52 protein-coding genes, 3 tRNA genes, 1 other RNA gene and 1 pseudogene (2 of these 57 cut by a window edge) are annotated in these 57,671 nt (G+C 58.6%); 15 read left to right on the forward strand and 42 right to left on the reverse strand.

Annotated elements, in window-relative coordinates; translation table 11 throughout:
- From AC1RS8_RS08925 to ampD, 4 genes and pseudogenes are all read right to left on the reverse strand, one after another.
- A protein-coding gene (locus AC1RS8_RS08925) for a methyl-accepting chemotaxis protein (protein WP_431357220.1) crosses the window boundary here: on the reverse strand, window positions 1-625 show its 5' portion. Its footprint begins 305 nt before the window's first position; 625 of the gene's 930 nt are visible here — the first part of the coding sequence; the start codon lies at window positions 623-625; its stop codon lies off the left edge, out of view.
- Window positions 602-1,693, reverse strand: a pseudogene (locus tag AC1RS8_RS08930) (methyl-accepting chemotaxis protein); the annotation flags it as partial. The pseudogene AC1RS8_RS08930 and the gene AC1RS8_RS08925, both read right to left, overlap by 24 nt.
- A gap of 241 nt (window positions 1,694-1,934) precedes the next feature.
- Window positions 1,935-2,771 carry a regulatory signaling modulator protein AmpE gene (ampE, locus tag AC1RS8_RS08935; protein WP_057716469.1) on the reverse strand — a complete coding sequence of 279 codons (837 nt, stop codon included), beginning with the start codon at window positions 2,769-2,771 and terminating at the stop codon, window positions 1,935-1,937.
- Entirely contained in the window at window positions 2,768-3,328 is a 561-nt protein-coding gene (gene ampD / locus AC1RS8_RS08940) for a 1,6-anhydro-N-acetylmuramyl-L-alanine amidase AmpD (protein ID WP_218495116.1), read from the reverse strand. The genes ampE and ampD overlap by 4 nt, the downstream gene beginning before the upstream one ends.
- A gap of 243 nt (window positions 3,329-3,571) precedes the next feature.
- Between ampD and nadC the strand changes: the two genes are divergently transcribed.
- The gene (nadC, locus tag AC1RS8_RS08945) at window positions 3,572-4,420 is read left to right on the forward strand and encodes a carboxylating nicotinate-nucleotide diphosphorylase (RefSeq protein ID WP_057716471.1); all 849 of its coding nucleotides are present in this window, start codon (window positions 3,572-3,574) and stop codon (window positions 4,418-4,420) included.
- 131 nt (window positions 4,421-4,551) lie between these two features.
- Here nadC and AC1RS8_RS08950 read toward each other — a convergent pair whose 3' ends face one another.
- The 17 genes from AC1RS8_RS08950 to rlmE all read right to left on the reverse strand — a co-directional run bounded on the left by AC1RS8_RS08950 (window position 4,552) and on the right by rlmE (window position 20,724).
- Complete coding sequence (locus AC1RS8_RS08950; RefSeq protein ID WP_057716472.1) at window positions 4,552-4,857, reverse strand: DUF6388 family protein; 306 nt, start codon at window positions 4,855-4,857, stop codon at window positions 4,552-4,554.
- Window positions 4,858-5,188: 331 nt separating this feature from the next.
- Window positions 5,189-5,264: transfer RNA gene (locus AC1RS8_RS08955), tRNA-Thr, on the reverse strand.
- A 139-nt stretch (window positions 5,265-5,403) separates the two neighbouring features.
- On the reverse strand, window positions 5,404-7,509 hold the full coding sequence (gene pnp / locus AC1RS8_RS08960) for a polyribonucleotide nucleotidyltransferase (protein ID WP_007915263.1): 2,106 nt from the start codon (window positions 7,507-7,509) through the stop codon (window positions 5,404-5,406).
- 206 nt (window positions 7,510-7,715) lie between these two features.
- A complete protein-coding gene (rpsO, locus tag AC1RS8_RS08965; protein WP_015093441.1) occupies window positions 7,716-7,985 on the reverse strand; it encodes a 30S ribosomal protein S15 in 270 nt (89 codons plus the stop codon).
- Between the two features lie 117 nt (window positions 7,986-8,102).
- Window positions 8,103-9,020: a tRNA pseudouridine(55) synthase TruB gene (truB, locus tag AC1RS8_RS08970; RefSeq protein ID WP_090453040.1), complete on the reverse strand. Its 918-nt coding sequence runs from the start codon at window positions 9,018-9,020 to the stop codon at window positions 8,103-8,105.
- Window positions 9,021-9,023: 3 nt separating this feature from the next.
- Window positions 9,024-9,425 (reverse strand): 30S ribosome-binding factor RbfA, encoded by a 402-nt coding sequence (gene rbfA, locus AC1RS8_RS08975; RefSeq protein ID WP_007973108.1) that lies wholly within the window; start codon window positions 9,423-9,425, stop codon window positions 9,024-9,026.
- Between the two features lie 159 nt (window positions 9,426-9,584).
- Window positions 9,585-12,110: a translation initiation factor IF-2 gene (gene infB / locus AC1RS8_RS08980; RefSeq protein WP_090453038.1), complete on the reverse strand. Its 2,526-nt coding sequence runs from the start codon at window positions 12,108-12,110 to the stop codon at window positions 9,585-9,587.
- Window positions 12,111-12,137: 27 nt separating this feature from the next.
- Complete coding sequence (nusA, locus tag AC1RS8_RS08985) at window positions 12,138-13,619, reverse strand: transcription termination factor NusA (protein ID WP_007988680.1); 1,482 nt, start codon at window positions 13,617-13,619, stop codon at window positions 12,138-12,140.
- Between the two features lie 59 nt (window positions 13,620-13,678).
- Window positions 13,679-14,137, reverse strand: coding sequence for a ribosome maturation factor RimP (gene rimP, locus AC1RS8_RS08990; RefSeq protein WP_007915250.1), 459 nt, complete (start codon window positions 14,135-14,137; stop codon window positions 13,679-13,681).
- Window positions 14,138-14,275: 138 nt separating this feature from the next.
- Window positions 14,276-14,352: transfer RNA gene (locus AC1RS8_RS08995), tRNA-Met, on the reverse strand.
- Between the two features lie 97 nt (window positions 14,353-14,449).
- A tRNA-Leu gene (locus AC1RS8_RS09000) sits at window positions 14,450-14,535 on the reverse strand.
- 22 nt (window positions 14,536-14,557) lie between these two features.
- Complete coding sequence (secG, locus tag AC1RS8_RS09005; RefSeq protein WP_017336473.1) at window positions 14,558-14,941, reverse strand: preprotein translocase subunit SecG; 384 nt, start codon at window positions 14,939-14,941, stop codon at window positions 14,558-14,560.
- Window positions 14,942-14,945: 4 nt separating this feature from the next.
- Window positions 14,946-15,701 (reverse strand): triose-phosphate isomerase, encoded by a 756-nt coding sequence (tpiA, locus tag AC1RS8_RS09010; protein ID WP_218494887.1) that lies wholly within the window; start codon window positions 15,699-15,701, stop codon window positions 14,946-14,948.
- A 66-nt stretch (window positions 15,702-15,767) separates the two neighbouring features.
- Window positions 15,768-17,105: a phosphoglucosamine mutase gene (glmM, locus tag AC1RS8_RS09015; protein ID WP_057716476.1), complete on the reverse strand. Its 1,338-nt coding sequence runs from the start codon at window positions 17,103-17,105 to the stop codon at window positions 15,768-15,770.
- Between the two features lie 16 nt (window positions 17,106-17,121).
- Window positions 17,122-17,973 (reverse strand): dihydropteroate synthase, encoded by an 852-nt coding sequence (gene folP / locus AC1RS8_RS09020; RefSeq protein ID WP_218494886.1) that lies wholly within the window; start codon window positions 17,971-17,973, stop codon window positions 17,122-17,124.
- A gap of 8 nt (window positions 17,974-17,981) precedes the next feature.
- Window positions 17,982-19,892, reverse strand: coding sequence for an ATP-dependent zinc metalloprotease FtsH (ftsH, locus tag AC1RS8_RS09025; protein WP_057716478.1), 1,911 nt, complete (start codon window positions 19,890-19,892; stop codon window positions 17,982-17,984).
- Window positions 19,893-20,091: 199 nt separating this feature from the next.
- Window positions 20,092-20,724, reverse strand: a complete 633-nt coding sequence (rlmE, locus tag AC1RS8_RS09030) for a 23S rRNA (uridine(2552)-2'-O)-methyltransferase RlmE (RefSeq protein WP_057716479.1) — start codon at window positions 20,722-20,724, stop codon at window positions 20,092-20,094.
- A 105-nt stretch (window positions 20,725-20,829) separates the two neighbouring features.
- Here rlmE and AC1RS8_RS09035 point away from each other — a divergent pair, with 105 nt between their 5' ends.
- Window positions 20,830-21,138: a YhbY family RNA-binding protein gene (locus AC1RS8_RS09035; protein ID WP_007942889.1), complete on the forward strand. Its 309-nt coding sequence runs from the start codon at window positions 20,830-20,832 to the stop codon at window positions 21,136-21,138.
- A 9-nt stretch (window positions 21,139-21,147) separates the two neighbouring features.
- Here the strand turns inward: AC1RS8_RS09035 and AC1RS8_RS09040 are convergent, their stop codons facing one another.
- The 8 genes from AC1RS8_RS09040 to grpE all read right to left on the reverse strand — a co-directional run bounded on the left by AC1RS8_RS09040 (window position 21,148) and on the right by grpE (window position 31,615).
- Window positions 21,148-21,552, reverse strand: a complete 405-nt coding sequence (locus AC1RS8_RS09040) for an MFS transporter (RefSeq protein ID WP_489340599.1) — start codon at window positions 21,550-21,552, stop codon at window positions 21,148-21,150.
- A 28-nt stretch (window positions 21,553-21,580) separates the two neighbouring features.
- Entirely contained in the window at window positions 21,581-22,057 is a 477-nt protein-coding gene (gene greA, locus AC1RS8_RS09045) for a transcription elongation factor GreA (protein WP_057716674.1), read from the reverse strand.
- A gap of 2 nt (window positions 22,058-22,059) precedes the next feature.
- The gene (gene carB / locus AC1RS8_RS09050) at window positions 22,060-25,281 is read right to left on the reverse strand and encodes a carbamoyl-phosphate synthase large subunit (RefSeq protein ID WP_007988688.1); all 3,222 of its coding nucleotides are present in this window, start codon (window positions 25,279-25,281) and stop codon (window positions 22,060-22,062) included.
- 118 nt (window positions 25,282-25,399) lie between these two features.
- Complete coding sequence (gene carA, locus AC1RS8_RS09055) at window positions 25,400-26,536, reverse strand: glutamine-hydrolyzing carbamoyl-phosphate synthase small subunit (protein WP_218494885.1); 1,137 nt, start codon at window positions 26,534-26,536, stop codon at window positions 25,400-25,402.
- A 259-nt stretch (window positions 26,537-26,795) separates the two neighbouring features.
- Complete coding sequence (dapB, locus tag AC1RS8_RS09060; protein WP_057716481.1) at window positions 26,796-27,599, reverse strand: 4-hydroxy-tetrahydrodipicolinate reductase; 804 nt, start codon at window positions 27,597-27,599, stop codon at window positions 26,796-26,798.
- Window positions 27,600-27,609: 10 nt separating this feature from the next.
- A complete protein-coding gene (gene dnaJ, locus AC1RS8_RS09065; RefSeq protein ID WP_057716482.1) occupies window positions 27,610-28,734 on the reverse strand; it encodes a molecular chaperone DnaJ in 1,125 nt (374 codons plus the stop codon).
- Window positions 28,735-29,029: 295 nt separating this feature from the next.
- Window positions 29,030-30,946 carry a molecular chaperone DnaK gene (gene dnaK / locus AC1RS8_RS09070; RefSeq protein ID WP_057716483.1) on the reverse strand — a complete coding sequence of 639 codons (1,917 nt, stop codon included), beginning with the start codon at window positions 30,944-30,946 and terminating at the stop codon, window positions 29,030-29,032.
- Window positions 30,947-31,048: 102 nt separating this feature from the next.
- Window positions 31,049-31,615: a nucleotide exchange factor GrpE gene (gene grpE, locus AC1RS8_RS09075; protein ID WP_015093431.1), complete on the reverse strand. Its 567-nt coding sequence runs from the start codon at window positions 31,613-31,615 to the stop codon at window positions 31,049-31,051.
- Window positions 31,616-31,855: 240 nt separating this feature from the next.
- Between grpE and recN the strand changes: the two genes are divergently transcribed.
- Window positions 31,856-33,529: a DNA repair protein RecN gene (recN, locus tag AC1RS8_RS09080; protein WP_057716484.1), complete on the forward strand. Its 1,674-nt coding sequence runs from the start codon at window positions 31,856-31,858 to the stop codon at window positions 33,527-33,529.
- Window positions 33,530-33,605: 76 nt separating this feature from the next.
- Here the strand turns inward: recN and fur are convergent, their stop codons facing one another.
- Complete coding sequence (fur, locus tag AC1RS8_RS09085) at window positions 33,606-34,010, reverse strand: ferric iron uptake transcriptional regulator (protein ID WP_003197684.1); 405 nt, start codon at window positions 34,008-34,010, stop codon at window positions 33,606-33,608.
- Between the two features lie 97 nt (window positions 34,011-34,107).
- Here fur and AC1RS8_RS09090 point away from each other — a divergent pair, with 97 nt between their 5' ends.
- A complete protein-coding gene (locus AC1RS8_RS09090) occupies window positions 34,108-34,635 on the forward strand; it encodes an outer membrane protein assembly factor BamE (RefSeq protein ID WP_090453027.1) in 528 nt (175 codons plus the stop codon).
- 61 nt (window positions 34,636-34,696) lie between these two features.
- On the opposite strand, the gene AC1RS8_RS09095 is transcribed toward AC1RS8_RS09090, so the two are convergent.
- Genes AC1RS8_RS09095 through AC1RS8_RS09105 form a run of 3 tightly spaced genes read right to left on the reverse strand, consistent with a single transcriptional unit; the run spans window position 34,697 to window position 36,849 of the window.
- A complete protein-coding gene (locus AC1RS8_RS09095) occupies window positions 34,697-35,011 on the reverse strand; it encodes an RnfH family protein (RefSeq protein WP_057716486.1) in 315 nt (104 codons plus the stop codon).
- Entirely contained in the window at window positions 35,004-35,438 is a 435-nt protein-coding gene (locus AC1RS8_RS09100; RefSeq protein WP_057716487.1) for a type II toxin-antitoxin system RatA family toxin, read from the reverse strand. The genes AC1RS8_RS09095 and AC1RS8_RS09100 overlap by 8 nt, the downstream gene beginning before the upstream one ends.
- A 7-nt stretch (window positions 35,439-35,445) precedes the next feature.
- The gene (locus tag AC1RS8_RS09105; protein ID WP_489339722.1) at window positions 35,446-36,849 is read right to left on the reverse strand and encodes a sodium-dependent transporter; all 1,404 of its coding nucleotides are present in this window, start codon (window positions 36,847-36,849) and stop codon (window positions 35,446-35,448) included.
- Window positions 36,850-36,967: 118 nt separating this feature from the next.
- Between AC1RS8_RS09105 and smpB the strand changes: the two genes are divergently transcribed.
- Window positions 36,968-37,450 carry an SsrA-binding protein SmpB gene (gene smpB / locus AC1RS8_RS09110; RefSeq protein WP_008057382.1) on the forward strand — a complete coding sequence of 161 codons (483 nt, stop codon included), beginning with the start codon at window positions 36,968-36,970 and terminating at the stop codon, window positions 37,448-37,450.
- A gap of 115 nt (window positions 37,451-37,565) precedes the next feature.
- Here smpB and AC1RS8_RS09115 read toward each other — a convergent pair whose 3' ends face one another.
- On the reverse strand, window positions 37,566-38,333 hold the full coding sequence (locus AC1RS8_RS09115; protein ID WP_489339721.1) for a GntR family transcriptional regulator: 768 nt from the start codon (window positions 38,331-38,333) through the stop codon (window positions 37,566-37,568).
- A 261-nt stretch (window positions 38,334-38,594) separates the two neighbouring features.
- Between AC1RS8_RS09115 and AC1RS8_RS09120 the strand changes: the two genes are divergently transcribed.
- The 9 genes from AC1RS8_RS09120 (at window position 38,595) to AC1RS8_RS09160 (ending at window position 49,207) form a co-directional block, all read left to right on the forward strand.
- Entirely contained in the window at window positions 38,595-40,289 is a 1,695-nt protein-coding gene (locus tag AC1RS8_RS09120) for a lactate permease LctP family transporter (RefSeq protein ID WP_057716490.1), read from the forward strand.
- A gap of 150 nt (window positions 40,290-40,439) precedes the next feature.
- Entirely contained in the window at window positions 40,440-41,264 is an 825-nt protein-coding gene (locus AC1RS8_RS09125) for a (Fe-S)-binding protein (RefSeq protein ID WP_489339720.1), read from the forward strand.
- Window positions 41,261-42,718: a LutB/LldF family L-lactate oxidation iron-sulfur protein gene (locus AC1RS8_RS09130; RefSeq protein WP_057716492.1), complete on the forward strand. Its 1,458-nt coding sequence runs from the start codon at window positions 41,261-41,263 to the stop codon at window positions 42,716-42,718. The genes AC1RS8_RS09125 and AC1RS8_RS09130 overlap by 4 nt, the downstream gene beginning before the upstream one ends.
- Window positions 42,715-43,386 carry a LutC/YkgG family protein gene (locus tag AC1RS8_RS09135; protein ID WP_489339719.1) on the forward strand — a complete coding sequence of 224 codons (672 nt, stop codon included), beginning with the start codon at window positions 42,715-42,717 and terminating at the stop codon, window positions 43,384-43,386. Before AC1RS8_RS09130 ends, AC1RS8_RS09135 begins: the two co-directional genes overlap by 4 nt.
- Window positions 43,383-46,193, forward strand: a complete 2,811-nt coding sequence (locus AC1RS8_RS09140; RefSeq protein ID WP_489339718.1) for an FAD-binding and (Fe-S)-binding domain-containing protein — start codon at window positions 43,383-43,385, stop codon at window positions 46,191-46,193. The genes AC1RS8_RS09135 and AC1RS8_RS09140 overlap by 4 nt, the downstream gene beginning before the upstream one ends.
- A 192-nt stretch (window positions 46,194-46,385) precedes the next feature.
- Entirely contained in the window at window positions 46,386-46,658 is a 273-nt protein-coding gene (locus AC1RS8_RS09145) for a PA2433 domain-containing protein (protein WP_489339717.1), read from the forward strand.
- A 335-nt stretch (window positions 46,659-46,993) separates the two neighbouring features.
- A complete protein-coding gene (locus tag AC1RS8_RS09150) occupies window positions 46,994-47,272 on the forward strand; it encodes a PA2433 domain-containing protein (RefSeq protein ID WP_489339716.1) in 279 nt (92 codons plus the stop codon).
- Between the two features lie 94 nt (window positions 47,273-47,366).
- Window positions 47,367-47,763: a transfer-messenger RNA gene (gene ssrA / locus AC1RS8_RS09155) on the forward strand.
- A 187-nt stretch (window positions 47,764-47,950) separates the two neighbouring features.
- Window positions 47,951-49,207, forward strand: a complete 1,257-nt coding sequence (locus tag AC1RS8_RS09160; protein ID WP_493162504.1) for an integrase domain-containing protein — start codon at window positions 47,951-47,953, stop codon at window positions 49,205-49,207.
- A 167-nt stretch (window positions 49,208-49,374) separates the two neighbouring features.
- On the opposite strand, the gene AC1RS8_RS09165 is transcribed toward AC1RS8_RS09160, so the two are convergent.
- The 5 genes from AC1RS8_RS09165 to AC1RS8_RS09185 form a co-directional block, all read right to left on the reverse strand.
- The gene (locus AC1RS8_RS09165; protein WP_493162505.1) at window positions 49,375-49,644 is read right to left on the reverse strand and encodes a hypothetical protein; all 270 of its coding nucleotides are present in this window, start codon (window positions 49,642-49,644) and stop codon (window positions 49,375-49,377) included.
- Window positions 49,641-50,621: an integrase domain-containing protein gene (locus AC1RS8_RS09170; RefSeq protein ID WP_493162506.1), complete on the reverse strand. Its 981-nt coding sequence runs from the start codon at window positions 50,619-50,621 to the stop codon at window positions 49,641-49,643. The genes AC1RS8_RS09165 and AC1RS8_RS09170 overlap by 4 nt, the downstream gene beginning before the upstream one ends.
- A complete protein-coding gene (locus AC1RS8_RS09175) occupies window positions 50,605-50,958 on the reverse strand; it encodes a hypothetical protein (RefSeq protein WP_493162507.1) in 354 nt (117 codons plus the stop codon). Before AC1RS8_RS09175 ends, AC1RS8_RS09170 begins: the two co-directional genes overlap by 17 nt.
- On the reverse strand, window positions 50,945-52,351 hold the full coding sequence (locus tag AC1RS8_RS09180; RefSeq protein WP_493162508.1) for a YfjI family protein: 1,407 nt from the start codon (window positions 52,349-52,351) through the stop codon (window positions 50,945-50,947). The genes AC1RS8_RS09175 and AC1RS8_RS09180 overlap by 14 nt, the downstream gene beginning before the upstream one ends.
- A gap of 1,069 nt (window positions 52,352-53,420) precedes the next feature.
- Window positions 53,421-53,957, reverse strand: a complete 537-nt coding sequence (locus AC1RS8_RS09185) for a LasR-specific antiactivator QslA (RefSeq protein WP_493162509.1) — start codon at window positions 53,955-53,957, stop codon at window positions 53,421-53,423.
- A 537-nt stretch (window positions 53,958-54,494) separates the two neighbouring features.
- On the opposite strand from AC1RS8_RS09185, the gene AC1RS8_RS09190 reads away from it, so the two are divergent.
- Entirely contained in the window at window positions 54,495-54,827 is a 333-nt protein-coding gene (locus AC1RS8_RS09190; protein WP_493162510.1) for a hypothetical protein, read from the forward strand.
- Window positions 54,828-55,043: 216 nt separating this feature from the next.
- On the opposite strand, the gene arsJ is transcribed toward AC1RS8_RS09190, so the two are convergent.
- The 3 genes in view from arsJ to AC1RS8_RS09205 are tightly spaced (at most 23 nt apart) and all read right to left on the reverse strand, a layout consistent with a single transcriptional unit that may run on beyond the window.
- Window positions 55,044-56,264, reverse strand: a complete 1,221-nt coding sequence (arsJ, locus tag AC1RS8_RS09195) for an organoarsenical effux MFS transporter ArsJ (protein WP_493162511.1) — start codon at window positions 56,262-56,264, stop codon at window positions 55,044-55,046.
- 9 nt (window positions 56,265-56,273) lie between these two features.
- On the reverse strand, window positions 56,274-57,278 hold the full coding sequence (locus AC1RS8_RS09200; RefSeq protein WP_493162512.1) for an ArsJ-associated glyceraldehyde-3-phosphate dehydrogenase: 1,005 nt from the start codon (window positions 57,276-57,278) through the stop codon (window positions 56,274-56,276).
- Window positions 57,279-57,301: 23 nt separating this feature from the next.
- Window positions 57,302-57,671: the 3' portion of a cyclin-dependent kinase inhibitor 3 family protein gene (locus tag AC1RS8_RS09205; protein WP_493162513.1), read on the reverse strand. It continues 143 nt past the right edge of the window; only the last 370 of its 513 coding nucleotides appear in the window; its start codon lies off the right edge, out of view — the gene reads right to left on this strand; the stop codon is at window positions 57,302-57,304.

The following is a 57,671-nucleotide window of genomic DNA, read 5'->3' on the forward strand; positions in this document are numbered from 1 at the left end:
CCGCGCCGACACCGCCGTGGAGCCTGGTGATCATCTGCTCGATTTCTTCGGTCGATTGCTGGGTTCGTTTGGCCAGGGTCCGGACTTCGTCGGCTACCACGGCGAAACCACGGCCCTGCTCACCGGCACGTGCCGCCTCGATGGCAGCATTGAGCGCCAGCAGGTTGGTCTGCTCGGCGATACTCTTGATCACTTCGAGCACACGGCTGATGGACTGGCTGTCGCTGGCCAGTTGGTTGATCACCAGTACCGATTGATCGATCTCGCTGGCCAGCGCGGCAATGCTGCCTTGCTGCGACTCCACCAGGCCACGACCACTGATGGTCTCATCGTTGACACTGTGGGCACTGCTCACCGCCGCGGCGGCACTGCGCGCCACTTCCTGGGAAGTGGCCGACATCTGGTTCATCGCCGTGGCCACTTGTTCGATCTGCGTGCGCTGCCCGGCGACGGCCTGGTTGCTTTGCGCGGAAACGCTTTCCACCTGGCCGGCCTGACGCTCGACTTCGCTGACGGTCTGCCCCACCCGCTCGATCAGGTCATGGATCTTTTTCACCGTGCCGTTGAACACTTCGCCCAGCTCCCCCAGCTCATCGCGGCTGTGGGCGCTGAAGGTCACGGTCATGTCGCCGGCCGCCACCTTGTCCATCACCGCCCCCAGGCGCTTGAGCGTGGTACGGGTCGAGGCATAGAAAGCGCCGTAGAGATAAAAGATCAACACAAAGACGACTGACAGCGCCACGGCCTGCAAGACCATGTGCGTGCGATTCTGCTCAAGTCGCTGCTGCAATTGCGGGCCGAGATACTTCAGGACCGCTTCGTTGAGTTGGTAGGTCTGGTCCATCAGGGCGCTGACCTGATCGTAAAAGCCCTGCCACGGCGCGTCGAGGGTATCAGCCATGACCACTTGTTCTTCGAACAGCTCGCTGGCTTTCTTCAAGGATGCCCGGCTGCTATCGGCCTGAGTGGCCAGGGTCTCACGCGCAGCCTTGCTGGAACCCAGGGCATCCTGCAACTTCAGGCCATACTCGGCCTGGAGCTTTTCAATCTGCGCCAGCAATTCATCGAAACGGGTACTCGAAGCCGAGTTGATAAATCCCTGCCCCAACGAGTAAGACCCCATTGCCCGACCTTCGCCCAGGATCTGGGTGACCCGTGGCGTGACGAGGGTGACGAGCTCGCTCAACTGGCGCATGTCGCTCTGGTTGTCGCGACTGAGGCCGGACTGGCTGGTGATGAGCTGGCTGAAAATCTGCGCGCTGCCCACCAGCTTGCCGATCAAGGCACTTTTGCTTTGCAGGGAATTTTCCGTTTGCTGGGCCTTGAACGCGGCGATCATTTCATCGCGTTTGCCATCAAACACCGCAACCTGCTCCGGGTCGCTGGTCATCGCCGTCAGCCCTTGCAGGCGAGTCAGAATATTCTGCTCAAGGGCGCTGATTTTCGACTCGACGTTGCCGGCCTTGCCGGATTGGCCGAGGCTGACATTGATCTGCACCAGGTTGTTCAGGGTTTCCAGATCGCGCCGCAACGTCAGGCTGCTGCCCAACAGGTCGAGACTTTGCAGTTCGATGCGCGTGCCCTGGAATTCGCGGTAGGAGTCACGCACCAGATAGAAGTTGGTCACCAGCATCGGCACCAGGAACAGTACGCTGATCAGGCTGAACTTCATACCGAAGCTCAGACGGTTCATCAGTGCGACAGCGGGATAGAGCAAGCTCTTCACTGGATGTCTCCCTTCAGTTTCTTATTTTTTTTATTGGCAGGCGCAGACAGAAAGCAGATAGCCACTATTCGACGCTATCTCTGTATAACTTAAATCGGCAGGAGGTTTTGTAACTTAAGGTTAACGACAGAAGTCCGCGAGCGATACGAAGCGAACTCAATGTGGCGAGGGGGCAAGCCCCCTCGCCACAATGGCTCAGACAGCCGGGCTAATGCAGGACCGTCCACAACGCAAACCCGGCATACCAGAGCACCGCCGCACGCAGCAGCAGCGCCCAGATGCGGTCCAGATTGTTGATACCTTCCGCGCCGGTCACCGGCGCCGGAATTTCACCGGCCACCAGCCCGACTTTCACGATCAATTGCGCGGCGCTGATGTTCCAGTTCAGCAGCTCATGCAGCATCACCCGACTGACCGCGACAAAATTGCCGACCAACGCCAGGCTCGCGGCCAGCAGACGCACCGGCAACCAGTCGAAGGCGTGACGCAGTTGCCCGGCGCGCTCGACCACTGCAGGGTTTTTCCCGTGCTCTTCGGCCAGCGCCAGCAACCGATAGCTCAGCGCCGCAACCGGACCCAACAGGAAGTACCAGAAAATCACCGCGAAAAAGCTCTGGTAGGCTTCCCACAGCAAATGCCCTTCGACCTGCTCCAGCAGCTGCTCGCCATTGTCTGCGCAGATATCCAGATCGCGCTGGGCGACATGGGCCGCCGCTTGCAGGTCCTCCCGACGCCAGGCATCGCGGAACGGCCCGAGATCGCCCAGTAGATCACCGCGCCCCAGGCTGTAGATGACTACCAGCATATGGATCGGCAACGCCAGCAAGCCATAGGCCACCGGCTCGATGACGACCAGCAGCAACCCCAGCAACGCCACCGGCAACAAGACCAGTATCGACAGCACCAACCATGGTCGGTTTGAAAATCGCGGGCTGGCCTCAAGCTTGTTCAGCTCGTGTGTCCAGCCATTGTCACGCTGAACCCGATGGCGCAGGGCCGAGAACTTCTCGATCCACACCGCCAACAGCAACACCAGAAAACTCATCGTCCTTCCTCTTGTGCCAGGGCGGCACGATAGCGTGCCCAGTCGAACGCCGGCCCTGGATCGGTTTTGCGCCCCGGTGCAATGTCGCTGTGCCCGCAGATGCGCTCTGTGGTGATTGCCGTGAACGCCTGTTGCAACTGGCGCGTCAGGGCTGTCAACGCGCGGTATTGCGCGTCGGTGAACGGCAGATCATCCGTGCCTTCGAGCTCGATGCCCACGGAAAAATCGTTACAGGTTTCCCGCCCCTCGAAGCTCGAGACGCCCGCATGCCACGCACGCTCAAGGCACGAAACAAACTGGGTAACGGTACCGTCACGTTCGATCAGAAAGTGCGCCGACACCCGCAAGTCCACAATCCCTTCAAAATAGGGATGTTCGGTGACATCCAGACGATTCTGGAAAAACTCCTGCACCTTGCCGGTGGCGAACTGCGCCGGCGGCAGGCTGATGTTGTGGATCACCAGCAGGGAAATTTCGCCTGTGGGGCGCGCATTGAAGTTGGGAGAGGGGCAGACATGCACACCCTGAATCCAACCGCTCGCGGGGTCCAACTGCATACCGATTCCTTCAACGTCGACTGTATTGGCACAGTATGCCGCGATAATCCCCCAGGACGCGATCACTTGCCGCGTTTGAGGTTGCCGATCTCAAACAGGCGTATGTCCGGAATCGACGACCAACGCCGGTAACGTCAGGGATTCGACCAAATACAGGTGCCAGCGCAAACGTAACGCTCTGATGCCTTGGGTTGGTCGGTGGCATGGCCCTATAATCGAGCCACTTTGTTTGTGGAGTCTGTTATGCCGAATCTACGTCTCGCCGATCTGACCGCCGAAATCGAAGCCAACGTGCGCCGTGCGCTGCATGAAGACATCGGCAGCGGCGATATCACCGCGCAGCTGATCCCGGCCGAACGCCTGGCCAAAGCCACCATCATTACCCGCGACGCGGCCGTCATCAGCGGCACCGCCTGGGTCGATAACGTGTTTCGGCAACTGGACCCGCGGGTGGCGGTGCACTGGCAGGTTGCCGACGGTGAACGGGTGACGCCCAATCAGGTGCTGTTCCACCTCGAAGGCCCTGCGCGCTCACTGCTGACCGGCGAACGCAGCGCCCTGAACTTCCTGCAACTGCTCTCCGGCGTGGCGACCCGCGCGCAATACCTGGCGGACTTCGTGGCCGAGACTCAGGTCAAGCTGCTCGACACCCGCAAAACACTGCCGGGGCTGCGCCTGGCGCAAAAGTACGCCGTGACCTGCGGCGGTTGCCATAACCACCGCATCGGCCTGTATGACGCCTTCCTGATCAAGGAAAACCACATCGCCGCCAGCGGCGGCATCGCGCAGGCCATTGCCGCCGCGCACAAGATCGCCCCGGGCAAACCGGTCGAGATTGAAGTGGAAAGCCTGGATGAACTCAAGGAAGCGCTGGCGGCCGGTGCCGACATCATCATGCTCGACGAACTGAGCCTGGACGACATGCGTGAAGCCGTGCGCCTGAATGCCGGCAAGGCCAAGCTGGAGGCCAGCGGCGGGATCAACGAAAGTACGTTGCTGCCAATTGCACAGACCGGGGTGGATTACATTTCGATCGGTGCGATGACCAAGGATGTGAAGGCGGTCGATCTGTCGATGCGCCTGAGTCTCTGATCACACGTATGTGAGTTGCCAAAACTGTAGGAGCGAGCTTGCTCGCGATGTACCTGAGAGCGCCATGTTTAACCAGTAAACACGCGTTATCGTTAACGACCATCGCGAGCAAGCTCGCTCCTACATGAGTGTCAGACCACCAGATTGTTCATCTCGCAGTACTCTTCCCACTCGACGCCCAACACCTCGGCTGCTTCCTTGTGCAGTTTCAGGCGTTCGGTCTCGTATTCTTCCGGGGTTGATGTGTACTTGAGCGTCAGTTCCCACGGTTGCAAGCCCTGGGCTTCGGCTTCATCCTCGAACGCCCACTGGATCTGGTCTTTCTGATCGTCGGCGGGCAAGTCCTTGATCTCGTCCATCAACTCGGGGGCATCCAGCACATACTTCTTCAGCGCTTCTTCGTGTCGGGCTTCCTGGGTCATCTCTTTAACAGTCATGGCGTTCTCGCTGATCTGGGAATGGAAGATGGATCTGGATCTTCAAGGATCTCTCTGACACAAAAAACCGGATCAAGCCCGGTTTATCTGGCCTTCAGAACCATTCTGGATCATCTGAAAACTGCTGGGCGTTGCTCAGGCAGACTCCGAATATAGGACGTTTGGCTGAGGATTTACACGTCTCTTTACATCTCCCCACAAAAAGTTGTGCACACAATGTTTTGATGGCGGCGGGAACATAAATTCAAACAGCGATCAGGACCGCGAACTCGAGAACCTCAAGCGCACCGTCGAGAACCTGAACAGAAAGGTGAAACAAGCGAGGGGGAAATGGTGCCCGAGACAGGAATCGAACCTGCGACCTTCGCGTTACGAGTGCGCTGCTCTACCGGCTGAGCTACACGGGCGGTGGGCTAAACCTAGCACCGAGTTTCAGCAACGGCAACGTCGTCAATCAACTCTGTGATCTACAGACAAAAAAATGCCCCGCCGTTTTCACGGCGGGGCATTTTTTATAACGTTGAAGCGGTCAGGCGTGAGGCGTGATTAAACGCCCGAAGCCTTGGCTGCCGCCACGTCTTTGATGGACAGCTTGATACGGCCGCGGTTGTCCACGTCCAGTACCAGCACTTCCACTTCCTGGCCTTCTTTCAGGATGTCGGTCACTTTCTCAACGCGAGCATCGCTCAGCATGGAGATGTGAACCAGACCGTCCTTGCCCGGCAGGATGTTGACGAATGCGCCGAAGTCGACGATGCGCTCAACCTTGCCGACGTAGATCTTGCCGATCTCGGCTTCAGCGGTGATGCCCAGAACGCGCTGACGTGCTGCTTCAGCCGCTTCCTTGGTTTCGCCGAAGATCTTGATCGAACCGTCGTCTTCGATGTCGATCGAAGCCTTGGTTTCTTCACAGATCGCACGAATGGTCGCGCCGCCTTTACCGATGACATCACGGATTTTGTCGGTGTCGATCTTCATCGCGATCATGGTCGGAGCGTTGGCCGACAGTTCGGTACGCGACTGGCCAATGATCTGGTTCATCTGGCCGAGGATGTTCAGGCGCGCTTCCAGGGCTTGGCCCAGAGCGATTTCCATGATCTCTTCGGTGATGCCCTTGATCTTGATGTCCATCTGCAGCGCGGTGACGCCTTTGGCGGTACCGGCTACCTTGAAGTCCATGTCGCCCAGGTGGTCTTCGTCACCCAGGATGTCGGTCAGGACGGCGAATTTCTCGCCTTCTTTAACCAGACCCATGGCGATACCGGCAACCGGCGCCTTCATCGGCACACCAGCGTCCATCAGGGCCAGGGAAGCGCCGCAAACGGAAGCCATCGAGCTCGAACCGTTGGATTCAGTGATTTCCGACACAACACGGATGGTGTACGGGAACACGTCAGCGGCAGGCAGCATGGCCGAAACCGAACGACGGGCCAGACGGCCGTGACCGATTTCGCGACGACCAGCGCCACCCATGCGACCACACTCGCCTACCGAGAACGGAGGGAAGTTGTAGTGCAGCATGAACGGGTCTTTCTTCTCGCCTTCCAGGGTGTCCAGCAGCTGTGCATCACGGGCAGTACCCAGAGTTGCAACGACCAGAGCCTGGGTTTCGCCACGGGTGAACAGAGCCGAACCGTGGGTTTTTGGCAGAACGCCGACTTCGATGTTCAACGGACGTACGGTCTTGGTGTCGCGACCGTCGATACGTGGCTTGCCGTTAACGATGTTTTCGCGAACGGTGCGGTATTCGATTTCGCCGAAAGCCGCTTTGACTTCGCTGGAAGAAGGCTGGCCTTCTTCACCGGACAGCTTGGCAACCACCTGGTCCTTCAACTCGCCCAGGCGAGCGTAACGGTCGGCCTTGACGGTGATGGTGTAGGCCTGGGAGATCGCTTCGCCGAACTCGGCACGGATAGCGCCCAGCAGTTCGGTGGCTTCTGGCGCAGGAGCCCAGGTCCAGGTTGGCTTGGCAGCTTCAGCGGCCAGTTCTTTGACGGCGTTGATCACAACCTGGAACTCGTCGTGAGCAAACAGTACCGCGCCCAGCATCTGGTCTTCGGTCAGCTCTTTGGCTTCCGATTCAACCATCAGCACAGCGTCCGAAGTACCGGCAACGACCATGTCCAGGCTCGAAGCAGCCTGTTGCTCATAAGTCGGGTTCAGCAGGTAACCGGTGCTTTCGTGGAACGCAACGCGGGCAGCGCCGATCGGGCCATCGAAAGGAATGCCGGAGATCGCCAGCGCAGCCGAAGTACCGATCATCGCAGCGATGTCCGGATCGGTCTTCTTGCTGGTGGAAACGACGGTGCAGACAACCTGCACTTCGTTCATGAAGCCTTCCGGGAACAGCGGACGGATCGGACGGTCGATCAGTCGGGAAGTCAGGGTTTCTTTCTCGGAAGGACGGCCTTCGCGCTTGAAGAAACCGCCAGGGATCTTACCGGCAGCGTAAGTCTTTTCCTGGTAGTGAACAGACAGAGGGAAGAAGCCCTTGCCTGGATCGGCTTGTTTTGCACCGACTACGGTCACCAATACGCTGACGTCGTCGTCAACGGTGACCAATACTGCGCCGGAGGCCTGACGGGCGATACGGCCAGTCTCGAGGGTAACGGTCGACTGACCGAACTGGAATTTTTTGATTACCGGGTTCACGGTGTCCTACCTTCTTTGTGGCTCTTGGGGGAACTGGTTTCTTGCGAAATTCTTGGGCAACGCCGGGAATCGGCCCGACCGGTTTGTCCAGGTGTTACTCAGGCAAAGCAGGTATCCAGATAAAACTTGAGGCTGGGAGCCTGCCATGCGCCGGCGGGAAACCCGCTGGTGCACGACAGACAACCAACCTCTAGCGCAATCGCTTATTAGCGACGCAGACCCAGGCGACCGATCAGAGTCTGATAACGACCCAGATCCTTGCCTTTCAGGTAGTCCAGCAGCTTACGACGCTGGTTAACCATGCGGATCAGACCACGACGGGAGTGGTGGTCTTTACCGTTGGCCTTGAAGTGACCTTGCAGTTTGTTGATGTTGGCGGTCAGCAGTGCAACTTGCACTTCTGGCGAACCGGTGTCACCAACAGCTTGCTGGTAGTCAGCTACGATTTGAGCTTTTTCTTGAACGTCGAGAGCCATGAGGCAATCCTTTTATCAGGAAACTGTTTCAGAAAAACAGTTTCAACAGGCCAGGGACAAATCCCTGTATCTAAAAATGAGTAGTGACCGTGCCTGTTGACAGCCACCCTCGTCCGGTCATTCTGACCGAATCAGTCGACGCGGCGCGATGCGCCCGTCTTCGCTCACTTCACCGATACCGATGAAGCGACCATTGTGATCCTGTACCCGTACCATGCCGAACTTCGGAGCATCCGGGGCACGTACCGGCTGGCCGTTGAGCCAGTAGAACGCACTCGCTTCCGAGAACTGCAACAGTGGCCAATCCAGCAGGCCGCTGTCCGATGGCATCAGGAAGCGATCGACCGCTTCGTTGCCGCCTTCGGCATGTACCGCTTCCAGCTCTTCGAGGGTAACCGTCTGCGCCAGGGTGAATGGCCCAGCCTGGGTACGTCGCAGTTCTGCAACGTAAGCGCCACAACCGAGTTGCTCACCGATATCCTCCACCAGGGTACGGATATAGGTGCCTTTGCTGCAATCCACCGCCAGCCGCGCAGTATCACCTTCGAAGGCCAGCAATTCCAAGCGCGTAATAGTAACAGAACGCGGTTCGCGCTCCACTACTTCGCCTGCACGAGCCAGCTTGTACAGCGGCTGGCCATCTCGCTTGAGTGCCGAGTACATCGGCGGTATCTGACTGATTTGCCCACGAAATTTCGGCAGTACAGCCTCGATATCGGGGCGACCAACGGTCACCGGGCGCTCCTGCAAAACTTCACCTTCGGCATCCGCCGTGGTGGTGGTCTTGCCCAGTTGCGCCAGGGTTTCATAACCCTTGTCGGAATCGAGCAGGTATTGCGAGAACTTGGTCGCCTCGCCGAAGCACAGCGGCAACACGCCGGTGGCCAAGGGATCGAGACTGCCGGTATGACCTGCCTTTTCGGCGTTCAGCAACCAGCGAACCTTCTGCAAGGCCGCGTTGGAGGTGAACCCCAGCGGTTTGTCGAGAAGGATAATGCCGCTGACGTTACGACGGATACGTTTGACCTGAGCCACCGATTACTCCTTGGTGTCTTCGGCTTCTGCCGCAACCGGATGCTGATTGTCTTCAGCCACTGCGCGCTCGATCAATGCCGACAGATGCGCACCACGCACGACGCTTTCGTCGTAGTGGAAGTGCAGCTGTGGAACGCTGCGCAGCTTCATCTCGCGAGCCAACTGCATGCGCAGGAAACCGGCGGCAGAGTTGAGCACCTTGATGCTTTGTGCAATTTCTTCGGCGCTGTCCTGCCCCATCACGGTGATGAAGATCTTGGCGTGACCGACGTCACGGCTGACTTCCACTGCGGTAATGGTGACCAGGCCGACGCGCGGGTCTTTGACTTCACGACGGATCAGTTGTGCCAGCTCACGCTGCATCTGATCGCCGATGCGTTGGGTACGGCTATATTCTTTTGCCATGTCTTGTTACCTGTTACTGCCCCACGGTCAAACCCGTGAGGTCTGAAAGCGGCAAACGCCCGGCCTGACAAAAGCCAGACCGGGCGTTGCGTTTAGAGTCCTGGTGACGAATAGCGCATTTGCATGCGACGACCCGTCACGGCTCCTGAAGTGCGCGAGTTAGAGGCTGCGAGCAACCTGCACCTTCTCGAAGACTTCGATCTTGTCACCGACTTTAACGTCGTTGTAGCTCTTCACGCCGATACCGCATTCCATGCCGGCACGTACTTCGGAAGCGTCATCCTTGAAGCGGCGCAGGGATTCCAGCTCGCCTTCGAAGATAACGATGTCTTCACGCAGTACACGGATTGGACGGTTACGGTGAACAACACCTTCGATAACCATGCAACCGGCGATCGCGCCAAACTTCGGCGAACGGAACACGTCACGCACTTCGGCGATACCCAGGATGTTCTCGCGAACATCGCTGCCGAGCATACCGGTCAGGGCTTTCTTGACGTCTTCGATGATGTCGTAGATCACGTTGTAGTAACGCATATCCAGACCTTCCTGCTCGACGATCTTGCGCGCGCCGGCATCGGCACGCACGTTGAAGCCGAACAGTACAGCGTTGGAGGCCAGTGCCAGGTTGGCATCGGATTCGGTGATACCACCGACGCCGCCACCGACCACGCGCACTTGCACTTCGTCGTTACCCAGGCCGTTCAAGGCACCGTTCAACGCTTCCAGCGAACCACGGACGTCGGATTTGAGGACGATGTTGAGCGTCTTCTTCTCTTCCTGACCCATGTTTTCGAAGATGTTTTCCAGCTTGCCGGCGTGTGCACGAGCCAGTTTGACTTCGCGGAACTTGCCTTGACGGAACAAAGCCACTTCACGGGCTTTCTTCTCGTCGGCAACCACGCTCATCTCGTCGCCAGCGTCCGGGGTACCGTCCAGGCCGAGAATCTCGACAGGGATGGCCGGACCGGCTTCCTTGATTGGCTTGCCGTTCTCGTCGAGCATGGCACGTACACGGCCATAGTTCGAACCGACCAGGACCATGTCGCCTTGGCGCAGGGTACCGTCTTGAACCAGAACGGTAGCCACCGGACCACGGCCCTTGTCCAGACGCGATTCAACCACGACACCACGACCAGGAGCCGACGGAGTTGCAGTCAGTTCCAGGACTTCGGCTTGCAGCAATACGGCTTCGAGCAGTTCGTCGACGCCAGTACCCATCTTCGCCGAGACCGGTACGAACGGAGTGTCACCACCCCACTCTTCCGACGTCACGCCGTGAACCGACAGTTCGCTACGGATGCGATCGAGGTCAGCACCTGGCTTGTCGATCTTGTTCACTGCAACAACCAGTGGCACACCAGCCGCTACCGCGTGCTGGACAGCTTCAATGGTCTGCGGCATCACGCCGTCGTCCGCTGCAACCACCAGGATCACGATGTCGGTCGCCTTGGCACCACGGGCACGCATTGCGGTAAACGCGGCGTGACCAGGGGTGTCGAGGAACGTCACCATGCCACGGTCGGTTTCAACGTGGTATGCGCCGATGTGCTGGGTGATACCACCGGCTTCGCCAGCAGCAACCTTGGCACGACGGATGTAGTCGAGCAGGGAAGTCTTACCGTGGTCAACGTGGCCCATTACGGTCACGACTGGTGCACGGGAAACTGCCTCGCCTTCAAACTTCAGGGACTCGGCCAGGGAATCCTCCAGGGCGGTGTCGCTGACCAGGGTCACTTTGTGGCCCAGTTCCTCGGCAACCAACTGGGCAGTTTCCTGATCCAGTACCTGGTTGATGGTCGCTGGAGTACCCAGTTTGAACATGAACTTGATGATTTCAGCAGCCTTCACCGACATCTGCTGGGCGAGATCGCCAACAGTGATGGTTTCGCCGATCTTCACTTCGCGCACGACAGGGCCGGTCGGGCTCTGGAAACCGTGGGCGTTGCGCTTCTTCAGCTTGGCCTTGCCGCGACCACCACGACGGAAGCCATCGCTTTCTTCGTCGGTAGTACGTGGGGCAACACGTGGAGCCGGAGCCTTTTCCTTGACCGAAGCACGATGCGGAGCGTTTTTGCGCTCGCCATCGCCGCTACCGCGACGGTTGCTGTCATCGGCACGTGGCTTGTCCGGACGGCGCTGTTCGTCGCGCTTGCGGGTATCGGCCGCAGGAGCTGGAGCAGCCGCCACAACCGGTGCGCTTTCGCGAACTGGCTCGGCCACCGCAGCAGGCGCTGCAACAGGTTCGGCTTGAGCGGTCGGCGCAGCAGCAGGCTGGCGACGCGCTTCTTCTTCGGCGCGACGCTTGGCTTCTTCTTCAGCCTTCTGACGAGCAGCATTTTCTACTGCGCGACGTTCATCCAGTTCACGCTTGCGCTCGGCTTCGATTTCTTCCGGGCTGCGCTGTACGAAGACTTTCTTCTTGCGTACTTCAACGCTGATGCTCTTGCTGCCAGCAACACGCAGGGTGCTGGTGGTTTTACGCTGCAGCGTAATCTTGCGTGGTTCTTCCACTTTCGCCTTGTGGCTGCTTTTCAAGTGAGTCAGCAACGATTGCTTCTCACTGTCAGTCACACTTTCTTCGGCGGCGGTGTGCGGCAGACCTGCCTCACGCATCTGCTGCAACAGGCGCTCTACCGGTGTTTTGACCTCATCGGCCAGTTGTTTCACCGTGACTTGCGTCATGCACTTCTCTCCTCAGGCCGCGCCTAATTACTCGAACCAGTGGGCTCGGGCGGCCATGATCAACTTGCCGGCACGATCATCGTCAATGCCGTCGATGTCGAGCAGGTCGTCAATAGACTGCTCGGCCAGGTCTTCGCGGGTAATTACGCCGCGCACCGCCAGTTCCATCGCCAAATCCTTGTCCATACCCTCAAGCGAGAGCAGGTCTTCGGCCGGATGGGCGTCTGCCAGCTTTTCCTCAGTAGCGATGGCTTTGGTCAACAAGCGATCCTTGGCACGAGCGCGAAGCTCGTTGACGATTTCCTCGTCAAAGCCGTCGATGTTGAGCATTTCTTCCAACGGTACGTAGGCAATCTCTTCCAGGCTGGTGAAGCCTTCATCAACCAGCACCTGAGCCAGTTCTTCGTCGACTTCCAGCTCGTCGATGAAGTTGCGCAGGATGTCGCCGGTTTCTGCTTGCTGTTTAGCCTGGATGTCCGATTCGGTCATCACGTTCAGGGTCCAGCCAGTCAACTGGCTGGCCAGACGCACGTTCTGACCACCGCGACCGATGGCCTGAGCCAGATTGTCTGCGCCAACGGCGATGTCCATTGCGTGGGCATCTTCGTCAACGATAATTGCCGCAACCTCGGCCGGGGACATGGCGTTGATCACGAACTGAGCCGGATTGTCGTCCCACAGGACGATGTCAACACGCTCACCGCCCAACTCACCCGACACTGCCTGGACGCGCGAACCGCGCATACCGATGCAAGCGCCCTGCGGGTCGATGCGTTTGTCCTTGGAGCGAACGGCGATCTTGGCGCGCGAACCCGGATCACGGGACGCAGCCATCACTTCGATCAGGCCTTCGGCAATTTCCGGCACTTCGATGCGGAACAACTCGATCAGCATTTCCGGCGCGGTACGCGACAGGATCAACTGCGGGCCGCGGTTCTCGGTGCGGATTTCCTTGAGCAGCGCACGCAGACGCACGCCAACCCGGAAAGTTTCGCGAGAAATGATGTCTTCACGGGCCAGCAACGCTTCAGCGTTGTTGCCCAGATCAACGATCACGTTGTCGCGGGTAACTTTTTTCACGGTGCCGGAGATGATTTCACCCAGGCGCTCGCGGTAAGCGTCAACAACCTGAGCGCGCTCGGCTTCGCGAACTTTCTGCACAATGACTTGCTTGGCAGTCTGTGCAGCAATGCGGCCGAACTCGATGGACTCGATCTTCTCTTCTACGACGTCACCGACCTTGGCGCCAGGATGCGTTTCAGCAACCTTGCTCGGCCAGGTTTCGATGGCCGGATCGTCCAGGTCTGCTTCTTCGACGACCGTCCAGCGACGGAATGTCTCGTATGCACCCGTGTGGCGGTTGATTTCCACACGCAGATCAACTTCGTCTTCAAAACGCTTTTTGGTAGCAGTGGCCAAGGCCAGCTCCAGCGCTTCAAAAATCACGTTTGCCGGTACGCCCTTTTCATTGGATACCGACTCAACAACCAGCAGTACTTCTTTGCTCATCGTACGCCTCGCCTTTCGCAAGCCATTGGATCCGCGGGATCCGCAGTATCTGGCACGCCTCAGTCAAAACTGGGAATAATGTTGGCCTTGTCGATCATATCGATCGGCAACAGGAACTCATGGTCATCTACCTGCACCACGACATCCTGCTCTTCTACGCCGCGCAGAAGGCCCTGAAAGTTGCGTCGTCCTTCAAAAGGCGAGCGCAGCTTGATCTTCACTTGTTCACCGGCAAATTTTGCAAACTGCTCAAGAGTGAACAGAGGGCGTTCCATGCCAGGCGAGGAAACTTCAAGGGTGTACTCAACGGAGATTGGATCTTCAACATCCAGCACACCGCTGATCTGACGGCTGACGATGGCGCAATCGTCCACCAGCACGCCGCCTTCTTTATCGATATAAACGCGCAACATCGAGTGACGACCCTGAGCCGAAAACTCGATACCCCAGCATTCATAGCCTAGGGCCACGACCACCGGGGCCAGCAAGGCCTGCAACTCTTCTAGCTTGCTCGACACCTGAACCCCCTAGTGCATGTATGTGCATGCTATGCAAAATAAAAAAATGGGCGAAACGCCCATCCTTGAAACGCCGTCGAACAGCGGCGTTGAAAGTGTCCAGCTAACAAAAAGCCCCTTAAAAGGGGCTCCTTAAACTGGTTGCGGGGGCCGGATTTGAACCGACGACCTTCGGGTTATGAGCCCGACGAGCTACCAGACTGCTCCACCCCGCGACAAAGCTGGGGCGGAAGTATACGACCGATCCCCTACAGGGTCAATGTAACCTTCCACCTGCAAGAAAGCCCGCAACAGCGGGCTCTCCTGACTAATTGGTACCGAGAAGGGGACTCGAACCCCTACACCCTATGGGCACAACCACCTCAAGGTTGCGTGTCTACCAATTCCACCACCTCGGCAATACTACGTTTGAAACCCTTCTTACTTCTGCTCTTGAGCTGGAGGCACGTCAGTCGCTGGAGTAGCCGACTTTTGCTCTTGAAGCACCGGGACATCATCAGAAGCCGGTTGTTGCTTTGGAACTTCCAGCACCGCTGGATTTGGGAGACCTACTTGAGTCAGCTGGTGAGCCTTCTCTTTAGCAAAGTAACCTAACCCCAAGCTGGTTATGAAAAAACCTGCGGCAAGTATAGCAGTAAACTTACTAAGAAAGGTAGAGGAACCTTGGCTTCCGAACACAGTATTTGAAGCACCTGCTCCGAAAGACGCGCCAGCATCCGCACCTTTACCCTGCTGCAGCAAAACCAGAGCTACTACGCCCAATGCACCCAGCAGATGAAAAACGACTACGACTGTTTCCAGCATTTTTTCAGTTTCCCGCGGCGCGACAGATCGCACCGAACTCATCTGCATTCAGGGAAGCCCCACCAATGAGACCCCCATCGATATCCGGCATGCCGAACAGTTCGACCGCATTGGCCGCCTTCACGCTGCCGCCGTATAGAAGCCGCACACCTTGTGCGACTTCAGAATTCTCTGCCGCCAACTGGGCGCGAATGGCTGCGTGCACATCCTGCGCCTGTTGCGGCGTTGCAGTCAGCCCCGTGCCAATGGCCCAGACCGGCTCGTAAGCGATCACTGCCTTGGCAAAGGCACCGACACCCAGCTCCTCAATGATACTGCCAAGCTGACGCGAGACAACCTCAAGAGTTTTTCCGGCTTCACGTTGCTCCAGGGTCTCCCCTATGCACAACACCGGAGTCAAGCCACATGCCTGTGCCGCTGCGAACTTGCGGATCAGCATTGCGTCCTGCTCCCCCAGAATCTGGCGGCGCTCGGAATGCCCGACAAGCACCAGGGAACAACCTGCATCCACCAACTGACTCGGTGCAACTTCACCGGTCAACGCACCTTGTCCGGATTCCACCGCAGAATTCTGCGCGCCGACCGAAATCGACTTTCCTTCCAGGCCTTCAATCACTTGATTGATATGCAGGAAAGGCGGGAATACCGCAACATCAACACTGCTCGGCAAGGCCAAGTCACGAAGGCCGTTGATCAGCTCTGCGACGCTGGCGCGGGTACCGTGCATCTTCCAGTTACCAGCTACCATAGGGCGACGCATGCTGTACCTCGTCGGTCAAAGTGGGCGCAGATGTTACCCAACACAATCATGGCTGGCAAGCCGAATTCAGGCAGAAACTTCAGTAACCAGTTTTGCCAGCTCTTCGGCATACCCACGAACCTGCGTTTCGTCTTCGCCTTCGACCATCACACGCACCAGCGGTTCGGTTCCGGACTTGCGCAACAGCACACGCCCGCGACCTGCCATGGCCTTGGTCACACGCTCGCTGGCCTCCTTGACCGACGGATGCTCGAGAGGGCTTGCGCCGCCGCCGAATCGCACATTGATCAGCACCTGAGGACACTTGCGCAGCGCCTGCCGCGATTGCGCCAGACCTTCGTCACGCCTGCCCAGCGCCATCAACACCTGCAGCGCCGCAATAATTGCATCGCCCGTGGTGGTGTGGCTGAAGCACACGATGTGCCCGGAGTTTTCACCACCCACGATCCAGTTGCGCTCCAGCAGCTCGGCAATGACATAGCGGTCACCGACATTGGCGCGCACCAATGGAATACCCAGATCCGCCAAGGCCAGCTCCAGCCCCAGGTTACTCATCAGGGTTCCGACCACGCCGCCCTGCAGCTTGCCGCGCTCATGCAGGTCACGGGCAATGATGAACAGCAATTCGTCGCCGTCCACCACCGCTCCCGTGTGATCGACCATCTGAACGCGATCACCGTCACCATCGAAGGCAATGCCCAGATCAGCCTTCTCGGCCACAACGGCAGCCTGCAGCGACCCCATATGGGTCGAACCGCAATTGTCGTTGATGTTCAATCCATTCGGCTGCGCCGACAATACGACGACTTCAGCGCCCAACTCGCGGAACACGCTCGGCGCCACTTTGTAGGTCGCACCATGGGCGCAGTCGATCACAATCTTGAGGCCGGTAAAGCTGGTACCGGTCGGCACACTGCTCTTGCAGAATTCGATATACCGACCCGACGCGTCATTGATTCGCGACACCTTGCCGATCTTGCTCGACTCAACCACAGTCATTGGGGTATCGAGCAGCTCTTCGATCATGTGCTCGACTTCATCCGGAAGCTTGGTGCCCTGGCCGGAGAAGAACTTGATGCCATTGTCATCATGCGGATTATGTGACGCACTGATGACGATGCCTGCCTCGGCATGGAAAGTGCGTGTCAGGTAGGCGATTGCCGGAGTCGGCATCGGCCCCAGCAGCATCACATCGGCACCTGCCGACGTCAGCCCCGCTTCAAGCGCCGACTCAAACATGTAGCCGGAGATTCGGGTGTCCTTGCCTACCAATACCTTGCAGGCGCCCATCTTGCGGAAAGCCATGCCTGCAGCCCAGCCGAGCTTGAGCATGAAATCAGGAGTAATCGGGTACTCACCGACACGCCCACGAATACCATCGGTGCCAAAATATTTTTTGCTCATAAGTGCTCCTTCATTCTTATTCGGCTGATTCCACTGCGGCGATCATCCGCACCACATCCACTGTTTCGGCTACATCATGGACGCGCAATATACGCGCACCTTTCGCCAAAGCCAGCGCCGCGAGCGCCAAACCACCATACAGCCGGTCTCCCACCGGACGATTCAATGCCTGACCAATCATGCTCTTACGCGAAACCCCGACCAACAGGGGCCGCCCCAAGACATGCAGGGCTTCCATATGTTTGAACAAACTCAGATTGTGCTGCAAGGTTTTGGCGAAGCCAAAGCCGGGATCAAGAATGATCCGCTCGGCTGGAATACCCGCCAATGAACACTGATGCATGCGCTCGGCGAGAAACTCGCCGACCTCCCGGGTGACATCCTGATACTGCGGATTGTCCTGCATATCGCCCGGCTCGCCCAGCATGTGCATCAGACAAACCGGCAGCCCGGTGGCAGCAGCAGCATCCAGGGCACCATCGCGTCGCAACGAACGCACATCGTTGATCAGGCCCGCACCCAGGCGCGCTGCTTCTCGCATGACGGCAGGCGTTGAGGTGTCGACCGAGATGATCACATCCAGCTCGCGATTGATGCGCTCGACGATAGGGGCTACGCGCTCCAGCTCTTCGAGTGGCGACACAACCCTGGCACCAGGGCGGGTGGACTCTCCACCGACGTCGATCAGCGTCGCGCCGGCCGCCACCATGGCTTCGGCATGGCGCATGGCCGCGTCGAGCTGGCTGTATTGGCCACCATCGGAGAAAGAATCAGGGGTGACATTGAGAATACCCATGACATGCGTCTGGGCCAAATCAAGAACCCGGTTGCCGCAAGGCAACCGGGTCGAGGACTGAACAGAAGTCATTTAAAACCTTATACGTCAGCAGCAGGACCGCCGATCGGTGTTTCCGGACGCTCATCCTGCACCACCGGAGGGGTGCCGGAAGTACCCGTGCCACCCGACCAGTCGCGCGGCTCGCGAGGCGTACGACCCGCCATGATGTCGTCGATCTGCTCGGCATCGATCGTTTCGTACTTCATCAAGGCATCGGCCATCGCATCGAGCTTGTCACGGTTGTCCGTGAGAATCTGCTTCGCCGTGCCATAGCACTGATCGATGATGCTGCGCACTTCGGAATCGATCAGCTTGGCTGTCTCACCAGAGAAGCTTGCACTCTGACCGCCACCGCCGCGACCGAGGAACACTTCACCCTCTTCTTCGGCGTACATCAACGGACCGAGCTTTTCCGAAAGACCCCACTTGGTCACCATGTTCCGCGCAATCTGGCTGGCGCGCATGATGTCGTTGGAGGCACCGGTGGTCACGCCATCGAAGCCCAGGGTCATTTCTTCAGCGATACGACCGCCGTACAGCGAGCAGATCTGGCTGATCAACGCACGCTTGGACAGGCTGTAACGATCTTCTTCCGGCAGGAACATGGTCACACCCAGAGCGCGACCGCGCGGGATGATCGAAACCTTGTACACCGGATCATGCTCAGGCACGACACGACCTACAATGGCGTGACCCGCTTCGTGATAAGCCGTGTTCTGCTTTTCTTTCTCGGACATGACCATGGATTTGCGCTCGGCGCCCATCATGATCTTGTCTTTCGCCAGTTCGAATTCTTTCATCTCGACGATGCGCTTGCCGGCACGGGCAGCGAACAACGATGCCTCGTTGACCAGGTTCGCCAGGTCAGCACCGGAGAAGCCTGGAGTACCACGAGCGATCACGGCCGGGGCAACGTCGTCGCCCATCGGCACTTTGCGCATGTGAACCTTGAGAATCTGTTCGCGACCACGGATGTCCGGCAGACCAACTACAACCTGACGGTCGAAACGGCCCGGACGCAGCAGCGCAGGGTCCAGAACATCGGGACGGTTGGTCGCGGCAATCACGATGATGCCGTCATTCATCTCAAAGCCGTCCATCTCAACCAGCAATTGGTTGAGCGTCTGCTCGCGCTCGTCGTGACCACCACCCATGCCAGCACCACGATGGCGACCGACCGCATCGATTTCGTCGATGAAGATGATGCATGGAGCGTGTTTCTTGGCCTGCTCGAACATGTCGCGAACACGGCTGGCACCCACGCCGACGAACATTTCGACGAAGTCGGAGCCGGAAATGGTGAAGAACGGTACCTTGGCTTCGCCGGCGATGGCCTTGGCGATCAAGGTTTTACCGGTACCCGGAGGCCCCACCATCAGCACACCACGAGGAATGCGGCCACCGAGGCGCTGGAATTTGCCCGGATCGCGCAGGAACTCGACCAGTTCACCGACTTCTTCCTTGGCTTCGTCGCAACCGGCAACGTCAGCCAGGGTCGTCTTCACCTGATCTTCGGAGAGCAGGCGCGCCTTGCTTTTGCCGAAGCTCATCGGCCCGCCCTTGCCACCGGCACCGCCCTGCATCTGCCGCATGAAGAACATGAACACGGCGATGATCACCAGGATCGGGAAGCTGGCAACCAGAAGCTGAGTCCAGATGCTTTGCTGTTCAGGCTGCTTGCCTTCGACCACGACGTGGTTATCCACCAGGTCGCCGATCAGGCCGTTGTCCTGGATCGCCGGGCGAATGGTCTTGAAGCTGTCGCCATCGTTGCGCTTGCCGGTAATCACGTAGCCATCAACCGCTACGCGCTCGACCTTGCCATCCTTGACCTGCTGGATGAAGTCGGAATAGTTGAGGGTCTGCGGCTCGTTAGGGCTGGAGAAGTTGTTCATCACCGTCACCAGGACAGCCGCGATGATCAACCACAGGATCAGATTCTTTGCCATATCGTTCAATTAACTACCCTCTGAAGCAAGCTCCGCTACTGGCGCGCGCTTCGCATGATATTCACCGGCCTAACTTACTACATTACCTACAACTTGGCAGGCGCCGTCTGTAACCCTTTGTGAAACACTTCCTACACAATATTCGCTAATTCTGACAAGGCGTAATACAAAAATCCTATCGCCTTGATCGAAAATTCACTCAACTCTCACTGCGTCCGCGGAAACCACGGCCCAGCAGGTACTGCTCACGAGAACGGTCGCGCGACGAAGTCGGCTTGCGCATCTGCACCTTCTCGAACTGCTGGCGAACGCTCTTGTGGAACTCGTCGAAACCTTCGCCCTGGAAGATCTTGATCAAAAAATCACCACCGGGCTTGAGCACCCGAGTCGAAAGATCCAGTGCCAACTCGCACAAGAACATCGCTCGCGGCATGTCCACGGCCGGTAGTCCACTCATATTGGGGGCCATATCGGAAATCACAAGGTCTACTTCCTTATTTCCGACGGCATCGAGGATCTGGGCCAGCACGGCATCCTCGGTAAAGTCGCCCTGAATGAAGGTCACGTCCGGGATGCTGTCCATTTCCAGAATGTCAGAAGCGATCAATGTCCCCTGCCCACCAATCAGACGACTGGTCACCTGGGACCAGCCACCAGGGGCCGCTCCAAGGTCGATTACGCTCATGCCCGGGCGGATCAGACGGTCCTTTTCCTGGATCTCCAGCAGTTTGTAGCTGGCGCGGGAACGATACCCGTCTTTTTGCGCCATTTTGACGAATGGGTCGTTGAAATGTTCTTTCAGCCAGTTAAGGCTTGTCTTGGAACGGGCCACGGGCCACCTCGAAAATAAAACGGGTCGTGATTAACTGGGCGGTCCCGGACTCGCTCGGGTAAACTGGCCGCCGCTTTTTACAAGATCAGACGCAGGGGTCAGATTATGCCGCTCACTCAAGAGCAGAAGAAACAGTACAAATCCATTGGCCACCATCTGAAACCGGTTCTGATTGTGGCAGACAATGGTTTGACTGAAGGTGTGTTAGCCGAACTCGAACGCGCATTGGCGGATCACGAGCTGATCAAGATCAAGCTCAACATCCTCGATCGCGAATCGCGCCTGGCGTCCATTGCAGAGCTCTGCAAGGTCGGCAAAGCGGATCTGGTCCAGGTCATCGGCAAGATGGCACTGATCTACCGCAAGAACTTCAGCGTCAACAAGCAGCTGTCGAACGTCCATCGCTTCAAGTGATGGCAAGGGTCAAGGGTGTGCTTCGCGCACCCTGCCACTCCATCCCGGCATCGGCTGCAACACCAGCACCAGCCCGGTAAAGCCCAGAACAAGATAGCTGAACGCCTGCCAACGCACGGCATCCGACCAGCCGAAACGCACCACGAAGTACATCGCGCACGCATACAGCGCCATCAACAGCAGTTGCCCGCGAATATCGCGCCATAGACTGACAAGGCCCTCGGCCTTAACCAGCACCAAAGCCTGCAATATCACACACGCCGTAGCGAATCCCACTACCAGCGTATTGAGCATGCCTGCGATTTCATCGATCAGCAGCGGTGCCAGGCCAATTCGTCCCAGCACCGGCAAAAGACCGACGTGCAACAACCACAAGCCGCCGACCCACAACATCTGGGTCAGCTGCCAAAGCATGACGCCCGCACGAAACGGGCGCCGGCCTTCAGACGTGGCGAACTTCGACAATCTCGTACTCGATAACGCCACCAGGCGTTTTGACTGCAACCACATCACCCTCTTCCTTGGCAATCAAGGCGCGGGCAATCGGCGAGCCGACAGAGATCTTGCCGAGCTTGATGTCAGCCTCATCCTCACCAACGATCTGGTAAGTCACGCTTTCATCGGTTTCGACGTTGGCGATTTCGACGGTTGTGCCGAAAATCACCTTGCCGGAGTGAGGAATGGTCGTCACATCGATGATCACCGCATTCTGCATGCGACCTTCGATATCACGGATCCGCGCCTCGACCATACCTTGCTGCTCACGGGCAGCGTGGTATTCGGCGTTTTCCTTCAAGTCACCCAACTCGCGGGCCGTACCGATGTCCTGGCTAAGCTTCGGACGAACGACCTTGGTCAGGTGAGTGTGCTCTTCTTCCAGGGCGCGTGCGCCCTGAACGGTCATCGGGTACTTCGTTATGCTCATGCCTTCAATCCTGCGTGTAGATCCTGCAAGCGGCGCACGGTCTTCTCGGGACCGAACTTCAGCGCTTCACAGATGGCTTCGCCAGCAGCAATGGTGGTGGTGCAGTAAATCTTGTGCTGCAGGGCATTACGACGAATGGAGTACGAATCAGCGATCGACTGACGACCTTCGGTGGTGTTGATGATCAGCGTGACTTCGTCATTCTTGATCATGTCGACCACGTGCGGACGACCCTCGGTCACCTTGTTCACACGGCGCACTTTCAGGCCTGCAGCCTCGATCAGCTTGGCAGTACCGGCAGTGGCGACCACTTCGAAGCCCAAGTTGATCAGATCACGGGCCACGCCCGCAACCAGTGGCTTGTCGTCGTCACGCACGCTGATGAACGCAGTACCGCCGGTTGGCAACACTTCGCTGGCACCCATCTGGGCCTTGGCGAACGCTTCACCGAAGGTGTCGCCCACGCCCATCACTTCACCGGTGGACTTCATCTCTGGGCCGAGGATCGGGTCAACGCCAGGGAATTTGGCGAACGGGAACACCGCCTCTTTCACGCTGTAGAAGTTCGGAATGATTTCCTTGGTGAAACCCAGTTCTTTCAGGGTTTTACCGGCCATCACGCGCGCCGCGATCATCGCCAGGGAAACACCGATGCACTTGGACACGAACGGTACGGTACGGGAAGCGCGCGGGTTGACTTCGATGACGTAGATGTCTTCGCCTTGCAGCGCCAACTGCACGTTCATCAGGCCGACTACACCCAGCTCCAGGGCCATTTTCTTGACCTGTTCGCGCATCTCGTCCTGGATGTGCGCCGGCAGCGAGTATGGCGGCAGCGAGCATGCGGAGTCACCGGAGTGAACGCCAGCCTGCTCGATGTGCTGCATGATCGCGCCGATTACCACGTCCTTGCCGTCGCAGACCGCATCAACGTCCATTTCGATGGCGCAATTGAGGAAGTGGTCCAGCAGCACCGGGCTGTCATTGGACACTTGAACCGCTTCGCGCAGGTAGCGCTTGAGTTCTTCTTCTTCGTAGACGATTTCCATCGCACGACCGCCCAGTACATAGGACGGACGTACCACCAGCGGGTAACCGATCTTGGCGGCGGCACGAATCGCTTCGTCTTCGCTGCGCACGGTGGCGTTTGGCGGCTGACGCAGGTTCAGGCGCTGAACCATCTGCTGGAAGCGCTCACGGTCTTCGGCGCGGTCGATTGCATCTGGGCTGGTGCCGATGATCGGCACGCCAGCTGCTTCCAGGGCACGAGCCAGTTTCAGCGGGGTCTGGCCGCCGTACTGGACGATCACGCCTTTTGGCTTCTCGACGCGGACGATTTCCAGCACGTCTTCCAGGGTCACTGGTTCGAAGTACAGGCGATCGGAGGTGTCGTAGTCGGTGGAAACGGTTTCCGGGTTGCAGTTGACCATGATGGTCTCGTACCCGTCATCGCGCAGGGCCAGTGCCGCGTGTACGCAGCAGTAGTCGAACTCGATGCCCTGGCCGATACGGTTCGGACCGCCACCCAGGATCATGATCTTGTCGCGACCCGATGGCGCCGCTTCGCACTCTTCTTCGTACGTCGAGTACAGGTAAGCGGTGTCGGTGGCGAACTCAGCGGCGCAGGTGTCGACGCGCTTGTAGACCGGGAAGATTTCCAGCTTGTGACGATGAGCACGCAGGCTCTTCTCGGTCACACCCAGCAGTTTGGCCAGACGCATATCGGAGAAACCTTTGCGCTTGAGGCGGAACATCAGATCGCGGTCGATGCTGGTCAGACCCAGGGTCTTGACCTTCTCTTCGTCCTTGATCAGGTCTTCCATCTGCACCAGGAACCAAGGATCGATCATGGTCATGCCGAAGATGTCTTCAACACTCATGCCGGCGCGCATGGCGTCCGCCACGTACCAGATACGCTCGGCGCCCGGCACGGTCAGCTCGCGCTTGAGCACGCTCATGCTTTCCGGGTTGGCCAGATCAACCTTCTCGTCCAGACCGCAAACACCGACTTCCAGGCCGCGCAGGGCTTTCTGCAGGGACTCCTGGAAGGTCCGGCCGATGGCCATGACTTCACCGACCGACTTCATCTGAGTGGTCAGGCGCGCGTCAGCCTTGGAGAACTTCTCGAAGGCAAAACGTGGCAGCTTGGTGACGACGTAGTCGATGGACGGTTCGAAGGACGCCGGGGTCTTGCCGCCGGTAATGTCGTTCGACAGCTCGTCGAGGGTGTAACCCACGGCCAGCTTGGCCGCAACCTTGGCGATCGGGAAGCCGGTGGCTTTCGAAGCCAGGGCCGACGAGCGCGATACACGCGGGTTCATCTCGATCACGACCATGCGGCCAGTGTTCGGGCAGATACCGAACTGAACGTTGGAGCCGCCGGTTTCCACGCCGATCTCGCGCAGTACCGCCAGGGAGGCGTTACGCAGGATCTGGTATTCCTTGTCAGTCAGGGTCTGTGCAGGTGCCACGGTGATCGAGTCACCGGTGTGCACGCCCATCGGGTCGAAGTTTTCGATGGAGCAGACGATGATGCAGTTGTCCTTCTTATCGCGGACAACCTCCATCTCGTACTCTTTCCAACCGATCAGCGATTCGTCGATCAGCAGTTCCTTGGTCGGCGACAGGTCCAGACCACGGGCGCAGATTTCTTCGAACTCTTCACGGTTGTAAGCGATACCGCCACCGGTGCCGCCCATGGTGAAGGACGGACGGATGATGCACGGGAAGCCGAGCTTCTCGAGGACCGCATTGGCCTCTTCCATGCTGTGGGCGATACCGGAACGCGGGCACGCCAGGCCGATGGACTTCATCGCCTTGTCGAAACGCGAACGGTCTTCAGCCTTGTCGATGGTGTCGGCGTTGGCACCGATCATCTCTACGCCGAACTTCTCCAGAACGCCTTCGCGCTCCAGGTCCAGGGCGCAGTTCAGAGCAGTCTGGCCGCCCATGGTCGGCAGCAGCGCGTCCGGACGCTCTTTTTCGATGATCTTGGCAACGGTCTGCCACTTGATCGGCTCGATGTAGGTCGCGTCGGCCATGGCCGGGTCGGTCATGATGGTGGCCGGGTTGGAGTTCACCAGGATGACGCGGTAGCCCTCCTCGCGCAGGGCTTTACAGGCCTGGGCGCCGGAGTAGTCGAATTCGCAGGCCTGGCCGATCACGATCGGGCCAGCGCCGAGAATCAGGATGCTTTTAATGTCTGTACGTTTTGGCATGGGTTTGTCACTCAAATCCGCAGGTCAGTCGGCAAGCCGTCTTGTTCAATCTCTGAAGCCTTGAGGGGGCCGCCGGTATCGGGACCACCCTCAAGCCTTGCTACATCAGGGCGAGCGATCAGCGTCGCTTGGCCATCTCGGTGATGAAGCGATCGAACAATGGCGCTACGTCGTTCGGGCCAGGGCTGGCTTCCGGGTGACCCTGGAAGCTGAAGGCGCTCTTGTCGGTACGCTCGATACCTTGCAGGGTGCCGTCGAACAGCGATTTGTGGATCGCGCGAACGTTGGCCGGCAGGGTCGCTTCGTCTACGGCAAAACCGTGGTTCTGGCTGGTGATCATCACCACACCGCTGTCCAGGTCCTGGACGGGGTGGTTGGCACCGTGGTGGCCATGACCCATTTTCAGGGTCTTGGCGCCGGAGGCCAGGGCCAGCAGTTGGTGGCCGAGGCAGATACCGAAGACCGGAATTTCGGTTTCCAGCACGTCCTTGATCGCCTGGATCGCGTAGTCGCAAGGCTCCGGGTCACCTGGGCCGTTGGACAGGAATACGCCGTCCGGCTTCAGCGCCAGCACATCGGCAGCAGGCGTTTGCGCAGGCACGACGGTCACGCGGCAACCGCGCTCGACCAGCATGCGCAGGATGTTCACCTTGACGCCGTAGTCGTAGGCAACCACGTGGTACGGCAACTCGGAAGCTTCGATGGTCGCGTGGCTATCGGTTTTCAGATCCCAGACAGTCGAGCGCCACTCGTAGCTTTCCTTGGTGCTGACGACTTTCGCCAGGTCCATGCCCTTGAGGCCAGGGAAAGCCTGGGCGGCGGCAATGGCGGCAGCTTCGGAAATGTTGTCACCAGCCATGATGCAGCCGTTCTGCGCGCCTTTTTCACGCAGGATGCGCGTCAGGCGGCGGGTGTCGATACCGGCGATGGCCACAACATTGTTGGCCTTCAGGTAGTCGGACAGGGACATCGTGTTACGCCAGTTGCTCGCCACCAGTGGCAGGTCACGGATGACCAGGCCGGCAGACCAGACGCGGTTGGACTCGGCGTCTTCCGGCGTGGTGCCGGTGTTGCCGATGTGCGGGTAAGTCAGGGTAACAATCTGTTGGGCGTAGGAAGGATCGGTAAGGATTTCCTGATAGCCGGTCATTGCGGTGTTGAACACCACCTCACCAACGGTTTGACCGTCGGCTCCAATGGCTTCGCCGCGAAAAATGCTGCCATCAGCAAGGGCGAGTATGGCTGGCTTAGTCAAGAAGACCTCCCGTAAATAAAGCCTGAAAGGGCGATCGCAGGTTGTAAAAAAGCGGAGTGACGTATGGACACGTCACCCCGCTTCTTCACTGAATTATTCTGCGCGCTTTTAGTGGACACACTAAAGCTGTAGCTTACAGAAAAAGGCCTTTTTGGTCTACCGCCAATGAGCCTTAAAGGCTGGAGAATGCGACAGGACGTCGCTTGGCGGAACAAAACCGGGCTCAAACGCTGTGCGCGAGCCCGATTTCGGGTGCATCTTAACGCAGATCGAGCACGTCTTGCATGTCGTAAAGGCCAGGCTCGCGCCCGTCCAGCCACAATGCGGCACGCACCGCACCCTTGGCGAACGTCATGCGACTGGATGCCTTGTGTGTGATCTCGACACGCTCGCCGTCGGCGGCGAACAGCACGGTGTGATCACCGACGATGTCGCCAGCGCGTACAGTGGCGAAACCAATGGTCTCGCGATCACGAGCGCCGGTCTGGCCCTCACGGCCATACACCGCCACCTTTTTCAGATCGCGACCCAACGCATCGGCAATCACCTCCCCCATGCGCACGGCAGTGCCGGACGGCGCATCGACTTTATGCCGATGGTGAGCCTCGGTGATTTCGATATCGACATCGTCGCCCAATACGCGAGCGGCCGTGTCGAGCAACTTCAGGCACAGGTTGACCCCGACACTGAAGTTGGCCGCGAAGACAATCGGAATGTCCTTGCCCGCTTCCGCCAGCAGCTGCTTTTCTTCAACGCTGAAACCGGTGGTACCGATGATCATGGCCTTGCCGTGTTTACGGCAGAACGCCAGGTTCTTCAGGGTCACCGTCGGGTGCGTGAAGTCGATCAGCACGTCGAACTCGTCAACCACCCGATCCAGATCACCGGACAGAGGCACGCCGATACGACCCAGCGCAGCCAACTCACCGGCATCCGCGCCGACCAACGTGCTGTCGGGACGATCCACCGCCGCCGTCAGACCGGCGCCCGGGGTTTGCTGCACGGCTTCAATCAGGGTCTTGCCCATGCGCCCGGCGGCGCCCATCACTGCAATACGTCGCATGTCTGTCTCCTTACAAATCGCCGAAGAAGCGCTTCACGCCTTCGAACCAACCGGTGGTTTTTGGCGAATGGCTGTTGTCATCCGCCAGCGAACTACGGAATTCCTCGAGCATTTCACGCTGGCGACGGCTCAGGTTGACCGGAGTCTCGACCGCCACGCGGCACATCAAGTCGCCAGCACCACCGCCACGCACTGGCGCGACACCCTTGCCGCGCACACGGAACTGCTTGCCGGTCTGGGTCCCCTCAGGGATCTTCAGCTTGACCCGGCCATCAAGGGTCGGAATCTCCAGCTCGCCACCCAGCGCCGCATCGACGAAGCTGATCGGCACTTCGCAGAACAGGTGCTTGCCATCGCGCTGGAAAATCGAGTGCTCGCGCACATTGATCACCACGTACAGGTCGCCAGTCGGGCCACCCTGGGCACCCGCCTCGCCTTCGCCGGACAGACGAATGCGATCACCGGTATCGACACCGGCCGGCACCTTCACCGAGAGGGTCTTGTACTCTTCGACACGACCTTCGCCGTGGCAGGAATCGCACGGATCGGAAATGATCTTGCCTTGGCCATGGCAGCGCGGGCAGGTCTGCTGCACCGAGAAGAAACCTTGCTGCATGCGCACCTGGCCGATACCGCCGCAAGTCGGGCAGGTCACCGGCGCAGAACCTTTCTTGGCGCCGGAGCCGTCGCAAGGCTTGCAGTTGACCAGCGTCGGAACGCGGATATTCACGGTCGTACCGCGCACCGCCTCTTCGAGATCCAGCTCCAGGGTGTAGCGCAAGTCACTGCCGCGCTGAGCACCGCCACGGGAACCGCCGCGACCGCCACCGAAGAAGTCACTGAAGACATCACCAAAGATGTCGGAGAAGTTCTGACCGCCGAAACCGGCACCGCCGCCACCCATGCTCGGGTCGACACCGGCATGGCCGTACTGGTCGTACGCCGCGCGCTTGCTGGAATCGGACAGCACTTCGTAGGCCTCGTTGGCCTCCTTGAACATCTCTTCCGACGCCTTGTCATCGGGATTACGGTCCGGGTGGTGCTTCATCGCCAGGCGACGGTAAGCCTTCTTCAGGTCCGCTTCGCTTGAGCCACGCTCAACACCCAACACTTCGTAATAGTCACGCTTTGCCATAAGTCTTTGCACTCTTGAGGACGTCCGACAAAACCCTCCTGAGTTTGCCGAACTCGTTGAGCCCCAATACAGGCCCGGACCCAACTCACGTCAATTCAACGATCCTGGTCTTTGATTCTTGCGGTACTTGCGGCACGAAAAGCAGGAGCATTTCCGGCCATACCACCAGCACGTGAACGTTGTCGCATGCTGTAAAAATTCGCGTATTCCAGATACGCCAACGCGGGAGCAAGCTCCCGCGCGGCGACATCCTACCAGTCACCGCCTAAAGGCAGTCAACCGGCCGACCAACAACTTACTTGTGGTCTTTGACTTCTTCGAACTCGGCGTCGACAACGTCGTCAGCCTTTTCCGCCTTGTCGTCGTGCGGTGCCGCGCCTTCAGCAGGCTGAGCCTGTTCGGCGTACATCTTCTGCGCCACTGGAGCGGAGACTTTCGACAGCTCTTCAACCTTGGCGTCGATAGCAGCCTTGTCGTCGCCTTTAACGGCGGCTTCCAGGGCAACTACGGCAGCTTCGATTGCAGTCTTCTCTTCAGCGGTCACTTTATCGCCGGCGTCGGAGACCATTTTGCGAGTCGAGTGAACCAGTGCATCGCCCTGGTTACGGGCAGCGGCCAGCTCTTCGAACTTGCGATCTTCCTCGGCGTTAGCCTCGGCATCACGCACCATGCGCTCGATTTCTTCGTCGGACAGACCGGAGTTGGCCTTGATCACGATCGACTGAGTCTTGCCGGTAGCCTTGTCCTTCGCACCTACGTGCAGGATGCCGTTGGCATCGATGTCGAAGGTCACTTCGATCTGCGGCACGCCACGTGGAGCTGGTGGAATGTCGGCCAGGTCGAACTTGCCCAGGGACTTGTTCTGTGCGGCTTGCTTACGCTCGCCTTGCAGCACGTGAATGGTCACGGCGCCCTGGTTGTCGTCGGCAGTCGAGAACACTTGCGATTTCTTGGTAGGAATCGTGGTGTTTTTCTCGATCAGCGCAGTCATCACGCCACCCATGGTTTCGATACCCAGGGTCAGCGGGCTGACGTCGAGCAGCAGAACGTCTTTCACGTCACCGGCCAGTACCGCACCCTGGATGGCAGCACCCATGGCAACCGCTTCGTCCGGGTTGACGTCTTTACGAGCTTCTTTACCGAAGAACTCGGTTACCAGCTTCTGAACCAGTGGCATACGGGTCTGACCGCCCACCAGGATCACGTCGTTGATCGCGCCAACGTCGATACCGGCATCTTTCATTGCGATGCGGCAAGGTTCGATGGTGCGCTGAACCAGGTCTTCCACCAGCGCTTCGAGCTTGGCGCGGGAGATCTTCACGTTCAAGTGCTTAGGACCGGTGGCGTCTGCAGTGATGTACGGCAGGTTCACGTCGGTCGACTGGCTCGAGGACAGTTCGATCTTGGCTTTTTCAGCAGCTTCTTTCAGGCGCTGCATGGCCAGCGGGTCGCCCTTGAGGTTCATGCCGCTTTCTTTCTTGAATTCGTCGACGAGGTAGTCGATCAGACGAATGTCAAAGTCCTCACCGCCCAGGAACGTGTCACCGTTGGTGGCCAGTACTTCGAACTGGTGCTCGCCATCGACTTCAGCGATCTCGATCACGGAAACGTCGAAAGTACCGCCGCCCAGGTCGTAAACGATCACGGTGTGATCGCCCTTGGCCTTGTCCATGCCGTAAGCCAGAGCAGCTGCGGTTGGTTCGTTGATGATACGTTTTACGTCCAGGCCAGCGATGCGGCCGGCGTCTTTGGTCGCCTGGCGCTGGCTGTCGTTGAAGTAGGCCGGAACGGTGATCACCGCTTCAGTCACGGTCTCGCCGAGATAGTCTTCGGCGGTCTTCTTCATCTTCTTCAGGATTTCAGCCGAGATTTGTGGCGGTGCCATTTTCTGGCCGTTCACTTCAACCCAGGCGTCGCTGTTGTCAGCCTTGACGATCTTGTAAGGGACCATCTGAATGTCTTTCTGCACGACTTCTTCGTCGAAACGACGACCGATCAGACGCTTCACCGCATACAGGGTGTTGTGCGGATTGGTCACGGCCTGACGCTTGGCCGACTGGCCAACCAGGATTTCGCCATCGTTGGCGTAAGCGATGATCGACGGCGTGGTACGCGCGCCTTCAGCGTTTTCAATAACTTTTGCCTTGCCGTTTTCCAGCACGGAGACGCAGGAGTTGGTAGTCCCCAGGTCGATACCGATAATTTTGCCCATGTTCACTCTCCCGAAACTTTGGATTTGGTTGCCGCAGCAGTGGTGGCTAACTGCGGTAGCACTTAAACGCTTGACTTATAAATGGGGGTCTTGCGGCGGATTTCAAGCCTGCTCGTCAATCGAAGGCGAAACCGGCGCAGGCGCCTTGCTGACCACGACCATCGCCGGGCGCAACAGGCGACCATTGAGCTGATAGCCCTTCTGGAACACCTTCAGAACGCTGTTAGGCTCGACATCGGCGCTTTCCTGCATGGCCATTGCCTGATGCTGAACGGCGTTGAACGGTTCGCCATGCGGATCGATCGCTTCAAGCTGATAACGCTTGAGAGTGTCGTGGAACATTTTCAGGGTCAGCTCGATGCCTTCGCGCATCGGACGGATGCTTTCGTCGTCCGGGCTGGACAGTTCCAGGCCACGCTCCAGGCTGTCGACGATCGGCAGCAGGTCGCCGGCGAATTTTTCCAGCGCGAACTTGTGAGCCTTCTCCACATCCTGCTCGGCGCGACGGCGGACGTTCTGCAGATCGGCGGCTACACGCAAAGCCTGATCCTGAGCGCCTGCCAGTTGCTCTTCGAGCACTTGTACACGAGCCGCCAGGTCATCACCCGAAGCCTCGGGCGCCTGGTTGGCGTCTGGGTTTTGCGTATCCACTGTCTGTTCGTCAGCCATAGATTTCTCCTTTCAATTTCGTCCGCGAGCTCAACTCGCGCGTCTGCCCAGCTATATGGGGCCGCAAAATCCGGCTTCAAGGGGGGTCGACGATTAACCCTACAAAAAACAACTGCTTTGTCATTCCCGGTCGCGATAAGGCTTTCGTCGGTCCGAGCGAATCGAGCTAACGAGGGGCATTGTCAGCCCGAAACAAAACACTGTATAAATAACCAGACCTAACACCTGGGAGCGGCCCATATGCTGGTGCACCTGTCCGTACACAACTACGCCATCGTTGAACATCTCGATCTCGAACTCGATCGCGGGATGAGCGTGATCACCGGAGAAACCGGCGCGGGCAAGTCGATCATGCTCGACGCGCTGGGCCTTACCCTGGGTGATCGCGCCGACAGCGGCGTGGTCCGCCCCGGCGCCGACAAGGCCGATATCCTGGCCACCTTCGATCTGGTCGACATTCCGGAAGCCAGCGCCTGGCTGGCCGAACGCGACCTCGAAAACGACGGCCCGTGCATCCTGCGCCGGGTCATCACATCCGAAGGGCGTTCGCGCGGCTACATCAACGGCACGCCCTGCCCGCTTGGCGACCTCAAGGCGCTGGGCGAGCTGTTGATCGACATTCACAGCCAGCACGAACACCAATCCCTGCTCAAGACCGATACTCACCGCCGCCTGCTCGATGAGTATGCCGGCGCGACCGACCTTGCCCGCCAGGTTCAGCTCGCCGCCCAGCGTTGGCGCCAGACCCGCCAGGAACTGGAGCGACTCTCCAACTCCGGCGATGAGCAACGCGCCCGCCATCAGTTGCTCAGCTATCAACTCGAAGAACTGGAGAACCTTGGCCTTGGCGACAACGAGCTGGAGCAGCTCGAGCAGGAACACAAGAACCTGACCAACGCCGAGACCTTGCTCGGGATCTGCCGGCAAGTCGTCGAGCAATGCAGTGAAAGTGATTCCGGGAATGTACTGAACGCCCTGACCGCCAGCCTCAACCGCCTGTCGAGCGTGAACAGCTCGATCGGTGCGCTGGGCGAAGCCAGCAGCCTGTTGACCAGTGCACAGATCCAGGTTGAAGAAGCCGTGGGTGAACTGAACCGCTTCCTCGACAACTTCGACGCCGATCCGTCGCGCCTTCAATACCTCGAAGAACGCCTCGACGCGATCTACACCCTGGCGCGCAAACACCGCATCCAGCCGACCGAAGTTGCCGAGATGCAGCAGAAACTGCTGGATGAAATCGAAACCCTCAACGCCAACGACGAATCCATCGAGAGACTGAGCGACGAGCTGTCTTCATACGCTCGCCATTATCAGGAAAAGGCTCGGGAACTGAGCGACCTGCGTCATCAAGCCTCGAGTAGCCTGGCCAGCGCCGTGGAACAGGAGATCCAGCGCCTGGGCATGCCTGGCGGGCGCTTCACCATCGAGCTGCGCCCAAACAGTAGCGACGAGCTACTACCTAACGGACTTGAACAGGTTGAACTACTGGTCAGCGCCAACCCGGGCCAACCATTGAAAGCCTTGGCAAAAGTTGCATCCGGAGGCGAGCTGTCACGGATCAGCCTGGCGATCCAGGTGATCACCGCGCAGACATCTCGCGTTCCCACTCTAGTGTTCGACGAAGTGGACGTTGGTATCGGTGGTCCGACTGCAGAAATCGTCGGCCAGCTGTTGCGTCGCCTCGGCGAGCGCGGGCAGGTACTGACCGTGACCCACTTGCCGCAAGTGGCAGCGCAAGGCCATCAACATCTATTTGTGCATAAAGTGCGCGGCGAAGATGCCACCCGCACGGCCGTTTCCAGATTGAGCAAAAACGACCGCGTCGAAGAAGTCGCACGGATGCTGGGCGGCATCGACCTCACCAAGGAATCCCTGGCGCATGCCAAAAAAATGGTGGTGGCCGCAAAAGCTTGAATAAAGGCAGAAAGCACGAAGGCGACCCTGGGGTCGCCTTCGTTCGTTTCGCGAACTGAATGTTCGCGCGACATGCTTACTTTTTCTTGCGCACGTACAGCACCAGATTGTGATCAACCATCTCGAAGCCATACTTGTCGACGATTGCTTTCTGAAGCCGCTCGATTTCTTCGTCGAAGAATTCGATCACTTCGCTGGTTTCGACGTTGACCATATGGTCGTGATGCTTTCCGTCGTCCAGTTCGAAGACCGCATGGCCTCCGTCGAAGTTGTGCCGCACCACAAGGCCAGCTGCCTCGAACTGAGTCAGAACACGGTAAACCGTGGCCAGACCGACGTCCTCACCAGCCTCCATAAGGGCCTTGTAGACATCCTCGGCACTCATGTGGCGCTGCTCGGCGGAATCGAGCATTTGCAGAATTTTGACCCGTGGAAGGGTCACTTTGAGGCCGGCTTTGCGTAGTTCGCTATTTTCAACCATGGTCAGCTTTCTCGCGATGCTGCTTCGCAGCTTCTCTTAATGCGGGTATGATCGGCGTTTACGTTGTCCCAGCCAAGATAGTGGAAGTCGCCCACCGATGCAAAACACCAAGCTCTTGCTAACCAGTTTCACCTTTGTGGGACTGCTCGCACTCGCCGGTTGTTCATTCCCCGGGGTTTACAAAATCGACATCCAGCAGGGCAATGTCGTCACGCAGGACATGATAGACCAGTTACGCCCGGGAATGACCCGTAAGCAAGTACGGTTTATCATGGGCAACCCTCTGCTGACTGACACGTTCCATGCCGATCGCTGGGATTATCTGTACAGCCTGCAACCGGGTGGCGGTGAACGCCAACAGGAACGCATTAGCGTTATCTTCAACCCAAATGATCAGCTTGTCAGCCTCTCCGGTGATTTCATGCCAGGCGTGAGCCGTGACGAAGCCATTCTCGGCAAGGACAGCGGCACGACAGTGGCTGCCCCGACAGAAAACGTCGAGAAGCCAAAACCGGAAAAACCGGTCAAGCCAGGTTCGCTGCTGGATCAGATCCAGAAGGACGTCGACGGCGTAGAAACCGTTCCGGTCCCGACGCCGGAGCCACTGGACACCTCGCCGCAATAATTTGCGACGCAATAAAAAGCCCGGCATGCCCGGGCTTTTTATTGTCTGGCGTTCAAGCCACTCACTGATTCCGCGCTTTGGCCTCGGCAGCTTTCGCCGCGCGCAGTCGGCGCACCTCTTTCGGATCGGCCAGCAACGGGCGGTAAATCTCGATGCGATCCCCGGCCTGGACTACCCGACTCCCCGGGTCAGCGACCACCTTGCCGAAGATCCCCACAGGGCAATGGGTCAGATCCAGCTCCGGAAACTCTTCAGCCACGGCCGACCTGAGCAAGGCCGCCCGCACGGTCGTTCCGACAGGTACTGCCACTGTCAGCAGCACCTGACGGTCTACGGCCGCGTAGACCACCTCGACTTCAATCATGACCTCAACCATGTATCTGCTTGGCGCGCTGGCAGAACGCATCCACCAAAGTGTTGGCGGCCTGATTGAACAGCGGCCCCAAAGTGGCGCGAACCAGCGGCCCGGCATAATCGAACGACAGATCGAGGCTGATCTTGCAGGCTTTATCGGTCAGCGCCTTGAATACCCAGATGCCATGCAATTGGGTGAAAGGGCCCTCTTCGAGATTCATTTCGATCGACTGCCCCGGAATCAACGTGTTGCGCGTCACGAAATGCTGACTGAGGCCACCCTTCGCAACGCCGACACTCGCCCGCATATGCTCAGGTGAGCTCTCCAGGACTTCGGCGGACGAGCACCACGGCAGAAACTCCGGATAGCGCGCCACGTCGTTGACCAGGTCATACAGCGCTTGCGCCGGGTACGGCAGCAAGGCCGAACGTGAAATGTGTGTCGTCATGTCAGCGTCACTTCCACAGCTGGGCGGCAAACACTACGAGAATGCCGATGGGCGCCACATAGCGCATCAAGAACAAGGACAGGCCAAACAGCGCAGGGTTACGGATCGACAACTCGTCGCGCACCGCTTCACGCCCCATGATCCAGCCCGCAAACACCACGAAACACAAACCGCCAAGCGGCAGCATGAGTCGCGAGGTGAAGAAATCGATCACGCCAAAGAAGTCGAGGCCACCGGTCGCTCCCCATTGGTAGAGGTGGAACATCCCGCCTTCGTTCACGAAGAACTTGGCCTCCTTCCAGATATTGAAGGAGAACACCGTACCCAGGCCGACAAACCAGCAGCTGAACGCCAGCCAGAAGGTGACCCAGGCACGACTCACTTTAGTGCGCTCGACCAGATAGGCCACCATCGGTTCCAGCAGGGAAATCGCCGAACTCCAGGCAGCGACCGCCACCAGCACGAAGAACACAACACCCATCAATTGCCCGAACGCTACGTTACCGAAGGCAAACGGCAGGCTGACGAACATCAGCCCCGGCCCTTCGCTCGGATTCAGGCCCGCCGCGAAAACAATCGGAAACAACGCCAGGCCGGCCACCAGGGAAACGAAGGTGTCGAGCAGCGCCACGCCGACAACCGTCCCTGAAATCGATGAGTTCTTCGGCATGTACGCACCGTAGATCATGATCGAGCCAACGCCCACGCTCAGGGAAAAGAACGCATGCCCCATCGCGGGCAACAAGCCGTCCATGACCTTTTCCGGGTGGAAGTCGAACATGAAATGCACGCCCGCCATGAAATGCCCGGTGGTCATGCTGTAGCCCAGCAGCACGAGGATCATCACGAACAACAACGGCATCATGATGCGCAAACTGCGTTCAAGCCCGGCAACCACGCCCTTGGCGATCACCACCGCTGACAACAGCATGAAAATCGTGTGCCAAAGTGTCAGGCGCCAGGGATCGGCGATCACATTGCCGAAGTAAGCCCCCACTTGATCAGGCGTCGCGCCCTGGAAGTCGCCACGCCCCATGTCGATGATGTAGTCCAGCGACCAGCCGCCAACCACACTGTAGAACGACAGGATCAGCAATGCAGTGATCATCCCGGCAAACGCGCCCCAGGACCATTTGGCCGAGTGCCCCGCCTCGACCGCCAGCATCTTCAAGGCATTGGCCGGACTTTGCCGGGCACGCCGGCCGATCAGGGTTTCCGCCAGCATGACCGGCACGCCGATCAATGCGATACAGGCCAGGAACATCAGCACGAAGGCGCCGCCGCCATAGACGCCGACCATGTACGGGAATTTCCAGATACTACCCAGCCCCACGGCCGAACCGGTCGCGGCGAGTATGAAGACCCAGCGGCTAGCCCAACTGCCGTGGACAGAAACCTTGTCTGTCGACATCGTTATCACGCCCAAGCGTTCAAAAAAGAGGCCGCATTGTCCGGGATTCAATCAACCTGCTCAAGCACGTAGCAACACCGTAGCCGACTCGCGTGCAACTCCCTATAATGCCGCCCCTATGGCTAAACAGAAGAAACACCCAACAGGGACCATCGCGCAAAACAAAAAGGCGCGACACGATTACTTCATCGAACATCGTTTCGAGGCTGGTCTGGTCCTGGCCGGCTGGGAAGTAAAAAGTCTGCGGGCAAGCAAACTGCAGTTGGTTGACAGCTACGTACTGCTCAAGGATGGCGAAGCCTGGCTGCTCGGCAGCCACATTACGCCCCTGACGACCGCCAGTACCCACGTCATTGCCGATCCGGTGCGCACCCGTAAATTGCTGCTCAACCGGCGCGAGCTGGAAAAGCTGGCCGCGGCCGTGCAGCAAAAGGGTTACGCCTGCGTATGCCTGTCCTGGTACTGGAGCAAGCACATGGTCAAGTGCGAGATCGCTCTGGGCAAGGGCAAGAAGGAATACGACAAGCGCGATACCGAGCGCGAACGCGACGCCGGTCGCGAGTTGCAGCGTGCGGTGCGCAACAAGGGCAAGGAAGACTGACTCTTTCGCCTTGAGGCCCCTTCGCGGGCAAGCCCGCTCCCACAGGGTTTCGGTGTACCTGTGGGAGCGGGCTTGCCCGCGAAAGCAACCTCACAAATGATATGGAGCCGACTAGCTACATTCCCTTGCGCCGTTCCGCCCGGGCCACGCGCTGCACTTCCTGACGCACCTCCTCCAGTACCTCCTGCACATACAGAATGTGTCGGCTGGAAACTTTCCGCGCCTGCTCCGCCCGCCCTTCGATAATCGCCTGATACAACTCCCGATGCTGCGTGATCAGCATGTCGCGGGTTTCAGTGCGCTGTTTGTACATGCCACCGATGTTGGTCACCACGTTGCGCTTGAGCAGGTCGAACAGCCCGCGAATGGTGTGTAGCAACACGGCATTGTGGCTGGCCTCGGCGATCGCCAGGTGAAAGCTTGCGTCCGCCGCACCCTCTTCGGCACGACTCACCTCTTCGTGACGCGAATAGCAGTCCTGTAATTCGTTGAATGCTGCGGTCAGTCGCTCGCGATCCACATCAGTGGCACGCAACGCCGCATAGTAGGCGCAAGACGCTTCCAGCGTATGCCGAAACTCCAGCAGATCGCGCTGTGCCTCGGGGTTGCTTTCCAGCAGCTGCAACAAGGGATCACTGAAGGTGCTACCCAGCGACTCCACCACATAGTTGCCGCCGCCCTGACGACTGACCAGCAGGCCTTTGGCGGTCAGCTTCTGAATGGCTTCGCGCAATGAAGGGCGTGACACGCCAAATTGTTCGGCCAACGCACGTTCGGCCGGCAAGCGCTCACCCGCTTTCAGCGTGCCCTCGAGGATCATGCCCTCAAGCTGCTCGACAATATCGTCAGACAAACGGCGCTGACGAATCTGATCAAACCCCATAACTCGATTACTCCACGATCCGACGGCTCGCCGGGGCTCTATTCTGGCCTATCGGCGCCGCGCCAGCACCTGCCACAACGCATTTGGTCTTACCAGGCAGGCGACCTGCGGACTTTGCATTCGACAAAAGTTTTAGGGCGGCAAATTGACACACCGCCTACAAGGCTTTTACCCTAGCCAACAGCGATTGTAAATTGGTCTTACCAATTATCCAAGAACGCTGATCAGTGCCTGACCAACAACAATTAGGGGCCACCCCATATGCAAACCTGGCAACAGCTCTATACCCCGCTTGGCAGCCTCGGCTTGTCCGCACTCGCCGCCGTCATCCCCATCGTATTTTTCTTCCTGGCTTTGGCCGTGTTCCGCCTCAAAGGACATGTGGCCGGCAGCATCACCTTGGCCTTGTCGATCCTGGTGGCGATCTTCGCCTTCCAGATGCCGGTCGATATGGCGTTCGCCGCCGCCGGGTATGGCTTCGCCTATGGCCTGTGGCCGATCGCCTGGATCATCGTGGCAGCGGTGTTCCTCTACAAACTGACGGTCAAGAGCGGGCAGTTTGAAGTCATCCGCAGTTCGGTTCTGTCGATCACCGATGACCAGCGCCTGCAGGTTCTGCTGATCGGTTTCTGCTTCGGCGCCTTCCTCGAAGGTGCAGCCGGTTTTGGCGCCCCCGTGGCGATTACCGCTGCGCTGCTGGTAGGACTTGGCTTCAACCCGCTGTACGCCGCCGGCCTGTGCCTGATCGCCAACACCGCGCCGGTGGCCTTCGGCGCCCTGGGCATTCCGATCATCGTTGCCGGGCAAGTGACCGGTATCGACGCGTTCAAGATCGGCGCCATGACCGGCCGCCAACTGCCGCTGCTGTCGCTGTTCGTGCCGTTCTGGCTGGTGTTCATGATGGACGGCCTGCGCGGCGTGCGGGAAACGTGGCCGGCAGCGCTGGTGGCCGGCTTGAGCTTTGCCGTCACCCAGTACTTCACCTCGAACTTCATCGGCCCGGAACTGCCGGACATCACCTCGGCCCTGGCCAGCCTGATTTCCCTGACCCTGTTCCTGAAAGTCTGGCAACCAAAACGCGCCGCCGGCCAACACATCGTCGGCGCTGTCTCGGCCTCCGTGGTGAGCGCCAGCGTCGGTGGTTTCGGCCAGAAGCGCACCACCGTGGCTTCGCCCTACAGCCTTGGGGAAATCTTCAAGGCATGGTCGCCGTTCCTGATCCTGACCGTACTGGTCACCATCTGGACCCTGAAGCCGTTCAAGGCGATGTTCGCCGCCGGCGGTTCGATGTACAGCTTCGTATTCAACTTCGCCATCCCGCATCTGGACCAGATGGTGATCAAGGTCGCACCGATCGTAGTCGCGCCAACCGCCCTTCCGGCAGTGTTCAAACTGGACCCGATTTCCGCCACCGGCACGGCGATTTTCTTCTCGGCGCTGATCTCCATGCTAGTGCTGAAGATCAATATCAAAACTGGTCTGACCACTTTTAAAGAGACCTTCTACGAACTGCGCTGGCCGATCCTGTCCATCGGCATGGTGCTGGCGTTTGCCTTCGTCACCAACTACTCGGGCATGTCTTCGACCATGGCCCTGGTGTTGGCAGGCACCGGTGCAGCGTTCCCGTTCTTCTCGCCGTTCCTCGGCTGGCTGGGCGTGTTCCTCACCGGCTCCGATACCTCGTCCAACGCCCTGTTCAGTTCGCTGCAAGCGACCACTGCGCACCAGATCGGCGTCAACGACACCTTGCTGGTGGCGGCGAACACCAGTGGTGGCGTGACCGGCAAGATGATCTCGCCACAATCGATCGCCGTGGCTTGTGCCGCGACCGGCCTGGTGGGTAAAGAATCGGATCTGTTCCGCTTCACCCTCAAGCACAGCCTATTCTTTGCAACGATTGTCGGCTTGATCACGTTGGCCCAGGCCTACTGGTTCACCGGCATGCTGGTGCACTAAGGGCTACAAGCAACACGATAAAAACCGACGCCGGGCCACGCCCCCGGCGTCCGCTATTCACACCCCGGTCTGTAAGGCTGCTGAAAGCTACCGGCTCTATATTCAGCAGCCTCAACAGACGAATAACCGGGACCACCCGGAGACCGCCTGATGAGCGAGCTTTTTTACAACGCCGTGCCGAATGCGACCCGTGTCGCCCCGCCACTGCCCGAGCCTCGGCAATACCCCAGCGAGAAACCGTCACGGGTCTACCTGTTCGGGACCTGCGTGGTCGATTTGTTCTACCCGGAAGCCGGGATGGATGCGATCCACCTGCTGGAGCGCGAAGGCATTCGTGTCGAGTACCCGCAAGGGCAAAGCTGCTGTGGCCAACCGGCCTACACCTCGGGTTACACCGAACAGGCTCGGACCGTGGCGCGCTCGCAACTGGCGCTGTTTGCCGGCGACTATCCGGTGGTGGTGCCCTCAGGCTCTTGCGCGGGCATGCTGCGCGAACATTACGCCGACTTGTTCAAGGACGAGCCGGACACGTTGAAACAGGTCCAGGCCCTGGCGGCCAGAACCTACGAGCTGGCCGAGTTCCTGTTGTTTGTCTGCAAGGTGCAGCTCAAGGACGACGGCGAGCCCGTAAAAGTGGCGCTGCACACCTCGTGCTCGGCACGCCGTGAAATGAACACCCACCTGCACGGCCGCGAGTTGTTGGCGCAGTTGAGCAATGTGGAGCGGGTCAACCACGATCACGAAAGTGAATGCTGTGGCTTTGGTGGGACATTCAGCGTCCGTATGCCAGACATTTCCGGCGCGATGGTGGCTGACAAGACCCGGGCGTTGAAGGAGTCCGGCGCGCACAAGGTATTGAGTGCCGACTGCGGCTGTTTGATGAACATCAATGGCTCGCTGGAAAAACAGCAGGAAGCGTTGCGCGGTCAGCATCTGGCCAGCTTCCTCTGGCAGCGAACCGGAGGTGTGAAATGAGCACCTCGACGATTATTCCTACGGTTGCCGTAGAAGAAGATTTCCGCACCCGCGCCCACAACGCACTGGGTGACCCGCAATTGCGAAGCAACTTTCGCAAGGCGATGGATTCACTGATGACCAAACGGGCAGCCGCTTTCAGCGATGCCCATGAAAGAGAACACTTGCGCGCACTGGGCAATGCAATCCGTGCCCGCGCGCTCTCCAAGTTGCCCGACCTGCTCGAGCAACTGGAACAGAACCTGACCCGCAACGGTGTGACAGTGCACTGGGCGGAAACGGTGGACGAGGCCAATGGCATCGTCCTCTCGATCATCCGCGCTCACGAGGGGCGGCAAGTGATCAAGGGCAAATCGATGGTCAGCGAAGAGATGGAGATGAACCATGTCCTCGCTGAACAGGGCATTGAATGTCTGGAATCGGACATGGGCGAGTACATCGTCCAGCTCGACCACGAGAAGCCTTCACACATAATCATGCCGGCAATCCACAAGAACGCCGGTCAGGTCGCGTCCTTGTTCCACGACAAACTTGGCGTGGAATACACCAAGGACGTAGACCAACTCATTCAGATCGGTCGCAGAGTCCTGCGGCAGAAATTCTTCGAAGCGGACATCGGCGTCTCCGGTGTCAACTTCGCCGTGGCCGAAACCGGCACCCTGCTGCTGGTGGAAAACGAAGGCAACGGTCGCATGACCACCACGGTGCCACCCGTGCACATCGCCGTCACCGGTATCGAAAAAGTCGTGGAAAACCTGCGTGATGTGGTGCCGTTGCTGTCGCTGCTGACCCGTTCAGCCTTGGGCATTCCGATCACCACCTACGTCAACATGATCTCCGGCCCGCGCAAGGAACATGAACTCGACGGCCCGCAGGAAGTGCACCTCGTACTGCTCGATAACGGCCGCAGTCAGGCCTTTGCCGACAGCGAATTGCGCCAGACCCTGAACTGCATTCGCTGTGGCGCCTGTATGAATCATTGCCCGGTGTACACCCGAATCGGCGGCCATGCCTATGGGGAGGTTTACCCCGGGCCTATCGGAAAAATCATCACCCCGCACATGGTCGGCCTGGCGAAAGTCCCGGATCACCCGAGCGCCTCGTCGCTGTGCGGTGCCTGCGGTGAAGTGTGTCCGGTGAAAATCCCGATCCCTGCTTTGCTGCGGCGCCTGCGGGAAGAAAACGTCAAGGCCCCGGACAGCCCCCATCAAGTGATGCGCGGCCAGGGCAGCAAGTATTCGCGCAAGGAGCGGTTCATCTGGAACGCCTGGGCCAAGCTCAACAGTTCGCCGACGCTCTATCGCCTGTTCGGTTTCTTTGCCACCCGTTTGCGCGCCCTTACGCCGAGCAATGTCGGCCCGTGGACGCAAAACCACAGCGCACCGAAACCCGCTGCCCGCTCATTGCATGACATGGCCCGCGAGCACTTGGCCAAACAGGGAGAACGCCGATGAGCGCCAAACAGAATATCCTCACCAAACTGCGTAAAAGCCTGACAGGCACCACGCCAGTGGCCGACAACTTCGATGTCGATCTGGTGACCCAGCCTTACACCTACGCGCCAGAGCAGCGCATCGCGCAGCTGCGCAAATTGATGGAAGCGGTGCACACGGAAATTCATCTGACGTCCGGCCAAGAGTGGCCGACGCTACTCGTGCAGTTGCTGCAGGACCGCCAGTTGCCAAGCCTGCTGATCGCACCGACAACGCCCCACGGTCAACGGATCACGCAGCACTGGGCGAATAATACCGGCCTGCCAATGCTGAAAGCCTACGACCGCCCGGTTGAAGAATGGAAAGCCGAGCTGTTCAACGACACCCCGGCGAGCATCACTGGAACCCTCGGCGCCATCGCTGCCACGGGTAGCCTTATTCTCTGGCCGACCCGGGAAGAACCGCGCCTGATGAGCCTGGCGCCACCGGTGCATTTCGCCCTGCTCAAGGCCAGTGAAATTCGCGACAACTTCTATCAGGTGCAACAGGAATTCGAATGGGCCCAGGGCATGCCGACTAACGCACTGCTGGTGTCCGGCCCGTCGAAGACCGCCGACATCGAGCAAGTGCTGGCGTACGGCGCCCACGGTCCGAAAGACCTGGTGGTGCTGATCCTGGAGGACCAATGAGTCTACCGGCCGCTTTCCTGCGTGATGCACAGCAACTGATTCCCCAAGAGCGACGTTTCGACGACCCGCTGTCGACCCTGGCCTTCGGCACCGACGCCAGCTTCTATCGTTTGATTCCGCAACTGGTGATCCGCGTCGAGTCCGAAGACGAAGTGGTGGCACTGCTGCAACTAGCGCAACGGGATCAGGTGCCGGTGACTTTCCGCGCCGCCGGCACCAGCCTGTCCGGCCAGGCGATCAGCGACTCGGTACTGATCGTGCTGGGGGATAACTGGAACGGTCGCGAGATCCGCGGCCAAGGCACGCAAATCCGCCTGCAACCGGGGGTGATCGGCGCCCAGGCCAACGCCTGGCTGGCACCGTTCGGACGCAAGATCGGTCCGGACCCGGCCTCGATCAACGCCTGCAAGATCGGCGGGATCGTCGCCAACAATGCCAGCGGCATGTGCTGTGGCACCGCGCAAAACACCTATCACACCCTGGCCGGCATTCGTCTGGTGCTGGCCGATGGCAGTCGTCTCGACACCGAGGATGCCGCCAGCGTCACGGCGTTTCGCCAAAGCCACGCCGCGCTGCTGGAACGCTTGGCGATCCTGGGCCGCGAGACCCGGGCAAACGCCGAGCTGGCTGCGAAAATTCGCCACAAATACCGTCTGAAAAATACCACCGGCCTGTCGCTCAATGCCCTGGTGGATTTCGACGAGCCTGTGGATATCTTGAGCCACTTGCTGGTGGGCTCCGAGGGCACGCTCGGGTTCATCAGTGCGGTGACCTACGACACGGTGATCGACCATCCGAATAAAGCCTCGGCCCTGATTGTGTTCCCGGATGTCGAGACCTGCTGCAATGCGGTCACCGTGTTGAAAAGCCAACCGGTGTCGGCCGTGGAACTGCTGGACCGGCGCAGCCTGCGCTCGGTACAGAACAAACCCGGCATGCCCGCTTTCGTACAACATCTGTCGAACAATGCCTGCGCCTTGCTGATCGAATCCCGCGCCGCGTCGTCCACTTTGCTGCACGAGCAACTGGCGCAGATCATGGCGTCGCTCAAGGCGTTCCCGGTAGAAAAGCAGGTCGACTTCACCGAAGACCCGCAAGAAAACGCCCGGCTCTGGGCCATCCGCAAGGACACCTTCCCCGCCGTCGGCGCCGTGCGCAAGACCGGCACCACGGTGATCATCGAAGACGTCACCTTCCCGGTCGAACAACTGGCCATCGGCGTCAACCGCCTGATCGAACTGTTCGACAAACATCACTACGACGAAGCAATCCTTTTCGGACACGCCCTGGAAGGCAATCTGCACTTCGTCTTCACCCAAGGCTTCAACAGCCCGGAAGAAGTCGCACGCTATCAGGCGTTCATGGACGATGTGGCGCAACTGGTGGCGGTGGAGTTCGGCGGTTCGCTGAAGGCTGAACACGGCACCGGACGCAACATGGCGCCGTTCGTTGAACTGGAATGGGGCAGCGATGCCTACCAGTTGATGTGGCAGCTCAAACGACTGCTCGACCCCAATGGCATTCTCAACCCGGACGTGGTGCTCAGCGAAGATCCACAGATCCACCTCAAGCACCTCAAGCCCTTGCCCGCTGCTGACGAGATTGTGGACAAGTGCATCGAATGCGGCTTCTGCGAACCGGTCTGCCCGTCAAAAGGCCTGACCCTGAGCCCGCGTCAGCGCATCGTGATCTGGCGCGACATTCAGGCGAAGAAACGCGCGGGCATCGATACGTCCGAACTCGAAGCCGCCTTCGACTATCAAGGCATCGATACCTGCGCCGCCACCGGCCTGTGCGCACAACGTTGCCCTGTAGGCATCAATACCGGCGAGCTGGTGAAAAAGCTGCGCAGCCGGAAGGCGACACATACGAAAACCGCTAACTGGCTTGAAGGACATTTCGCCACGGCACTGCAAGGTGCACGCTTCACCCTGCACGTGGCCAATGGTGCGCGGATGTTGCTGGGGGCACCGAGATTGGCGAAGTTGTCGGCGACGTTGACGCGCCTGTCCAAGGGTCAAGTCCCGCAATGGACCAACGCCATGCCTCAGCCTGAACGGCCGATTCGCTTCAGCCCGACGGTGACGGACGCGCGCCCGCGCGTGGTCTATCTGGCGGCCTGTGTATCCCGCGCCATGGGCCCGGCAGCGGGCGATACGGAGCAAATGTCGCTGCACGACAAGACCCGAGGCCTGCTGGAAAAGGCCGGCTACCAGGTAGTGTTCCCGGACAACCTCGACAACCTGTGCTGCGGCCAGCCATTCGCCTCCAAAGGCTACGCCGAGCAAGCCGAGCACAAACGACAGGAACTGATCGGCGCCCTGCTCCACGCCAGCCGTGGCGGGCTCGACCCGATCTACTGCGACACCAGCCCCTGCACCTTGCGCCTGGTTCAAGACCTCGGGGAAGTCCGCCTGGACCTGTACGACCCGGTGCGTTTCATCCGCACACACCTGATGGATCGCCTGGACTTCACGCCACAGGAGGCGCCGATCGCCGTGCACGTGACCTGCAGCACTCAGCACCTCGGCGAAAGTCAGGCGTTGATCGACCTGGCGCGCAAGTGCAGCAAAAACGTGGTCATTCCCGAAGGTATTCACTGCTGCGGCTTTGCCGGCGACAAGGGCTTCACCACGCCGGAGCTGAACGCCCATTCGCTGCGCACGCTCAAGGATGCGGTGCAGCAGTGCAGCGAGGGGATTTCCACCAGCCGTACCTGCGAGATTGGCCTGACACAACACGGCGGAATCGACTACCACGGACTAGTCTATCTGGTGGACCGCGTTACCCAGGCCAGGGTGACCTGATGACGAGGCCTCAAGAAAGGCGCATTCAGGCGCCTGTCTAGTCGTTTCTTGTGGGCATCAACACAGAAAAACAGAACCCTGACGTGTCGCCGCAGTCCACTGATCAAGTCCCGCCAATGCGGGACTTTCCCAACACTCGGTAGACCGATTTGATGGCCAGCAATGCCTGGCCATCAGTTCAAGGAGAAACACATGAATCGTTCTGTGCTGTTAGGTCTGTTCGTTACTGCTTCCATGCTGGCTTCCACTTCATTTGCCGCTGAAGACCTTTGCGCGGTCAACCTGAAAACCATCGAAAACGGCAAGGCACAGATTCCTCCGGAAATGACTGACCAGGTAAAAGCCTCCGTCGAGCAAGCCAAAGCCAACCAGGCAAAAGGCACCAAGGAAGGCACTGATGATTGCATCGCCGAGACCAACGACATTATCAAGGCCGTCACCGACTCGAAAAAAGGCGCGAAGTAACTCGGCTCAAGGCCAACCTTCGGGTTGGCCTCCCGGGCCGCGTTGGCGTACATCAACAACGGAGTACTGGCAGCCGGGAACTCAAAGCCCGGCCGTGCCCGATACGAAGCAAACCAAAACCCGCCAATTGCGGGTTTTGTTGCATCTGGGGTCTGGAAATGTGTAACCGCCCCCCCATCGCTGGAAAAGCTCGACAGGTTTTCTGCAAAAACCGAATTCTTGCGTTGAATCGTAGTCTTTGAGGTAGGCCCCATCAGATCGGGCGGACTTTTCGGGCTCGGCTTGGCCGTCTACTCATACGACAGCACCGAGACCATCAGCTCAAGGAGATACCCATGAAACACACCACACTCGCTGGCCTGTTCATTGCTGCTGCCATGCTGGCCTCTCCTGTATTTGCTGCGGACAACAACCTCTGTACGAGCAAGCTGCAAGAGCTCAAAGGCAAAGTGAATGCGCTGCCGGCGAACGCCGCAAACACCACGATGGAGATCAAAAGACTGATGTCCAGCGCCGAAGCCTCACAAGCCTCCGGAGACGAAAAAAAATGCGTCACCGAGGCCACCCAGGCATTGGCGCTCGCTGACAGACAGAGCACCCAACCAGCCCCATGATCTGTGGTGGCCAACCTTCGGGTTGGCCTTCCGGGGCGTGATGACGTACACTGTATATGCCTGCTGCTCACTTGATTCACAGAGCATCAGGCTCGGGGCCGTTTAGGATTCGACGCCGGTTGCGAAACTTTAGGTGCATGCCGAGTTGGTAACAGAACTCGTAAATCCACTGTTGCAACTACTTATAGTTGCCAATGACGATAACTACGGCCAGGAATTCGCTCTCGCTGCGTAAGCAGCCTTAGCCCTGAGCTTCTGGTACCTTCGGGTCCAGCAATCACCAGGGGATGTCTGTAAACCCAAAGTGATTGTCATATAGAACAGAATCGCCGTGCAGTACGTTGTGGACGAAGCGGCTAAAACTTACACAACTCGCCCAAAGCACCCTGCCCGTCGGGTCGCTGAGGGTTAACTTAATAGACACGGCTACGCATGTAGTACCGACAGCGGAGTACTGGCGGACGGGGGTTCAAATCCCCCCGGCTCCACCACTTCATCATCTAAAGACGTCCACGGACGTCTTTTTTTGTGCCTGAAATCCAGTAAATACAAGGGTTTCACGGCTAGTGGGGGCTTTCCAGATTTTTTGAGTTCCAGGCGGTTTGGTATTCCCAATGGTATTCCCGACTCCCCGGCGCTAATCTTGGGAATACCAAAAGGTGTCATGGAGTACTTCTCATGTGCGCTCAAACCACCCGCCTCTCCGACCGCCAGCTCAAGGCGATCAAACCGAAAGACAAGGATTACGTCCTCACGGATGGCGACGGGCTCCAGCTGCGAGTCAGGGTCAATCGCTCGATGCAATGGAATTTCAACTACCGGCATCCCGTCACCAAGAATCGAATCAACATGGCACTCGGCTCTTATCCCGAGGTTTCTCTTGCGCAAGCGAGGAAGAAAACCGTTGAGGCTAGAGAGCTGCTTGCACAGGGCATCGACCCAAAAGCTCAGCGCAATGAGCTGCAGGAAGCCAAACGAGCGGAAACGGAACACACCTTCGAGAACGTGGCCACCGCCTGGTTCGAGTTGAAGAAGGACTCCGTCACGCCGGCATATGCCGAAGACATTTGGCGCTCCCTCACACTGCATGTCTTTCCGAGCATGAAATCAACGCCTCTCTCGGAAGTCAGCGCCCCAATGGTCATCAAGCTTCTTCGTCCGATTGAGGCCAAAGGCAGCCTCGAGACAGTTAAGCGAGTGAGCCAGCGTCTTAACGAGATCATGACCTACGGGGTCAATTCCGGAATGATCTTTGCCAACCCTCTCAGCGGCATTCGAGCGGTATTCAAGAAACCCAAGAAAGAGAATATGGCCGCGCTACCACCTGATGAGCTTCCGGAGCTAATGATGGAAATCGCGAACGCCAGCATCAAGCGGACGACCCGCTGCCTGATCGAATGGCAACTTCATACCATGACCCGCCCTGCCGAGGCGGCCACCACTCGATGGGCAGACATCGACTTCGACAAACACATCTGGACCATCCCTCCGGAGCGAATGAAAAAACGTCGTCCGCACACAATCCCGCTGACCGAACATGCACTCTCGTTATTGGAGACGCTTAAGCCCCATAGCGGCCACAGGGAATATGTGTTCCCGTCAGATAGAAACCCGCGCACCCACGCGAATAGCCAGACAGCCAACATGGCGTTGAAACGAATGGGCTTTCAGGACCGCTTGGTCAGCCACGGCATGCGCTCCATGGCCAGTACAATCCTGAACGAGCATGGATGGGATCCGGAGCTGATCGAAGTCGCGCTGGCGCATGTCGATAAAGACGAAGTTCGAAGCGCCTACAACCGGGCGGACTACATCGAACGCCGGCGTCCGATGATGGCCTGGTGGAGTGAACATATCCAGAAGGCGGCCACCGGCAGCCTGTCGGCATCGGCCATCAATCAAACCAGGGACCGCAACGTCGTACCGATACGCTGAGCATCCAAAGGTTGGCGACGCCGGCGACAATCCGTGTCGTGCAGCAGGGCGACAGAAGTGACGGCTGTCGCTAAATCTCTGGCATGCCTGCGCTTCTTCGGCCAAGCCCCTGAGTATGGGAAGGCTCCGCATTCCCATACTCAGGGGCTCACGCTTAAAAGCGTCTATCAGACAACCACGAGTTGCGCCTTTCTGCGGCGGATCAACCCTACTGTTAATTCATAGTAATAGACGGTCGCTGGTGCTGAGCAACAAAGATAGTGCTCTAAAAACCATCTGGTGTGCTTTTCCTTCCAGGACCAGGGGGTCGCACAACTCCATCGCTCACGAATCGCCTCGTGCATCCTTTCTGCCTGCCTGATGTGCCGCTTCCGCGTGGCATACGCACCTTTGAGCACCGGACTCAGAAACAACGTCATATCAAACTCGGACGTCATCGCCGGCCTCCGATGTAGGCACTCACCACATCGATGCGGTTATGTCCCAACTCGTGACTGATCTGCTGTCGTGCACGCTGATCAAGCTCTCGATCTTCTCGGTGACCAAACCCGCCATTTACCGGCGCAGAGAGGCCGGTCAGTTGCTCATAGCGCTCACAGGCGTAGGCCGCCCGCAGTTCATGAAAGCCTTTCAATCCATGCTCATGTAGGAGGTCTCGTGCCGGCCGCACGACTGTCCGCATGAAGTCTTTGTAGCTTTCATCGGGCGCCAACAAATTCCGGCTGCCATTGGGTGAGGTCGCACGGGCCCAATCCAGGGCATCGAGGACTTGATCGGTGACCGCGACCCAACGCGGAGCGGATGCGCCTGAGCGACCACCTTTGGTGCCATCCTGGATGTTGATCTTGCCCAGTCGTTGGGCCTCTCGTTGCAGCCGAGGCAGGTCCGCCAAGATCGCTTCACGCAAGCGCATACCAGTCTCCCGGACGAGGAGCACAATGGCACTCACCCTCGATTGCTGTCGCTCTGACAGCGCATGCGCAATCAGTCTGACCTGCACACGGTCCTGCCCTTGCGGTGCCTCAAAACGAACGCTTGAGCGCTGCCGGCCTAGTGCCTTACTCGGACTGGGGATTTTAACGTACTGATCACCGCGCAGCGCGGCCATCGTTCGGTTGACGCTGGACAGGCGGTTTTGCGCGGTGGCAATTCCGACGTTGCCCTGGTCAACTTGCTCCCGCATGTGGGCGGCGTACCGCATCAGGATCTCGCGGTCGATCTGTCGCGCGTCATTGAGCCTCGGTCCTTCCTCGGATCTGCACCAACGCACGAATGCCTGCCAGCGATCGCTATGGGTTTTGACGGTAGCAAAATGGCCGCCCCCAAACAGATCTCTCAGGGCTTCCGGGCCGGCATAGCTGAGTTGGCGACCGAAGCCGAAATTACGCCCAGCTCGCTTACCGACCCGAGCCATTTTTCTGCTCCTGATCGACTGCAGTTAGCTCATGCAAGAGGGCTCGCCAGTTCGCACTCACGATGGCGAGCTGGACCCAATCAGTCGGGCTAAAACACAGCGTGTTATTGATGACGTAGAGATGCGCGCCCTCCTCTTTCAACCACTGAATGATGGCTGTCGTCGAGACAATAGCTTTATGGGTGGTGGCGACACCGGCGACACCGGCGACAACCCTTGTCCTGCCTGGCTTTGAGGGTGGCGACAAAGTGGCGACAGTAGCGGCGACAAACTGCGCTTTCGGCTCCTTTTGGCGCTGAGCCACATGGTTACGCAACGCCTCATCAAGATTGAACATGACGCACCTCAAAGGTATGCCCGTCGGTGATCAGCCACTGATGATCAATCAACTCGACCAGCAGCTTGGCGGCATGACGACTGCTCTTACGGGCAAAGCGGGGACCGTTGCGATTCAGCTCTCGAATACTGAAGCGTTTCCAATTCTTGATCTGCAGCCAGCGCAGCAGCCGGTCCGCCTCTTCCTTTGCCCGGCACACCGGCTCCTGTTCGGTCAGGCGCTGGATCTCCGTGAGGTAGTAGCCAACTAAGGTCGAGGCCCGTTGGATATGGTCGACCTCCACGACACAGCTCTCCTCCACCACGGCCAAAATTCCAGCGACGCGCAGCAGGTTGTCGGCGGCCTTCGATCCGCTGGGCTGCACGCTGGCCAGCTCACCAAACTCACCCAACTGGGCTTCGATGGCATCATGCAGATCAATCCAGCGACGACGAGCCAGCGGACTGAGGCTCAGCGGTGACAGCTGCAAGGCACCGTCAGCGGAAAGTGACCAAGGCTGATAAAACAGCGCCGAAAGGCGGCGCTGATATCGCTTTAGGGCCGCGTCTTTGGACAAGTCGACAGCCTGGTAGCTGCGTTGTCCGGCCAGGCTGGTGGGCCAAGTAATCAGGCAGCGACCGAGAATGCCTTGCCCCTGCAGCAACGGATCACTGAGTAACTGCATGGCCAAGTACGGTTGCAGCATCAAGTGCAGGCTCACGCGCCGGTCATAAGCCCGCAGGCTTTCGCCCGCCATGGAGCGCGCACGATCAATCGGGCTACCGTCCCAGAGCGACGATAAGGTCGTGACCGCTTTTAAACGGTTATCCCGACTCATGGTGCTGCTGCCGAGGAACTGTCCGCCTTCGTCACAGAACAGGCCCATGCTGGGCAGGTCATGGCAGAGCCCTTTGATCAGCGCCTCTATAGTTGGATCCGTGGTGATCAGCCGAGGGGCCGAGGGCTCCGCTTCGAGCAGTACGCCGTTTGTGGGGGCGGGACTGGCAGGATTGATACGCTGCGCCTGTCGCTGTGCGGCACGGTACCGAGCAAGTTGTTCGCGGTAGCGCTGCCACTGTTCACGTTCCCATTGTCGTGCTGAAAGCAATGCAAATCGGTCGGCCGCCGTCTTGCGATCACCAGATGCGGCCACTGTGATCAGGTACAGCGACAGGGGATAGTTTCTCCCGTCGAGCTGTAATCCCGCATGGCCTTGAGTGGCCAGCGCCGAGGCAGCCAAGACCGATTGCGCGGCCAGTGCCCGGGGCACACCGATGACCTCGGCCATGCGCTCAACCGCGGGCCCAAGAATTCCACCAAGTGCCTGGACCGGATAGGGTTCAGCCACGGGATTCGACTCGATTAACGGTCGAGGTGATCGTGGGAGTTCAAGCTTCGGATCTAACTGCTGCATGTGCACTCTCCTGGGTGATGGCTGGCTGTCCTCACGTACTCCCGCCACGGCTGTTGAGTGTTATCAGGGATCAAGGCCCCTGCGGCCTGTGAGGTGTTCACTGACGCGGAACGTGCGTCTCCTTACGACCGGGAGCGAGGGCATGAACCCATGAATCTGGCCTCCTTGGCGCATCCGAAGAGGCGGGCGGGCGGAGGCTGTGCCGACTGACGAGTTCAGCACCTGGAGATCCTGGGTGGGAGAAGGCAAAGACATGGACACCTGGGGCATTCCTGACTGTCAGTCAGGTGCAGCACTTCCATGGGCTGCGGCACCGGTGTCTGTGTCGTTGCGGATAGCGACGAATCGGAGTTGTCAGGTCGATTGTCACGAGGAGAGTTGCGGCAATGCCCCGTACGACGTGGCTTGCAGCAGCGGTAGGAGCGCCCGTCTCTTTCCAGAAGAAAGAGACGGGCGCAGTCTGGCGCAGCGAGGCGGGCCAAGGGAGGAGGTTGCTGCAGCGCAGCGAGGAAGGTCCATCGTCTGCCGCAGTGGGCAGATAAGTCGAGTAGGCATCCATCACCCTTGGAGAGTGACCGTGCGAGCCGCCGGACGCTAATCGCACTTCGGAAGAACCACCACGCTAATGGCGTAGCCTTAAAGGTTCTGGCTACCTGGGCTGGTGCTGTCAACGACAGCGGTCCGTGCGCCAATTTTTATACCCACTCGAAACGACGGTCAAGCGTCACGACCAAGGAGTGCGAAAAGTGGCGACTGTCGCCAGTTTTGTCGCCACGCTCCAGGCCTCGTTCTGCATAGGTTGTCGCCGCTGTCGCCGCTGTCGCCACTCCTCCATCCATGGCCCCACGAGAAGATCCGTTCTGACACTGGAGCGGCACTTCGCTAGATAGAGATCGTGGGCAATTTACCGACGTGTAAACGACGGCGTGGCGCCAATTGAAATTTAAAATGGGGTGATGGAATGAGGTGGCTTTGAAAAAGGGCTAGTGAACCCTCCGATCGGCGCGATCAAAGATCGCTGGATCGGAGGGTTTGGCGGAAAGCAAAGTTTCAGACGTCAAATACCGCCTCAAGCATCAAAGTTGGCTGATTGGGAGGTGGGGGCCTCGCGCCGCATGCTCAACGTCTGCTGCAACCGCAGCAGAAAACCGGCCTCGAACGCTTCTTGAGAATCACCTGGGCGATGACGCTTTCGGTTCTGCGCCAGTGCCCACCATAGTGGTAGTGATGAGCCGTCAAGCCAGGTCTCAGCACAAAGAACGCCGTCCTCAATCATCGGGCCGAATTCATTGCCCCATGGGGTTCGAATACCAGGACAGCCTTCAGCGGAGGGGACAGAGAAGTACTCACCGATCTGTTGATGAGCGCGTTGAGCAGGGATACCTGTCAGATATCGGAACGCCTTATCAAACAACACGGCGGCATCATCCAGCAGCTCTACCGCCAGTTCAACGTCCTGCGGAAAATGCAGCAGAATACTCTGTGCTCCATTTAGCCGAAGAGTGGCTGCCTGCCGCAGTTTAATCGCAGCATCTTCAGGGGTAAGCGATGCAGTATCAATGGTGTTGGGTTTGGGCAGACCGATTAGAAGCGAGAGCTCAAACATCACGGAATCCTCCGAGATAGTTTGCGGTATGAAACAAACAGCCAGGGCGGCGCACGAGCTTAAAAGGGGGACAGGTCATTTTCCTTATCTCCTCGGACAGTTAAGGAGCCGTCCACCCAGCCGTTCTGACACGAAATAGGTGGCGGACCGTACGGGGGTCAGAAACCGGCGTCCGAGGGAACCGGCCAGGCCGAAGCCTGCCCCGCACGGACCGCCATAGAAAAGCAGCAGCTAAGCCTTTGTAAGCGCTTAATCGCTGGCTATGGCGCCATGCGCCTCGAACAATTCAGGTTCTGACACCCGGCCACGGGACTGACCGCGACGGGACAAAGCGTAAATGTGAAGCCGCGACAACACAAGCATGCAGTATCAATAAGCTCTGCCTCCGATGAAGGCTGCCGGCCAGACGCTGACGCTCCCCGTTATCTGCCGGCCGCCCCCCCCGTTTCAGGCCTGACCCAGCGTCTCTCGACTATAGAATCCGGCCATGCTGATAGAATTAGACCGGTTATACATAACGCCCTTAAGAGAAATGGTATGAATACCGAGTTGACGGAAGAAGAAATGCGTAAGGCGCTATTTGGCGTACCGGAGTCCTCTGCCACGGAAACTCATTCACACTTACAAGACACTGTTCCGGATGTCTTGATGGTGCAACCGGTAAAGACAGCGAAGAAACAGAAAGTCTCAAAAGGCTTCACACCCAGACTGAGAGTCACGCTGCGGGTGGGAAATGAATTTGAAGGCAAGATGCACGAGATGGTACATGAGGCCGATACGCTGAGCTCCCTAGTTGCGGAGCAAGAAGCTACCAAGACGGCCAGAAAAAAATTCAAGTTCGTGGAAGTGGTATCGATCAAGTCGATGTAATTGCCCCCGTGAATTGGTTCGCTCGCACTGCATCAAACTATCTTCGGTTATCGCGGGCCACCCGACCGGCCGGGGGCCTCAAACCTCAGAGTACGTAATCGTATCGCTGACGGGCTTTAACACTGCCAACCTATCCAAACTCTCAATACTTAACCGATCGCCGGTCCGAAGCTCCATAATTGAAGGTGGCAACAGACAGAAATCGGCCAGAAGCAATCATTCACTACATGCGTGACGAGGCAATGCAATCGAAATCAAAGCTGCGAACAGCACGAATGCGCTCGATATCCATAAGCACGCTTCCAATCCATACACCTGATAAACCCAACCGGAGAGCACCGTACCGATCAGGCGGCCCATGGCGTTCGACATGTAATAAAAACCTACATCCAGCGACACGCCGTCTTCCTTGGCGTAAGAGACAATCAGATAGCTGTGCAGCGACGAATTCACCGCGAACAGCACGCCAAAAACCATCAGCCCACCCAACAACACCACCTGTTGCGACAGTCCGGTGTTCAGCCCGAGAGCAATTGCCGCCGGCAGACCCGCCAGTGCAAGTGCCCAAAGAAATGCCGCACGACCATCCGGTACGTGCCCACGTTTCTTTCCGGTGATGTTGGGCGCGAAGGATTGCACAATGCCGTAGCCAATCACCCAGGCAGCAAGGAAGCCGCCAACCTCCCAGAAGTCCCAGCCGAACACGCTGCTCAGGTACACCGGCAAGGCCACCACAAACCAGACATCGCGGGCGCCGAACAGGAACATTCGCGCCGCTGAGAGGATATTGATCGCCCGGCTCTTGGACAGGATGTCGCGAAATTTGGGCTTGGCTTTGGCCTTGCCCAGGTCCTTCTTCAACAGGACCAAGCTGCTGATCCAGATCAGCGCCAGGACACCCGCCATGGCCAGCAAGGCGCCTTTGAAGCCGATGAGTGCCAGCAAGGCTCCACCAACAAAGAAGCCGACTCCCTTGAGTGCATTCTTCGAGCCGGTGAGGATCGCCACCCACTTGTAGAGCTTGCCCTGCTGCCCATCCGGCACCAGAAGCTTGATGGAGCTTTTGGCGCTCATCTTGTTCAGGTCTTTGGCGATTCCGGACAGCGCCTGAGCGCCCATCACCCATGGGATGGTCAGCCAAGCTACCGGAACCGTCAGCATCAGCAGCGCCGCGACCTGGATGCCCAGCCCGATGTTCATGGTTCGGTTCAAACCCAGACGGGCGCCGAGATAACCGCCCACCAGATTGGTGATTACGCCAAAGAGTTCGTAGAAAAGAAACAACGCCGCGATTTGAAGTGGGCTGTAGCCCAACGCGTGAAAGTGCAGCACCACCAACATGCGCAGGGAGCCGTCGGTGAGGGTGAAGGCCCAGTAGTTGCCCGTAACGAGCAGGTACTGTCGCACTTCCGGAGCGAGGGCTGACAACGCTTTCATGACCGCTCCTTAGACTGCCAGCCCGACCATTTTGGCCAGTTCGACGGTGCGGTTGGCATAGCCCCATTCGTTGTCGTACCAGGCATAGAGTTTGACCTGGGTGCCGTTGATGACCATGGTCGACAGCGCATCGATGATCGATGAGCGCGGGTCGGTACGGTAGTCGATGGACACCAATGGACGCGTCTCGAAACCGAGGATGTCTTTCAGTTCGTTCTCGGAGGCGTCCTTGAGGAACTGATTCACCTCCTCGACAGTGGTGGCCCGCTCGACCTCGAAGACACAGTCGGTCAGCGAAGCGTTGGCCAGTGGCACGCGTACCGCGTGACCATTCAGGCGCCCACGCAGCTCCGGAAAGATTTCGGCAATGGCGGTGGCCGAACCCGTACTGGTTGGGATCAGGCTCATGCCGGAGGCACGCGCACGGCGCAGATCCTTGTGTGGCTGATCGAGGATGCTTTGGGTGTTGGTCAGGTCATGGATGGTGGTGATCGAGCCGTGGCGAATGCCCAACTTTTCGTGGATGACCTTCACCACTGGTGCCAGACAGTTGGTGGTGCACGAAGCAGCGGTGACGATGCGATGTTCCGCCGCATTGAACAACTGATGATTGACGCCCATGACGACGTTCAGCGCCCCTTTTTCCTTCACTGGAGCACAGACCACCACACGCTTAACGCCCTGATCCAGGTAGGCCTGCAACACCGCCACGGTTTTCATCTTGCCGCTGGCCTCGATCACCAGATCGCAACCCGACCAGTCGGTGTCCGCAATCGCTTTGTTTGCGGTCACCTTGATGCGCTTGCCGCCAATCACCACCTGATCGCCTTCTGCGCTGGCTTCGTTGTGCCAACGACCATGCACAGAGTCGAAGTTGATCAGGTGCGCATGGGTTACTGCATCGCCTGCCGGATCGTTGATCTGCACGAACTCAAACTCCGGCCAGCTCCAAGCTGCTCGCAGAGCGAGGCGACCGATCCGACCAAAACCATTGATGCCAACTTTGATAGTCATGTTGTTGTGCTCTGTATCTGTTGTCAGTGGGAGTTCGACTGCGTGTCAAACTGGCCGATGTATTCAATGTGGGCAGGATGCTGAATGGCACGCGGACGCAACGACTGAACATCTCGGATGGCATCGCTGAAGGGCACACCGCTCTCGATCAACAGTTGAGCGGCGACCAAACCGGTACGGCCCGAGCCTCCCTTGCAATGGATGGCGATGGTTTTCCCTTCGGTCAGCAATTGCTTGAGTCGCGGATGGTGCTGCTCCCATGCGGCTTTAAATGCTTCGCCAGGCGCTTGATCATCTTCTACGGGCAGGTGAAACCACTCGATGCCAAGCATTTGGCACTCTTCGGGCAGCAGGTCGATCTCGTTCTGAAGCAACTCCTCGGTCGGCATCAGC

This window comes from Pseudomonas sp. GW821-FHT12A04 (assembly GCF_058807755.1).

Coding starts and splice junctions, on each gene's coding strand:
- ampE (WP_057716469.1), bottom strand. CDS start 2,771: ATGAGTTTTCTGGTGTTGCTGTTGGCGGTGTGGATCGAGAAGTTCTCG.
- ampD (WP_218495116.1), bottom strand. CDS start 3,328: ATGCAGTTGGACCCCGCGAGCGGTTGGATTCAGGGTGTGCATGTCTGC.
- nadC (WP_057716471.1), top strand. CDS start 3,572: ATGCCGAATCTACGTCTCGCCGATCTGACCGCCGAAATCGAAGCCAAC.
- AC1RS8_RS08950 (WP_057716472.1), bottom strand. CDS start 4,857: ATGACTGTTAAAGAGATGACCCAGGAAGCCCGACACGAAGAAGCGCTG.
- rpsO (WP_015093441.1), bottom strand. CDS start 7,985: ATGGCTCTCGACGTTCAAGAAAAAGCTCAAATCGTAGCTGACTACCAG.
- rbfA (WP_007973108.1), bottom strand. CDS start 9,425: ATGGCAAAAGAATATAGCCGTACCCAACGCATCGGCGATCAGATGCAG.
- infB (WP_090453038.1), bottom strand. CDS start 12,110: ATGACGCAAGTCACGGTGAAACAACTGGCCGATGAGGTCAAAACACCG.
- nusA (WP_007988680.1), bottom strand. CDS start 13,619: ATGAGCAAAGAAGTACTGCTGGTTGTTGAGTCGGTATCCAATGAAAAG.
- secG (WP_017336473.1), bottom strand. CDS start 14,941: ATGCTGGAAACAGTCGTAGTCGTTTTTCATCTGCTGGGTGCATTGGGC.
- tpiA (WP_218494887.1), bottom strand. CDS start 15,701: ATGCGTCGCCCTATGGTAGCTGGTAACTGGAAGATGCACGGTACCCGC.
- glmM (WP_057716476.1), bottom strand. CDS start 17,105: ATGAGCAAAAAATATTTTGGCACCGATGGTATTCGTGGGCGTGTCGGT.
- folP (WP_218494886.1), bottom strand. CDS start 17,973: ATGACTTCTGTTCAGTCCTCGACCCGGTTGCCTTGCGGCAACCGGGTT.
- ftsH (WP_057716478.1), bottom strand. CDS start 19,892: ATGGCAAAGAATCTGATCCTGTGGTTGATCATCGCGGCTGTCCTGGTG.
- AC1RS8_RS09035 (WP_007942889.1), top strand. CDS start 20,830: ATGCCGCTCACTCAAGAGCAGAAGAAACAGTACAAATCCATTGGCCAC.
- AC1RS8_RS09040 (WP_489340599.1), bottom strand. CDS start 21,552: ATGCTTTGGCAGCTGACCCAGATGTTGTGGGTCGGCGGCTTGTGGTTG.
- carB (WP_007988688.1), bottom strand. CDS start 25,281: ATGCCAAAACGTACAGACATTAAAAGCATCCTGATTCTCGGCGCTGGC.
- dapB (WP_057716481.1), bottom strand. CDS start 27,599: ATGCGACGTATTGCAGTGATGGGCGCCGCCGGGCGCATGGGCAAGACC.
- dnaJ (WP_057716482.1), bottom strand. CDS start 28,734: ATGGCAAAGCGTGACTATTACGAAGTGTTGGGTGTTGAGCGTGGCTCA.
- dnaK (WP_057716483.1), bottom strand. CDS start 30,946: ATGGGCAAAATTATCGGTATCGACCTGGGGACTACCAACTCCTGCGTC.
- grpE (WP_015093431.1), bottom strand. CDS start 31,615: ATGGCTGACGAACAGACAGTGGATACGCAAAACCCAGACGCCAACCAG.
- recN (WP_057716484.1), top strand. CDS start 31,856: ATGCTGGTGCACCTGTCCGTACACAACTACGCCATCGTTGAACATCTC.
- fur (WP_003197684.1), bottom strand. CDS start 34,010: ATGGTTGAAAATAGCGAACTACGCAAAGCCGGCCTCAAAGTGACCCTT.
- AC1RS8_RS09090 (WP_090453027.1), top strand. CDS start 34,108: ATGCAAAACACCAAGCTCTTGCTAACCAGTTTCACCTTTGTGGGACTG.
- AC1RS8_RS09095 (WP_057716486.1), bottom strand. CDS start 35,011: ATGGTTGAGGTCATGATTGAAGTCGAGGTGGTCTACGCGGCCGTAGAC.
- AC1RS8_RS09100 (WP_057716487.1), bottom strand. CDS start 35,438: ATGACGACACACATTTCACGTTCGGCCTTGCTGCCGTACCCGGCGCAA.
- AC1RS8_RS09105 (WP_489339722.1), bottom strand. CDS start 36,849: ATGTCGACAGACAAGGTTTCTGTCCACGGCAGTTGGGCTAGCCGCTGG.
- smpB (WP_008057382.1), top strand. CDS start 36,968: ATGGCTAAACAGAAGAAACACCCAACAGGGACCATCGCGCAAAACAAA.
- AC1RS8_RS09115 (WP_489339721.1), bottom strand. CDS start 38,333: ATGGGGTTTGATCAGATTCGTCAGCGCCGTTTGTCTGACGATATTGTC.
- AC1RS8_RS09120 (WP_057716490.1), top strand. CDS start 38,595: ATGCAAACCTGGCAACAGCTCTATACCCCGCTTGGCAGCCTCGGCTTG.
- AC1RS8_RS09125 (WP_489339720.1), top strand. CDS start 40,440: ATGAGCGAGCTTTTTTACAACGCCGTGCCGAATGCGACCCGTGTCGCC.
- AC1RS8_RS09130 (WP_057716492.1), top strand. CDS start 41,261: ATGAGCACCTCGACGATTATTCCTACGGTTGCCGTAGAAGAAGATTTC.
- AC1RS8_RS09135 (WP_489339719.1), top strand. CDS start 42,715: ATGAGCGCCAAACAGAATATCCTCACCAAACTGCGTAAAAGCCTGACA.
- AC1RS8_RS09140 (WP_489339718.1), top strand. CDS start 43,383: ATGAGTCTACCGGCCGCTTTCCTGCGTGATGCACAGCAACTGATTCCC.
- AC1RS8_RS09145 (WP_489339717.1), top strand. CDS start 46,386: ATGAATCGTTCTGTGCTGTTAGGTCTGTTCGTTACTGCTTCCATGCTG.
- AC1RS8_RS09150 (WP_489339716.1), top strand. CDS start 46,994: ATGAAACACACCACACTCGCTGGCCTGTTCATTGCTGCTGCCATGCTG.
- AC1RS8_RS09160 (WP_493162504.1), top strand. CDS start 47,951: ATGTGCGCTCAAACCACCCGCCTCTCCGACCGCCAGCTCAAGGCGATC.
- AC1RS8_RS09165 (WP_493162505.1), bottom strand. CDS start 49,644: ATGACGTCCGAGTTTGATATGACGTTGTTTCTGAGTCCGGTGCTCAAA.
- AC1RS8_RS09170 (WP_493162506.1), bottom strand. CDS start 50,621: ATGGCTCGGGTCGGTAAGCGAGCTGGGCGTAATTTCGGCTTCGGTCGC.
- AC1RS8_RS09175 (WP_493162507.1), bottom strand. CDS start 50,958: ATGTTCAATCTTGATGAGGCGTTGCGTAACCATGTGGCTCAGCGCCAA.
- AC1RS8_RS09180 (WP_493162508.1), bottom strand. CDS start 52,351: ATGCAGCAGTTAGATCCGAAGCTTGAACTCCCACGATCACCTCGACCG.
- AC1RS8_RS09185 (WP_493162509.1), bottom strand. CDS start 53,957: ATGTTTGAGCTCTCGCTTCTAATCGGTCTGCCCAAACCCAACACCATT.
- AC1RS8_RS09190 (WP_493162510.1), top strand. CDS start 54,495: ATGAATACCGAGTTGACGGAAGAAGAAATGCGTAAGGCGCTATTTGGC.
- arsJ (WP_493162511.1), bottom strand. CDS start 56,264: ATGAAAGCGTTGTCAGCCCTCGCTCCGGAAGTGCGACAGTACCTGCTC.
- AC1RS8_RS09200 (WP_493162512.1), bottom strand. CDS start 57,278: ATGACTATCAAAGTTGGCATCAATGGTTTTGGTCGGATCGGTCGCCTC.